The following is a 57,671-nucleotide window of genomic DNA, read 5'->3' as shown; positions in this document are numbered from 1 at the left end:
ACGAAATGCTGAACCAAAATGAAACCAAGATGACGGAGAAGCAGGAGAATATCGTAAAAGCGGCTATCGAGATATTTTCTGAAAAAGGGTATGCGGCATCCTCTACCAGCGAAATCGCTCAACGCGCGGGCGTAGCGGAAGGGACGATATTCCGTCACTATAAGACGAAGAAAGATCTGCTCTTGGCGATTATCACTCCAACTATCGTCAAACTAATCACTCCGTTTGTACTGCGCGAGTTTCGCGATGTGCTGAATACGAAATATACGAACTTTGAGCAATTTGTGAGATCCTTTACTGAGAATCGAGTCGAATTCGCCCTTCAGAATAAGAAATTGTTTAAGATTGTTATACAGGAGCTTCCGTTTCAACCTGATCTTCAATCACAGCTGCAAGAGTTAGTCGTGACTCTGGTAAAGAATCAAGTTTCATCTATTGTTGAACATTTTAAGCGGGAAGGTCAAATCGTTCAACTACCGACAGATACCATTATTAGAATGATGATATCTGTCATTGGAGGATATATATTGACCCGTACTTTCCTGCCAATTGGTACGAGTGATGCTTGGGACGACAAGTCTGAGCTTGATGCCACGATCACATTTCTGATCAAGGGATTAACCCCTTAGCCTATCCATCATATTAAAGCAAAAACGCCTAAGGAGTACATCCTTAGGCGTTTACGGTCCGAAAACTTAAATCTTGCGGTATTTCTTCAAGGCTATAATATTCATGGTAATAAATAATGCTGCGAATCCGACAAGCATAAGCAGGTTCCCGCTAATATCACTTATCCCCTCGCCCTTATACATAACCCCTTGCAGTGCGTCCCCAGCGTAATACATCGGCATAAATCTTGCAATAACCTGCAGCCAGTCCGCCATCCCGTCTACTGGGAATATCCCTGCGAAGAACACTTGAGGAACAGCGACGATCGGGATAAACTGTACCATCTGAAATTCTGAATTCGCAAATGCCGAGAGCAGTAGTGCCAGCGATAAGGCGACGAGCCCTAACAGTAGATTAATAAGAATCACATTCCATATGGAACCAACCAGTATGATGTCCAGCACCTTCGTCGCGTATAAGACAACGATAACCGTTTGAATGACGGCAAATATTCCGTATCCTGACAAATACCCCAACACGATCTCACTTCTGCGGATGGGTGTCGCTACTATGCGATCCAACGTGCCCGTTGTTCGTTCTCGAAGCAGCGAAATTCCCGAGATCAGAAATACGAAGAAAAATACGAAGAATCCAACAAGTACGGGACTTACTACATCAAAGTAGGTCGTATCTTCATTTCCGTAAATGTACGCAATCTCAACATTAGGCAGCATGCTGTCCGTTAAAGCTGCCGTGTTAGATCCACCTTGAGCGGCCTGCTGCTTAGCAGCGATCGCAGACATGACCTGCTGAACTTTGATCTGCAGCCCTTTCGTCACACTCGGATCAGCATTTTCTATAGTCAATCGTATTCCGCTTCTGTCTAATTCCAGAATTCCGTCCAGATTGTTGTCTCTTATCACGACCGCCGCATCCTCTGGCTTAGCGATATCGACAACTTCGATGTCCATTGCTTGCAATTGCTCGGTAATCACTGCATTCGAGTTAACCATACCGAGCCTAATATTAGTCGAAGAATTACCTGTGAACAGAAAGTATACCAATGTTAAAATGAGCAGCGGAGCAACCATCATAAGGGCGAGTGTGCGCTTATCACGCAGCATCTGCTGACATATCCGTTTAATTAGCGCCAGCGTTCTCATATCGATTCTCTCCCCGCTTTAATAAATACTTCTTCCAAGTTGTTGATTCCGTACAGCCGCTTTAGTTCAGCTGGAGACCCAGTCGTAATGATCTTCCCTTCACGTACCATAGCAAGACAGTCACATCTTTCGGCTTCATCCATGACATGTGTCGTTACAATGATCGTCTTACCCGCTTGCTTCAATCTGTCAAGCTCATTCCAGATCGAATAGCGCAATTCAGGGTCCATGCCGACTGTCGGTTCATCCAGCACAAGCACCTGTGGATCATGCACGAGTGCAATTGCTAAGGATAAACGGCGTTTCATCCCGCCGGAATAGGCTTCTACTTTCTTAGACAGATCAGATGTCAATTGAACTAGATTGGCCACATACGCGATACGCTGCTTCTGTTCTTGTCTAGACAACTGAAACAGCGACGCGAAGAAATCCAGATTCTCTTTGCCTGTAAGCTCAGGATAGAGTGCATCGGATTGAGCCATGTACCCGATATTTTGAAGAATAGAAAGATTAGGTACAACAGTTCCTAACACCGTCACATTTCCTTTCGTCGGATTATCCATCCCCACTATAGTGCGGACGAGCGTTGTCTTCCCCGCTCCTGATGGGCCGATCATACCGAATATTTCACCGTGCTGAATCGTGAGATTCGCATTACTCAGGACTTCCTTCTTGCCATATTGCTTACTGACCTCAGAAACAATCACTGAAGCGCTCATATGCATTCATCCCTCCGAATAAAAGTGAGTAATCACTCACTTTTATTGTAATCGTTTTTTTATAAAAGTAAATGAATATTTTGCTTTGAACCTTCCCTTTACCCTATGCAGAGATGGTTGTCTCTATCGCTTGCAGATAAGGGCATCATCACATACTATAGAAGCAATACTGGATCCATTGAACCATAGCATTAGAACAAGGGCAACAGTTATCTAACAGAGATTCAAATTGAAGGTGAATATTTGATGAGCATGGAACTATATACATCGTTTAAACGAGCGAACGCAGTACTCAACCGCTCAATGCTGCAATTAAGTGCGCCAGATCTTAGCTTGCGCATTCATTTTTGGGGCTTCATGCCCGAGCATTATGACAATGCACGTCATCGGCACTCCTTCCTGGAGGCCTGTTATGTGATGTCTGGGCACGGTACTTATACTGAAGGCACCGAGACATATGATATAAAGCCAGGTACAAGCTTTATTTCTCGGCCTGGAATCTGGCATCAGATCAAGAGCAAGAACGGTTTAGCCATATGCTATGTTGCGTTTGAACCAGACGAGTCAGCGTGCAGCGAATATTACCTTAACGGTTATCAGCTGCTAATGAATCAGAAGAAGACCATTATATCCGATGTAAGCACTCAATCAACAGGCGCTTTATGGAGTGCATTAGTCAGCATGTTTAATGAGCCTTATTCTTATCCGCCTATGGCGATACAGAGTACAGCCTTGTCACTGCTGCTATCCTTTATCCCGAACCATTCAGCTCACACGAAAGAGTCCGAGGCTGCACAAACCGTTCATGCGAGCGTCGCATTGTTTAACCAAGCTAAGCTCTTTATAGACGATAACTTGAGCGAACCGCTATCGTTGAAGCTTGTCGCGAGTCATCTCAACATATCACCGCGTCATTTAACGCGCTTATTTTCCCAATATCAGCGGCAATCCTTTGTCCATTACATTCAAGAGCAGCGATGCCAGCTGGCGGCAGACCTAATTCTAAATTCAAATAGAGCCATTAAAGAAATTGCTGCCTACTGCGGATTCGAATCCGTGCATTATTTTACACGTGTATTTACAGTTAAACTCGGTGTAGCACCTGCTAAGTTTCGACGGTCCCAATTCTCAGAAGGCCGCTCAGGGTCTTTATCGTTTCCTGTTGCTCCTTCGATGCAATCTCAGGATCAGAGTCCGGACCATTAGTTGTGGAAATTAATCACATGTCCTAATTGTACAAAAATGATTCTCCTTATTGTAAATACGTTCTCCACAGCTTCTTCTATAATGTGATCGTATCATGTCATAGAGAGGAGTTGTGGGGAACAACATGCAAACCTTTAACAAGCTCCCTATAAACTACATTCATGAAACCGATTCAAATAAGTTGAACATGTTTCATGGCTGGGAGAAACTATTATCCGATATTATTAGTAATTATCAGCATGCTTCTAACGGTAATCAACCGTTTCAAGTCATCTTGGATGGTACGCACGGAGCACCATTTGATGCCTTTTTCAGCAAACTGAATGACGCTTGCTCCCAAGCAGGTATTCAGTGTTCATCCTTCTATACTGGACAATTCACGAAATCGGAGGGTGAGCTTCGCGAGCAATTCGCTCGTTATCTAACCGATAATCGTGCTTTCGGCTATGTAGCTGCTGATGTCAAGCCATCTGACTACTTCCGTGCAGAAGCGAAGCATGATTTGGCACAAAAGTTGCAAATGGACGCGCAAAAAAGCGGCATCCAGCTTGTATATGGACCTGGTGCGCTGTGGTTGAATGATTACTCTTATAACTTGAGTTATTACGTTGATTACTCACGCGAATTACAGCAACGTCGACATAAGGAAGGAATGGGCAACTTCGGCTTCGAAGTTACCAAAGACTCCGTTGTGGCTTATAAGACCGCTTACTTCCTAGAGTGGCCGGTATGGGAAACGTATCGTCGCGAATGGTTGGACAAGTGCGCGCAGGAAGATGCCAAAAACGTATTCTATATGGATCTGAATCGCGTGAACGAGCCTGTATGGATGACAATTCCTGACTTGAACAGCATGCTGCAAGCTGCAGCAAAGCAGCCGTTTCGAGTTAAGCCTTTCTTCGCGCCTGGCATATGGGGCGGGCAATATTTGAAAGAGCTGTGCGACCTGCCTACTGAATGGACCAACTGTGCATGGGGCTTTGAGCCGATCGCTCCTGAGAACACGATGCTATTAAGTGTTGGACAAGGCTTCATCGAGGTGCCTTTCCCGCTGCTGTTAGAAGCGGAACCAGAAGCGGTCATGGGATCGCGCAGCGTTGAACTCTTCGGGGACTACTTCCCGATTCGCTTTGACTACTTAGATACGATTGGCGGAAGCAATCTTTCTCTGCAGGTTCATCCTCGTCAGGAATATGCGGAGTCTGAATTCAATCAGCACATGACTCAGCAGGAATCGTATTACATTATGGAACATAAGCCTGACGCTAAAGTCTATCTTGGCTTGCAGGACGGCGTAAGCGGCCAACAGCTGTTAGACGCGGTTGATGCTTCGCATTCTCAGAAAGTACCGCTTGATATGAACGCTTATGTAAACGAAATGAATGCGAATAAAGGCGATCTGTTCTTGATCCCTCCTGGAACTGTGCATTGTTCCGGATCCGGCAATATGGTGTTGGAGATCTCATCGACAACATGGTGGTTTACCTTCAAGATCTATGACTATCTGCGACTGGATGCCGATGGCTTGCCTCGTCCAATCAACCGTGATCATGCTTCGCAAAACATTAATGACGAGATGAATGAGACAGCTGCGAAAAAAGGCATGATCCAGCAGCCAATTGTACACAAAACTCAAGGAGCGAATCGTGAAGAGATCATCGGTCATCGCGATGACCTGTTATTCCAGGTTCGCCGACTTCATCTGCAAGATAGCTGGATTGATGATACCGCGGGTGAATTCGTTATGTACAACCTGGTTGAAGGACAACGCGTGCGGCTCGTTCCAGAATCGAACGAAGCAGCTTCTGTAGAATGGGGTTATGCTGAGGCGTATATAGTGCCAGCTAGTGTGGGCCGCTATCGTCTTGAAAGTGTAAATGGCGAGCCATGTACCCTAGTCCGCGCCAACGTATCGCCTGATTGGGATACACCGCTTCTGCCCCACAATTGGCATGCACGGAAGGGATGATGCGTATGGAGCATCACGGGATGACACCAGATCCATCGCATAATGTTAATTTGAACAGCGGAACTGGTAGAATGATCACCATCGCGATTGACGCTGGCGGTACTTATCTGAAAGTGGCGCTGCTCGAGAATCGCCAACTGCTGGCAGCTCCTAGGCTCACTCAGCCATCATTTTCGGATCTGTCGGCACAAGAGATCATCCTCGGTTTCGCTGATGTGATTGAGTCGTTGCTCAACAAGTATTGCGCTGATCATACTCCCCTCGATAGGAGTCGAGACGAAGTTCGAATCGGCTTCGCTTTTCCAGGGCCGTTCGATTACCCTGAGGGAATCGCGCTTCTGCAAGGCATGGGCAAGTATGACAGCTTGTATGGAATGAATGTTAGGGACCTGCTGAAGCAGGAGCTTGCGCGAAGAGCCGCTCTACCGCAGGCTAAGCCGTGGGCTCCCCTGCTTGCAGGGGCTGGCATCGTATTTGAAAACGATGCCACTGCGTTCGCCCTAGGCGTCAGCCTGCAATACCCTGCCGAGCGGCTGATCTGCCTTACGCTCGGCACAGGGCTTGGCTCAGCGTTCATCGATTGCGGCACGATCATCGCGGGTCAGCGAGGTGTGCCGCAAAACGGGATGCTGTACGCTGAGCCTTACCGCGGAGCGCCTGCCGATGACCAATTCGGCCGGCGCGGGATTCTCGCTATGGCCGCTGCACATGGTCTGCGGCCTAGCGAGCTGGATGTGCGCGGCCTAGCAATAGCCGCGCAATCGGGCGACATGAAAGCGGTCGCTTTATTCCAAGACTATGGTCAGCGGCTTGGTGAGTTTCTGAAGCCGTATGCTGCGTCCTTCCAACCCGATCGCATCCTGCTTGGCGGTCAGATTGCCAAGAGCTTCGACTTGTGGGCTGCTGATTTGCACGCAGCAATCGGTATGGAAGCCCTCTCAATCTCGCCGATATTAGACGGTATGGAGCAGGTATATCTCGGCATTGACCAACTATATTGACTCACAGCTATTCTAAATATGCATCCATACTATGAATAAAGGGGTTATCTTATATGTCCTTGAACCAAACTAAAGTGGTTAAGCCGTCCCGTCCTTGGACAATCTACGTTATTCATCATTCTCACACGGACATCGGTTATACCGAGCGTCAAGAGAAGATCGAGCAGTTCCATGTAGACTTCATTCGCCAAGCAGTTCGTATCGCTGACGCTGGGCATCGCGGAGAGAAGCAAGAGTGGAAGCCATTCCGCTGGACATGTGAAACATTCTGGGCAGTTGAACGCTTCCTTGAGCAAGCGACTAGCGAAGAGAAAGCCCTGTTTGAACAAGCTATTCTGCGCGGCGACATTGAACTGTCGGGCACTTATCTGAATATGACTGAGCTGCCAGACATTGATCTGCTCAATCGCAATCACAGCTTGGCTCAGAAATATGCTCAATCCTTCGGTCATCAGATCGACAGCGCGATGACAGCCGACATCAACGGATACGGTTGGGGCTACGCTTCAAGTCTGATCCGCAATCAGATCAAGCATCTGTTCAGCTGTATCCATACTCATCACGGCATGTATGCACTAGGACGCAAGCAAATGCCGTTCTGGTGGGAAACACCTGAAGGTGAACGTCTCCTCGTCTGGAACGGAGAGCATTATATGATTGGTAACGAACTCGGTATCTGCCCGAACGCATTGGGCAAATACATGATCAAGGATGAGATCAAGCATGTGCTCATGGAATCGGATGAGCGTCATCTTGAGGTCGCTGAAGAACGTATGAACCGCTACCTGTGGAATCTGGAACAGGAGCAATATCCATATAACTTCGTACCTGTGATGCTGTCCGGTCTCGGTACAGACAACGCTTCACCAAACGCGCGCATCGCGGAATGGATTGCAGCATGGAATAAGGAGCACGGCACAGAGATTCGGGTCGAGCAGACGACGCTGTCTCAGTTCTTCGCCCGCTTGAAGCAGGAGGACTTGTCCGAACTGCCTGTACATCGCGGCGACTGGCCTGATTGGTGGTCTGACGGTGCAGCATCTACAGCGATGCATACTCAGATGTATCGTGACGCGCAACGCACACTGCGCAAAGTAAAACGCCTTGACCCGAATGCTGAAGTAGTGAGTCCTGCTGAATTGGACGATGCTTCAAATGCATTGACGATGTATGCGGAACATACATGGGGTTATCATAGCTCGATCGGCGAGCCATGGCATCCGCAAGTGCAGATGCTTGAGATCCGCAAGCAAGCGTATGCTTCTAAAGCAAGCGAGCTTGTCCATCGCGCACTCGATAAAGTGCTTCTGGCTCGCAACGGAGCAACTCTGTATCCAGAGCGCGCGCTGCGCTACGAGGTTATCAACACGGAGCCTGGTACTGCCCTTCAGCATGCCGCTCTGAATCTCGACGGCTGGGAACATACGATGATTGAGAACGGATTTAGTGTCATCGATGAGACGACTGGAGCAGAATTGCCGTATCAGATGAAGAACACTCATTCGATTGTCGTCGAATTGACTCTAGCACCGAACGAAGCACGTACGCTTCAACTCGTACCGAATAAGGATAAGGCTAGTTCCATGTCTCAAGGGCATATGTTCACGACGTCCAATACCGTTCTCATCGGCGCTGATGGCGTACAAGATATGGAGGATATGATCAGCACGAAGACCGATGATCAAGGGATCACGATCAAATCGAGCTCGATTGAATCCAAATATGTGCGAATCGAATGGTTGGCTGGTGAAGGAATTACGGCGTGGATCGATAAGACAGAACAGCGTGACTTGTTAGCTGCAGATCGCAATTATGCTGCGTTCTCGCCTATCTACGAGCTGACACCTGTAATTGATGATCGTGATCCTGTACAAGTGTGGTCCGCACGCGCACGAATGGGACGCAATCGCAAAGGCATCAATGTCCAGCGAGATGTAGGCCGCCTCACTCGAGTAAGAACACTCGAGAAAGGTTCATTGTACGCTACTATGGAGCTTCAGTATGAGGTTAAAGGGATGAGCTACTATGCTCTCTTTATCAAGGTATATGCGAATAAGCCTCGTGTCGAAGTATCCGTTCGTTTGCATAAAGACAGTGTATGGATGCCGGAAAATGTGTACGTTGCTCTTCCATTCACGCAAGGCGAACAATCCGAATTGTTCGTAGAGAAAGCAGGAGCGCTTGTAAGACCGTGGAAGGATCAAATTCCAGGTACATGCCTAGATTATAGTGCTGTTCAGGAAGGACTATTCTGGCGTTCCGCTGCTGACCAACGCGTATTGGCGCTCTCAATGACCGATACACCGCTGCTCCAGCTTGGAACTCTAGAGCATAGCCAACGCTATGTTCATACTCAGCAGTCAGAGGATCTGAAGCCAGAAACATATGCATGGATTCTCACCAACTATTGGGAAACGAACTTCAAAGCGACTCTAGGCGGATTCTACGAGTTCAGATATGCAGTAGAGATGCTGCAGCCTGCTAGCAAAGAACAAGCGCTGCATGCCCTTCATGCCTCTACAGGTGGATTCACCGTTCATCGGGTCAATGGCAATTCGAACTAATTAATCATCTTCCTATATAAAGGGGATGCCTCATAAGTCGGTTATACGACTTGTGAGACATCCCCTCTTCTTACTTTTATCGAACCCAACCTATTTCTTTCTTCCAATATAGAGCAAGTGGGAGGACACTCCGAGCAGATGCGGATCTGAGGACGATTCATAGATCAATTTCATCAATTGATGAAACGTCTCTTCACCTTGTTCTCTCCAATAATTCCACTGATCCTCCGATAAACGTCCAGCTATGCTAGACGATCCTATTAAATCCAATGTCTTAAACCCGCAGCTCTCCATAAAGGGCTTAATATCATCAATATGATAATAATAAGCTCCAGTAAACCGTCCGTCATCCTTATGATTGAAGCACCCATCATCCATGAAAGATATTATAGCATCCATACGATCAAGCGGCTTCCACATCTTCGGAAACATCAACGCATTCTGCACCTTTCGAATCCGAGTCATGAATGCAACATAGACGACGCCGTTCATTTTCGTTACACGATATAATTCTCTCACGGCAGCAATCTGATCCTCTTCTGTTTGCAAATGATACATAGGACCGAGCATCAGAGAAGCGTCATACTGCTCGCTCGAAAGTTTATGCAAATCTCGGGCATCAAGCGCGTAGAAACCATCAAACTGGTTGATGAGCCCTAGTTCATTCGCCTTGTCATGAGCTTGATCCACTAGCTTGGATGTCAAGTCCGCCAAAGTTACTCGATAGCCCAGCTTGGCAAGCTCTATCGAATATTTGCCTGGTCCTGCTCCATTGTCTAATACCTTGCCGACTGTCGGGAGATGCTTCTTGATATGGTGCCAATTGACCATGAATTCAAGAGGTTCGCGATCAAGCCTTCCCCATTCATCAAATGTAGAATAATAGCGAATCACCTGTTCCATTTTCGCAGCGCCCCCCAGAAATGTAAATTTATCCAATTATACATGTGCATCTAGGCTTAGACAACAACAAAGTACAGCTCCTGACAGGGATGACATCTTTGTTCCGTAATCTGACTAAAAATCAAGAAAAACCGTTGCATTATAGTATCTTTTGGATACCGCCTGGAGATAGGACGCCTGTACCGATAGTGCGGCGATAACCAGCACGTTGCTCACTACCTTCTGCTGAGCCTTCGTGATATGGGACATGTTCTGTGTTATGCGATCTGCGCAGCTTCGTACCATGCTCTCAAGCTGAGAATCCTGCGATTTCGACACTGAATGTTGTCCTGCCTTATCGAATACTTGGTCATGATTTGCATCCAACTCTTCTAACATAGTAGTATACGTATAATAGAATTGAACGGGATCGATCAATTCGGATGAAGTGTGGTTCGATAACTGAGGAAAGAACAGTGCTTGAAACAGCTTGCGTATAGATAAGAAATCTAGATTGATCTTCAGGTCATCGATGATGTAGAGCAGCGCCGCCTGATGGATTGAATATTTCCTGCCTTCCTTAATCGTATCGAACATATCCTTGAAGTCTCTCTTTACCCAATTCTGTATCGAAGTGATCGAGAGATTCGAATGCTCGATTAAGTGGCCTAGATCAGCAATCTCATGCAGCGAGAAGCCATTGAATTTGTTGCCTTGTATGATCTTCTCTATAATATGCGGTACCTCAGTTGATAAAAATGCTGGAAGTGAACCGCCCTTCTGACAAGCCTGTTGATGGCTCTCGGTCCACGCTTGTTGAAGTATGGATATAGGCGTCTGATCGTAAGTTCCTTGCATTGACAGCAATAACGATGACATCTCTCTGCGGGCAAGCGTAAAGGATTCCATTATGCTTCCCTCCTTACACATATTACAAGTTCATATGAACTCTATCATAGCATCGACCAAAAATGTATGTAAAGGCAAGAGATTTGATGAAAAAGCAGGTTCTTACGATCATTACGTACGTTTATGTTGCTACAATGAACGTAAATGCTCATGCAAATCATTTGTATAATTCCGTATTAGTTCGTAGAATTAGTTCATATGAACCTAAATTTATTAGCAAAGGGATGGTAGTCGAATTGTTGGACAGTGACAGTAGGATATGGTTGAATTTATTTTTAATAACAGTATTAATTGTGTTAACCGCTTTCTTCGTAGCAACCGAGTTTGCAATCGTTAAGCTCCGCTCTAGTCGAGTGGATCAGTTAGTGCTTGAGGGACGAAAGAATGCCCTCGCGGTTCAACGTGTTACGAGCAATCTGGATGGTTATTTATCAGCTTGTCAGTTGGGTATTACGATTACAGCGTTGGGACTTGGTTGGTTAGGAGAGCCTACAGTAAAGGAAATTCTTGAGCCACTCTTCATTAGCTTGAACATTCCAACTGAGATCAGTACATTGTTGTCTTTTGTCATCGCCTTCGCTTCCGTAACGTTCTTGCACGTCGTGATTGGAGAGCTGGCGCCTAAGACAGTCGCTATTCAGAAAGCTGAAGCAATAAGTTTATTTACTGCTAAGCCGATTATCTACTTCTACAAAGTCATGTATCCATTCATATGGGTTCTGAACGGCTCTGCCAACATGATTGTTCGTATCTTTGGTATGAAGCCAGCTAACGAACATGAAGAAGCGCACTCGCAAGAAGAGATCCAGATTATATTATCTGAGAGCTACCAGAGCGGTAAGATTAATAATACCGAATATGGATATGTTAGCCGTATCTTTGCATTTGACGAAATGCTAGCTAAAGAAATTATGGTACCACGCATGGACATGGTATGTTTATATACAAATAACACACTTGATGAGAATATGGCCATCATTCGCAGAGAGCAGTACACTCGCTTCCCTGTCGCAACTGGAAGCAAAGATAATATCGTCGGTATTATCAACACGAAGCAGTTGTTCTTGGAATATGATAATAATCCAGGCTTCGACTTTAAGAAGTTGGTTCATCCCATATTAACGGTTCCGGAAGTCATTCCGGTCAAGTCTTTGTTGAAACGCATGCAGCAGGAGCAGGTTCATATCGCGCTCTTGGTTGATGAATACGGCGGCACATCCGGTATCATCACGATTGAAGATATATTGGAAGAGATCGTCGGTGAGATTCGTGATGAATTCGACTCTGATGAACGGAAAGACATCGAGAAGCTGAACGATAACAGCTATCTGATCGACGGCAAAGTTCCACTGCACGAGTTCTGTGACATGACAGGTCTTGATCTTGGAGATGAAGAGGTAGATACCGTCGGCGGTTGGGTATTTAGTCAGAAACATGATGCGAAGCTTGGCACCGAGATTCAATATGATCATGTAAAGATCATCATTCGGGATATGAGTAAGAATCGCATTCGGAGAATCGAAGTCATCATACTTGACAGTGAGCCTACACCAGAGATAACCGCAGAAGTTTAATTAATAAGGACACTCCAAGGAGTGTCCTTATTTTGTAGCAGAGCCAATTTCATATGAGGAGACGTTACTGTGACGAAGCTATGGGCAGCTATTAAAAAAGGAAATACCTCTTCAGCTATCGCAGCTCTAGGAAATACAGGGCTAGCCGTTATTAAAGCAATCGCCGCGAGTATTAGCGGAAGCGGAACGATGTTTGCCTCTGCCATGCACTCGATCGCGGATGCGATCAATCAAAGCTTCGTATTTCTCGGCAGTATCCTGGCCGAACGCAAACCTACTAAGCGTTTTCCTACCGGCTTCGGCCGCATCATTCACTTATTCTGCATGGCAGCCGTTATCGTAGTCACGATTATGGCATACGAAACTGTGCTTAAGGGTATCAAGCTGATCCAGCATCCAGAGCAAGCCTCTAACTTCTGGCTGAACTTTATCATATTGATGATCGCCGCACTGATCGACGGCTCCATTCTGTATAAAGCGATGAAGGAGATCATGAGAGACGCTCGCGTTCATGCGAAGGGATTGCAATTGATTCCAGCCGCGTTCAAGAACGTCGGCCGTGCAGCCCCTCCTACTCGTCTCGTATTCTACGAGGACATTGTGGCAACACTCGGGGCGCTATTGGCTCTTGTAGCTATCGTACTTGCTGAGGTCGCGGGCTTAACCATATTGGATGGATTCGCTACGATCATGATTGGCCTGCTGATGATGGTTGTAGCTTATAAGGTCGGTTATGACAACATGGTTGGACTGATCGGTGTAGCTGCTCCGCTTGACATCGAAGATCGAATAACCAAGCTCATCTTCTCAGATCCAGACGTGAGGGACATTAGTCGCATGCGAATCTTACAGGAAGGTCGAACTTATCATTTAGAGGCATACATCGAGCTCCGCAAAGGTTTATCTCTAGCAGAGGCTGGGATGATCACTGGTCGAATTAAGGCTGTACTGCTGAATGATCATGATATCTCTGATGTGACCATTGGCATCATTGAAGACGATGGTGTAGACAATTGGAATACGAAGTCCAAACTAGTGCACTAACATCATACCGATAATAAAAACCTTCAACCCACGTTGGGACTGACTCCCTTTTACGTGTGTTGAAGGTTTTTGCGCTTGCTCTATCTATCCTCTTTCTGACGAACGATCGACAGCCCCTCGACGTGCTTGCGCTGCATGAGCTTCTTCTTCTTGCGATTCTCCTTCGTCTCAAAGATGATATCGAAGTCGTAATCCTCAGGATACAGCTCCTTCTTCTCGATATAGAGCGTTAACCTTTTCTGATTAATCCAATATTTCTGCTTCTGAATCATGACTCCAACATTGCCGCGGTTGTCCGCTAATTCAAATACGATTCCTGTTCGTTTCAAATAAGCGACATAAACACAGTCCCCGATCTCAAGCTGCTTAACCGCTTCTGCACATACCTCAGCCTCTGCTTCAGCTTCAACTTTAGCTTTTGCTTTAGCCCCCTGATCATTCGCACTTTTCGGAGTGGTTGACCGCATATTGTTCTCGTAAGGCTGGACCTCCGGCACCAAATGATCAAGGCTGCCTTGCTCTCCGCCTCTGCTCTTCGCAATCTCCTCACTTCTGCGAATGATGTCTGCCGATATCCCTAAGCTCTGCGCAATCAAAAATGCGTAGCTGTGACCCGCTTCGCCGATGCGCAGCTTATACCGAGGCTTCAACGTTTCGGAATCAAATTCCATCCGCGCATTCTCGAAACCTGGCGCGATGCTTGCAAAGTGTTTAATCTCATTATAATGGGTTGTCGCAGCCACGGTTGCGCCCTTGCGATACAGCTCTTCCAGCATCGCGATGGACAGTGCCACTCCCTCTCCTGGATCAGTTCCGGACGCCATCTCATCAATAAGCACCATCGTTGAAGCATTCGCCATCTTCAAGATGTCAATCATGTTCCGGATATGCGCGGAAAATGTGCTCAGTGAATGCTCGATGCTCTGTTCGTCGCCAATATCGGCATATACTTGCGTAAACACCGAGAGCATGCTCTCTTTCTTCAGCGGCACAAGCAGCCCGGATTGAACCATCATGGTCAATAGGCCTACCGTTTTCAGCGCCACCGTTTTCCCACCGGTATTCGGTCCCGTTATGATCAAGGTTTTATACTTAGAGCCGATCAGGAAGTCGAGCGGCACTGTTTTACTTCCGAGCAGCGGATGCGTCCCGCCTTGAATATCGACGATCCCTTGATCATTAAGCTGAACCGGATTGCCGCCAATCCCATGCGAATATTTCGCCTTCGCGAACAAGAAGTCATAGGCGCCGACTGTCTCTACATTAAGGAGCAGCTCATGCTGCGACTGCTCCGCAAGCTCCGTCAGATAGCCTAGAATTTTCAGCTCTTCTCTGCCCTCATCTGAGCGCAGCGCGATCAGCTCATGCTGCAGCTGGGCGATCTCGCTCGGCTCAATATAGACCGTCTGGCCGCTGGACGATTCATCCAGCACACTGCCATTTACGAGCTTGCGATGCTCCTTCTTGATCGGCAGCACATAGCGGTCACCGCGCAAGCTTACGAGATGCTCCTGCATAATGCTGCGGTGCTTCGATAGCAGCGTTTGAATGCGGCTCTTAATGCGATCTTCGATGATCGCCATCTTCTTGCGCACCTTGTTCAGTTCTTTGCTGGCGGCATCCGTAACTCTCCCATTGCGCAGGCAGCGCTCAATCTCCGACTTTAACGATGCCAGCTCATGCATGGATGTCGCGTAGCTGCTGACTACTGGCGCCAGCTGCGCCTTGGAAGCCATGTACTTCTTCAATTGCGCGCAGCTGTTGAGAAACATATACAGATTCGAGAAATCCTGCTCACTGAATATATACCCCGTCCCTAACAAGTCAAGAATCGTATCGATGCCTTGAAGCGAAGGAATCGGTACGCTTGCTCCATACTTCAGAATCTCTGTCGCCTCAGTCGTTTCATCAAGGGCATGCTGAACAGACTTCAGCTGAGTCAACGGCTGCATCTGTTCAATATGCTGTCTACCCGCATAAGAGAGCGCATAGTTCATTACCTTTTCTTTTACTTTGTCATATTCCAAGCGCTGCAATGTACGTTGATCCAATGTGATCACTCCTTTTTCAATAAAAAAAAGGCAAAGAATAACGTTTACCGTCATTCTTTGCCTTGAAATAAACCTGCTATCAACCCGTATAAATAAAAAAACCGTGCTGAAGACAGCACGGATGACGGGCGCATAGACAAGATCTTATCTAGGGCATTAATGGATATCCGCTGTTCTTAACTAAATTCGCAAGAGCTGTTTGCACGTACAACAAATAAACGTCTAAAGACGCATATTTGAAAACAAATGCATAACAGAATCTCGCTATTGAATTGATTAGTTAAGAACGTTCACCGACATCAAAAACTCTCCCTTAATTCAGATAAACTAATTATATGTAAATTACTGCCGTAAAGTCAATGCAGCTGTTCACCATGTTCAGTCCTAAACTCCACTTTCACTTTCAACTCTTACGCCAAGTCCCATTCTTCATGAATCTTCGGCACATCGGAGATTAACTGCTTCGTATAACGTTGCTGCGGGTTCATAATGACATCCTCCGCACTGCCGCTCTCTACTACTCTGCCCTTCTCCATGATATAGATCGAATCGCTCACATAATAAGCCAGACCCACATCATGTGTGATGAAGATGATCGTCATCTGGTTGTCTTCTCGCAGCTTCAGCAGCATATCCAGAATCGTTGATCGCGAACAAGCATCAACCATCGACGTTGGCTCGTCGGCGATCAGCACCTTGGGATGCAGGATGAAGATGCGTGCGATCATCAGTCTCTGCATCTGCCCGCCCGACAGCTCAAATGGATACTTATTGTGAAGCTCCTCGTACTTGAGATTGACGAACGAACAAGCCTCCTTCAGCTTATGCAGCTGCTCCTCTTTCGTCAGCTTCAGCCCCTGCAGCTTAATACAATCGAGCAGCAGCTTATCCACCTTATGAAAGATGTTGAATGACGAGAACGGGTCTTGAAAGATCGCCTGAATGTCCATCCAGTACTTCTTGCGTTCCGCATGCTTGGTGAGAAGTCTTGGCTTGCCCTTATATTCAATGATGCCGCTCGTTTCCTTCAGCAGACCCATAATGATCTTGGCAAGCGTCGTCTTGCCGCTTCCGCTCTCGCCTACGATCGAGACGATCTCCCCTTCATGGAACTGAAAGTCAACATCGCTGACCGCGAGCGTTTTCTGCTTGCCATAGCCGAATGTTTTCGATATTTTATTGCCGCTGATCAATACTTTATTGCTCCTCAATGTTATACCACTCCCTCAGCGTATCCGTATCGAAGAGACATCGATAGCTTCGATTGTCATCCCGCTTCAGCCCGATCTTCGCTTCTCTACATTCAGATCTCGCATACATACAGCGATCGGCGAATCTGCAGCCTCCAATCTTGAGCTTGAGGTTTGGCGGAGCCCCAGGAATCGCGGTCAGCTTATTGCCCTTCATCCCTGCTTCCGGCACGATGATGGATCCCATCAGCTTCTTCGTATATGGATGCAGCGGATCAAATATCATCTGCTTCGCTGTGCCATGCTCGACGACCTCGCCCGCGTACATGACCATGATGTCATCCGTCACATGATATAGGAGCGGCAGCTCGTGCGTGATGAAGACGAGCGACTTGATGAACTTCCGGTCCAGTAGCTCCTTCAACAGCTTAATGACCGCTTTCTGTGAAGTTACATCGAGCGCTGAAGTCGGCTCATCCGCGATCAGTACCTTAGGATTCAGTATCGTCGATATCGCGATGACTGTTCGCTGCTTCATCCCGCCTGACAGCTCATTTGGGAAAGAATTGAGCACTTTCGCAGATAGATTCAGCGATTCGAATCGCTCCGCGGCCATCTCCCACACCTGTTTTCTTGTCAGCTCAGGCTGATGCTCCTTCATGATATCCTCGATGAAGCGGATAATCTTCTGCGTCGGATTTAGCGCATTCATCGCCGCTTGCGGAATATAAGCGATCTCACGGCCTAGCACTTGCGTCCGCAATCGCTCCTTATCCAACTGCATGATGTCTACTCCATCGATAGCAATGGAGCCGCTGTTATAATGCAGCGGCGGAAAATAATACCCCATCAGGCTCAAAGCCAGCGTAGACTTGCCGCAGCCGGATTCTCCAGCAATCCCAAGTGTTCGGCCTTCTTCCAATACAAAGTCAACACCATCCACCGCGTACACATTTTCCTTATGCCGGGTTCGATAATAGGTCTTTAAACCGATCACTTCCAATATCGCTTTGCTCATAATTAGCTCCTTATCTTTGGATTAAAGATTTCATCCATTCCGGTATTCATGAGAAAGAGCGAGAACGTAATAACGGCAATCGACATCGCAGCAGGTATAAACGCCCACCATGCCCCCGCAACTGGCGCTTCGAACACTAATGCCCAGTTCATCAAGATGCCAAGTGAGATCGTATTGTACGGCCCTAGTCCGAGCATCGAGATCGATGCTTCCGACAGAATGCCAGACGCCGTCTGCAGCACAAATGCCATTACAATGTATGACCCGATGTATGGAAGAATTTCAAACGCGATGATTCTCGGAGTATTATGGCCTGATATTTTCGCGATGTTGACGTGATCCCTGTTCCGCAGCGATATCGTCTGCGCGCGTACCGCTCTCGCTGTCCATGGCCAGCTCGTGATGCCGATGATGATCGCCGTGACAAGTGAGCTTCGGGAATCGATACTGACGGAGATTAGAATCAGAATGATGAAGGAAGGAATGACGATAAAGATGTTCGTTACCGCTGTAAGCAGATTATCAATTAATCCCCCGAGGTAGCCTGAGCATAAGCCTATAATGAGACCTATAATAGTGGCGCATATGCCTGCTATTAAACCGACCTTTATCGAGGTTTTGATTCCATAGACCAATTCCAGAAACACATCGCGGCCAAAGTTGTCAGACCCCAGCAGCATGTCATCATTAGGCGGTTGAAAAGCGAGCGCGATCATTTCCAGCGGGTCATTCGTATTGATCAGCGGGTACACGGTGACAAATCCGAACATCATAAGAAGCACGGCCGTCCCGATAACAAACTTCGGAGATCTCAGTAAGATACGAATGGAATGACTCATATCAGCGTTCCTCCATTTGCGCAGCCTTGATTCTCGGATCGATGAAGCCATATACAATCTCAATCGTGAAGTTGGCGAGCAGTACGGCAACTGCGATTAACAGCGTGCAGCCCGATATTAACGGATAATCTAATTGGCGAATCGCCGTAAACAGCCACGTTCCGATGCCCGGATAACTGAACACAATCTCCGCAATCAGAGAGCCGCCAACCATCGTGCCGATGGACAGAGCCAGACCTGTAATTTGCGGTAGCATCGCATTCTTAAACACATAGCCTGCAACCTTCGAATCCCGAATGCCAAGCAGCTTGCTGTAGAGCACATAATCGGAATTCAGCTCATAGATAGACATCTCGCGCATCCCGATGGCCTGCCCGCCGATCGTAACGAAGACAATCGATAGAAATGGAAGTGTATGGTGACGCAGAACGGAGCCGATGAATTCCCAGCTAAGCTGAGGCACCATCTGATAGTCGTAGCCGCCGGACAGCGGAAACCACTTTAAGGTAAGGCCGAAGATGAACAGCATGATGATAGCTAATGTGAAAAATGGGATCGAGTTGACAAACAGCGCGGCTGGAAAAATGACTTTGTCGTAGATCCCCTTCTTATAAGCGGCTACCGCCCCCAGAATGTTGCCCAGTATCCATCCAACTAGAATAGCCGGCAGCTGCAGCGCCACTGTCCACGGTACAGCGGAAGCGAGTATGTCCGTTACCTTCTTCGGGTATAGACCGAATGAGGTGCCTAGATCGCCTGTAAATAGATTCTTCAAATAAATGAGATATTGAGTACCTATCGGCTTATCTACGCCAAACTCCTGAATGAATGTTTCATATACTCGCTTGATCGTATCGCTGTCTGTCATCCCAGCTGTCATTTTCGTGACGATAATACTGACCGGATTGCCCTCGATCATTCGCGGCAATATAAAGTTCAGACTGATTGCAATCATGAACGTTAGAAAATACCATAGAAACTTCTTAATAAAATATTTGGTATAGACATTCAAATTCAACACTCCTCCGAATTGTAGATTAGTGCTGGCTCAGATCGTGTGACAAAAAGGCCTATATCTGGGTTAGCTCAGAAGTCATCCAAATACAGGCCTTATCGCTGTGCAATTAGTTGTGAATCTGGTACAACGCTTTGATGCCCGCACCATCCATTACAATTTGCGGAGGAATGTTGCTGCCGTCACCTTCTACCGGGAAGCCCTTCCACACAGATTCATTAACCGTGTAGAATACCCATGGACGATACATGAGCGGAATGGACGGGATGTCCTTGAGCCACATTTGAGTCAGCTCGGTGTACAGCGACTTCAGCTCTGTTTGATCAGAGATCGTTGGGATCTTATCAATAATTTCGTCTGCCTTGTCATTCTTATAGCGACCCCAGTTCCAAAACGCCATCTCGCCGACAGGCGCGACTCCTTTGGAATACATAATCGTTCTTGCACGATCCCAAGGCTGGCTCGGGTTTACGCCGCCAGCAGGCGTATTCATGATAATGTCGAATTTGCCGGTTTGCAGATCATTCGTCCATACTGGCGCTTCCGGGAATTTCGTCCGAATCTCGATGCCGATCTTCTTCGCGTTCTGTGCGACGATCTCCAATGCCGCGTTCCAGTCCGACCAGCCATATGGACATTCGATTTCATATGGTCCTAGACGTGTGCCATTCAGGACGCGAATGCCATCGTCGCCTTTCTTAGCTCCTATCGAGTCCAACAATGCATTAGCAGCATCCACATCCGTCGTCCACTGCAAGTCTTTAATCGCGGCTTGATCCACATACTTGGATTCAGCAGACGTATTGAGCGTTAAGGAAGGCTCCATCTTAGCAGAGTATCCGCTCATCGCTAGCTCCGCGATCTTGTCATAGTCGATGCTCATTGCAATCGCTCGGCGCACATCCGCATTATTCAGCCCTTCCTTCTCCATATTGAAGAAGATCGAAGGCATGGATCCAGGAACATAATACGGAGGCTCCTTCAGATACGTTTTTACAGGAGCGCCGTCCTTCCACATATTCGCCACTTGCGGAATGAACTGCTGGGACATATCGACCTGACCGCTCTTGAAGGCTAGATCTCCAGAAGCATTATCCTTAAATACGACGTGCGTGATATATTTTGGAGCAGGCAGCTTGCCGAACAACGCTTTACCCCAATAATTGTCGTCTCGTTCAATCGTAATCTTCTGGTCGTTGAAGAACAGCAGCTTATAGGGGCCTGTGCCGACAGGGTTAAGATTAACCTCTTGACGGATCGCCGCAAGATCATTGTTAGCCTTCTTCTCAATCTCTTCCCATATATGCTTCGGCATCATAGGCAGTATCTCGATACTGTCCAGCACGGTCAGCTTATTCGGATTAGCAGGGTTCAGCTTAATTAGAACTGCATTAGCGCCGTCCGCCACTACTTCCTGAATGTAAGTCCAATAGCTGCTCCAGTTGATATCGTATTTTTTACCTAATGAATAGGTATAAACGACATCGTCTGACGTAAACGGCTTGCCGTCACTCCATTTCGCATCCTTATTCAGTTCAATTCGCAGCGTCATCTCATCTGTCCATTCATACTTAGTGCCTAATAACGGCTCAAGCGCGCCGTCTAGCTGGTTGATCATGAACAAAGTCTCATATACCAGCTCTCTAGAGTTGCCATAGTTTACTGGAAAAGATGGGTTGCCGCTCAATAAGTTGAAGTTCGACGGCGGTCCCCATTGAATACCGTTCACATACAAAGTCTCGTTCCTCGGCGTTTCTTTAACCGTTCCTGAATCTGGAGCAGGTGTCGGCGTCGGAGTAGTCGGCTGCTGTGTTGTATCCTTCTTCTCTTCCTTTGGCTGACTGACAGGAGGCGGCGTGGCTGTGCTGGTACAACCAGCTAGTATCGACAGTGCCATGAAGCTTGCCAATATCGGGATGAACGCTTTTCTAAGCTTCAATAGAATCCCTCCATTCACTGTTCATTGGCGTGTGTTCTTATGTCGCAGTATCAAATGATAGCGGTTACAAAATATTAGATAATGAGCACATTCACATAAAAGCGTAAGCCGCTATAATCATAATCAGCGATAACAATACACGCCTTCTCACCTACTCGAATTGTATGACGGATCCACTTGCCTTAGACTTCTATTTCTTTCTTGCACGGCTAACCGTTTGACAATTCTATGCTGCTAGATAATAATAATTCTGTCATACTGTTTCACACAGATAGATCCTATAATGATAATGGACTTCTATACGAATAATTCATGCTGTTCATCTTAAATATGTGAGGTTAATCTATGAAATCCTTCAGTCCCTACCTAACCTTGGAACGGAATCAATGGGCAACACTATACGATCACATGCAGTTGTCACTGTCCTCTGCACAGTTCGAACGCTTACTAGGCTTGAATGAGCGCATTTTAATAGATGAGGCGGAAGAAGTGTATCTTCCATTAACGAAGCTCATACAAATTCATGTGGCTGCGGCCAAGCAATTAAGAGCGGATACAGCCGCCTTCATGCAGCAGGATGAAGTGCATGTCCCTTATATCATTGGAATTGCAGGAAGTGTGGCTGCCGGCAAGAGCACCACTGCGAGATTGCTGCAGGCGCTCTTGTCACAGTGCGAGGATCATCCGCGCGTTGATATTGTAACGACAGACGGCTTCTTGTATCCGAATCGAGTGCTGGAAGAACGAGGCATCATGAACAAGAAGGGCTTCCCGCAAAGCTATGATATGAAGAAGCTCATTCAGTTCCTGACAGATGTCAAAGCAGGCTGCGAAGAAGTTCACGCGCCGGTGTACTCTCATCTGGTTTATGACATCGTAGAGGATGAAACGATTGTAATCCGCAAGCCGGACATTCTCATTCTCGAAGGCATTAACGTCCTGCAAGTCAATAAGGCGGCGAGCGTATTCGTTAGCGACTTCTTCGATTTCTCGATCTACGTGGACGCTCCTGAGCAAGAGCTGGAGCATTGGTATATGGAACGATTTTTACTGCTGCGAGAAACGGCGTTTCAGAACCCGGACTCCTACTTCCACCGCTTCACCGAGATCGACAAGGAGGATGCTGTGCAGATCGCTAAGGATATATGGCAGAGCATTAATCATGTGAATCTGAAGCAAAATATTTATCCTACGAAATCCCGTGCCAAGCTGATTCTGTGCAAGGGTGAGGACCACCGCGTAGAGAGAATTATGCTCCGCAAATAATAACGGGGCGTGTCTCTTGGATAGATTACTCTATCCAAGAGACACGCCCCATCTTTATATTAGGATCTTTTCGGAAAGATTGTTGCTGTATTCCCCTTCTGTTCTAATGAATAGGAACATTAATTCTCATAAAGGGGATACGAAAATGGATGGAACGGTTCAACGGTGTTGCCACGCACTGCATCGACAACTACTTGTTCTGGTTCCACTTCTTAGAGCTGCACAAACAAAAAAAGCAGGAAATTTTTGGATTAAAGTAGAATATAATCCTTGAAATATTGTGGACTAAATTTCCAATAGGAGGATTCCAGTGGATAATCAACAATTAGATGAGCTACAAGTAGCGAGACAAGAACGCTTAGAGGAATTTACAATTGTTGGGGTAAGCGAAGAACTGTCTACCAAGGGCTTTGGGCACCTATGGGATGAATTGTATGAAAGAATGGATGAAATTGAGTTTATTGCTAACCGAAATATTGGCTTTGGGTTAATTTGTAATATGAGATACATGGCTGGTATTCAAGTTTCAAGCACCGAGAAGATTCCAGAGGGAATGGACAGCATCACAGTACCCGCTAATGAGTATGCGGTGTTTGTTCATAAAGGACAAATACAATTTATTAAACAGACATGGGATTTGATTGCCCAAAAATATTCCATTCACTGTAATATGTCGGAACCCAGTTTTGAAAGATACGACGAAAGGTTTAATCCAATTTCGGATGATTCCATATTGGAGATTTATGTGCCACTTAAGAAATAACTTAGAACCTTTTTGATCTGCAACTGATGTAAACACCGCCGTATGAACGGCGGTGTTAGTTATTTTATATAACAACAATATTATCATCCTGTCACACGATCCGTGAGCTGACCGATGTACTTCAGGTTCGCTGGGTCAACCCCATCCGTTCCACCATCCACTATTCGTCTGACATCCTCAAGAGTTTCCTGCAGTGAGAGCCACTCGCCCTTCTTCTTCGCGAATTCCTCTGCTACGTAGAACGGCTGCGTAAGGTAGGCTTCCAAGCGCTCTCCGCGAGCGTAGGTTTCTTGATCGCTCTCCGTGAACTTTTCCGTGCCAAGCACGCCTGCCAACGCGCGCAGCTCTCGATAGCGGCGCAGCACTTTTCGCGCTCGCTGCTGAATCAATAGATGCGTCGCATCCAACTGACCATCTTCCAGTAGGATGGAGGTAGAAGCTATTGGATCTACAGCAGGATACATTCGGCGGCTTGACAAATTGATGTCGAAGCTCCATAACGTGTCCAGCGGACCATATGGGAGCTCCTCGTCCACTGCCTCACCGCGAGAATCGACGATTGCAATCGTAATGGGACGTTCGCTCGGACCTTGAAAGCGATCCTGCAAAGTCCTTAATTCGCCTGTCAGCACAATCTCACGATCTGCAGCTAACAGCACATCTCGATCCTTTCGCAGCTTCGGGATCAGCTCCAGCGCTTCCTCCATCGTATTGCATGTGAACTCGGCAGCATCGTGAACATCACTAATACCATGACTGTCAAAGGAAGGCTTCCAGAACACTGTAGCATAGCCTCGTTGTCTTAAGCGTTGAATCAACTCTGCTAATAACACAATCTGCCCCATGCCAGTCCGTGCCACAAACCCGATCGTCCCCCCGCGAACAACCGGTGAGAATAAATCCAACGTCTTGATCCCCGTTTCGATCATCCCTAATCCACTCCCCCGAATAATTAATTCATCCAAGCTGCAGCCGGCAAGTGACGCCAATGTCACAAGTGTTCTCACTTCAGCGCGTCCCACAGGAATCTTGCCTGTGCACAGATTGGATACCGTTGCTGGTCGTAAGCCTGCGGCGCGCGCAGCGACTGTCAGATTAGGTACTCGCCGCCGCAATAGCGATACATTCAGCTGCAAATGCTCATTCATATAACACACCTCCTTGTTACTTTATATGGTAATTTAAATTACTCTATAAAGCAATAATTATTTAATATAATTTTCCATAATAGGAATTTGCCTATATCATCTGCTTCAAGAAGATACATGATCACCTACAGCATAACTTTGAATCTTGTATTCATCTTGGTGGTTATTGCATATGAATTGACGGAATAGCTGTTCATTAGTTTGCGCATTGGACCAGCCCGCGTGATGCTGCTCGTCCACTTGCACAAGGAGCGATAGAGTTGAAACGACGAACGATCCAAGAATTGCAAGCCGGATATGCGGAAAAGCATTTTACGCCATTAGAAATTACGATTCAGTATCTCAAGGCGATCGAAGCTACGAACGCGAAGCTGCATGCATTTCACAAAGTACTTAAAGAAGAGTCCCTCCGCCAAGCGCAAATATTAGAGCTTAAGGCAGCAAGCCCGCTGCCATACGGACGATTATACGGTGTCCCCTTGGCTTATTCTAATCTCACAGTATCGAGCGTTCCTCCATCCGGAAGCAGACATACACTGCAGCGTAAAGAAATCCTAAACCGTACTAATTCGTCACTGGTGCATCAGCTATCGTTCGAGGACGCGCTGCTTCTAGGTATAACAAGAAGAGAAAGAGTTCCTTATCCCCTGACTATAGGACAAGCGCACATACCATCTAACCAACATTCCCAAGGTACGCAAACTCTCCGTCTTGCTCCAATAAACGGTATAAGCGCCGCAGTAGCCTCGAATCTATGCATGGCTGGATTCGAGAGCGACTCGTCGGGAACTCCTCGAATATCAGCAGCTGCTTGCGGTGTGATCTGTCTTAAGCCCACGTATAAGCTGATCCGCTGCTTAGATGCGGAGCCGCTGACATGGACATTAGAGCATACCAGTATAACTACCGCATGCGTAAGCGATGCTGCAGCTATGATGGAAGTGCTTAACGGACGCAACTACTCTTCCTATCTCGCCGCAGACCTTAAGGGCATGCGTATTGGCGTGCTCCAGCACTATGTTAACGAGCAGGCGGATGCCGAAACCTACAAAGCATATATACAAGTAACTGCTGAACTATCTCGCTTAGGCGCTGTGCTGATCGATGTGGATTTGCCTTTCATAGCTGAGGCTCATCACGATCATAAGACCATCTATACCTCTGAAGCTGATTACACATTAGCTCATCATAGGAATGGTACCAGCCGCCTACACATTGACACAGAACAGCCTATTCAGGATCCTACTTCTGTAACTACTGCCTTCCAATACATCTCAGCCATGAAGCGTAAAGATCTATATATGTCGGTTATGAGAGACCTATTTGAGAGAATTGATATGCTGGTCACGCCAATTGCGCTTTCGTCCACTGAATATTCATCCCATTCGGATCATACTCACATGACGAGTTTATTCAATATAACGGAGCTTCCTGCTATGTCTATCCCATGCGGCAGGACGAGTGAAGGGCTACCCATCGGAGTTCAGTTTGCCGCAGCATGGAATAGAGAAGAGGTACTCTTTCGCACAGGGTATGCATACGAACAAAGTCGACTGCACATGATCTATCGACAAAGAGATAGTCTATTCTTGTAAACTTCGATGTCGCATAATGTTCTTTTCGAAAAAATATTGTTATTGTTGGGATTTAAAGGTAATATACCTGTATTAAAGGTTTAACTGATCATAATAAATAGACGGAGTTGAGTTCTTTGACGAAATGGCTGCAGAAGCTCAATCGCAATGCCGCAAAATGGCTATGGTGCCTTGTAATCATAGGAATTATCGCTGCGATCCCCCTGATCTACAATCGCGCGGTTACTGAACAATCCGCTAATCAAGTTGAGTTTGTCTTTCCATACTCGAATCTTATCGAAATATCGAATTACAAGCCTGACTCGGAGCAATATGTAGCAGAACAGCTGGTTAAAATGAAGCAGGCAGGCATCAATTCTATTGCTATCGGCGAGAGCACGCTTCAATCTCTTCAGCAAAGCAAGCGAATTGAACTGTTCTCACCACGTGAAGCTGCGGCTTTACTCTCTACTAACTTGACTACACAAGTGAACAACACGTATCTTCTATTTTCTGATTCTGTAGCGCAGACTGAATTGCAGCCGATGATCGAATCGGCCTTTAAACGCCTCCATATTAAGCTTAAACCGTGGGCATATGCGCAGCAGACCGGTCTCATCATTGAGATGCCCCTTGCTGACGCGGCACTTGTCCCTATGGGGCCTGATCCTCTTGCATTGAAGCAATTGAAGGAACACGGATTTGGAATTGTTATGCTGCAATCGAATCGCATCCAGCCCTTAGCCATTGATGATATCAATGCAATGTGGGAGCAGCTTACAGAGTATGAGGTAAAGTCGATGATTATCGACGGAGATGCGGTACCCGGATATACCAATGACGGTGATGTCACGCACATGAAAGAGATGACCAGCTTATTGAATCAGCACAATATTAACCTCGCCATTATGGAAATGCAGAAGACAGATCCTAAAGGGCTGCAGGAATTTACGCACCAACTGAACAATAACATGTTTCGCCTGCACTATTTAGCACCACAAGAAGTGCAGAAGCTTACGGATAATGTGCCGCAGCAAGAAATCGATCAGCGCATTCAACGTTATGCCGACCGCTTGGTGCTGGCTGTAAAAGACCGCAACATTCGGATGATATTGCTTGGCGCGAAGCCAAGCATCAGTGCAGTCACAGGAATGTACACAGATCCGCTTGAACCGCTCTATTCCGTATTAAATGGTGTCGACGGCGCAATCCCTCGCATTCAAGAGGCAGGCTTTAAGATGGGACAAGCTCAACCGTTCACCGTATTAACCAGCAGTCTTGATATGGTATTGAAGATTCTGATCGCACTTGGAAGTATTGCATTAATAGCTTTAACAATATCCATTTTCAGTAAGATTTCATTATGGCTCATCTTTAGTATTGGAGTGATCGGATCTGTTGGAATCGGCTTCCTATCCCAAAATATGCTGGCGAAGCTGCTGGCTTTCGATGCAGCGATCTGTATACCTACCTTAACAGTTATATTTGCCTTGAAATCGATTAAAGGCATCATGACCCGCAGAGTTCGGACTTCTCCTTGGTTCGCCTTTGTCCTATTCTTCGGCACATCCTTGTTGTCGATGATCGGGGCGTTGTATATTGTGGGGCTATTGAATTCGATCTCCTATATGCTGTTAATCGATCAGTTTATTGGCGTTCGTGTCGCCAGTGTCGCGCCAATACTGCTTGTTGGACTCTATCTTCTCTTCTACCATGAGGATCTATCGGGTAATGAGAGGCTCAATAAAATATATCGCTTGTTAACTACACCGATCACCGTTCTATGGGTGCTGTGTGCAGGCTTTGCACTTATTGTATTGGTATACTATGTTTCTCGTACAGGCAATTCCGGATTTGCATCTTCTATTGAACTAAGCTTCCGTGCATTGCTTGAGAATACTCTCGGAGTCCGTCCACGAAATAAAGAATTTTTGCTTGCTCATCCGATGTTTATTCTCGGAGCCTTCCTAGCCCTGAAGAAGAGACCTGGAGCGATATATATTATGGCTATTGGCGTTATTGGACAAGCATCTATTGTTGGAACGTTTGAACATCTTCATACCCCATTGCTAATTAGCACGCTTCGAGTTATCTATGGGGCTACTCTCGGCGCCGTTGTTGGAGTTATTTACATCTTAGGTTGGAGCTTGCTCGAAAGAATCTGGATTCGATATGTTCCAGTCGCACTTCAGGATTTATTTTCAGTTAAAAGAACCAGTATACCTAATCCCAACGGTTCAAATAGTAGTATGTAACGTTAACTCTGTACTTTAAACACTAAAGGCTGCTTGCAGACGCAAACAGCCTTTTCTTATTCATGGATTGTAGAATTCTAAATATCAAATTCCGATTTCTTCTTGCGTGGTTGGCGCTTTATCTTATTCTGAACTGGGGCCAGGTGCTTCATACTGCGCATCATCGGTCCTTTGCATATGGGACAACTCATATCGGCGACAATAAACTCATCTCTTACCCAAGCTTTGCATTCAGGGTTGCGGCATTTCAGAATTTTCGTCGGCGTTAATTTCGGTTGTTCGTCTTCACTAGTTGTCATGATCGTACTTCCCTTCGTTATTGCATTTACAATTTAATATTCACCAATGACGGCCTTAAAAATTTTACATGTTTATGGACGCGAAGTCAAAATTAGATAAGTCCAACGGCATAGGACTGATTGCGCAGTTTTAATAACCTTAAACCAACTGGGCAGTGTATAACTTGTTCTGTTATAGCAAACGATAACCCATGTGAATGAAACATGAATGCAACTGCATACATAAAAAAAGCCAAGACATCTATCGTCTTAGCGTCTGTAGAACGAATCATTAAAAAAGCACACTCTGATGTATCTATCTTTTGGACCAGTAGTAGAAGGGATAATAGTATGACACTTCTCTCTCCAACAATGAGCACAGCTTGACTACACGTTCTTCATTCGGCACGCTGCCCTCGAACACCCATTTTTCCGCTGTTCGCTGTGTTACACCGCAGTGTTCCGCTATATCTATAGTTCTCAGATTCAGACGAATCATGTCCTCATATATACGTTTATCGTATAGATCGGTCTTTAGCTTACGCTTAATGGGATACTCACGATTAAGTTTTGGTTCAGGCTTGCGTTTCATTCCTTTGCATCTCGGACAGAGATAGCGTTCTGAAGGATCTCCACACTGTGCGCACAAACCGTTACGTCTCCGCTCTTGTCTCAGCAGCCTCATCGATGTTTTTGCACAGAAAGACATGATACTCTTATCCCCTTACATGGTGTGTTGATAAATTCATATTATTAATAATCATATATTTAATATGTACGTATTTTAAATGATAATGCGATTGCATGCGGATAGCAAGCGACAAATGATGACAACCGAGCGTTTCCGCCTTCCCATACTATGTGTTACCATAATGTGCATGAGGTGATGATATGGAATACAGATGGCTGGACATTGAAGCATTGCTAAAGCAATATAACCAAGAACATATAATAACTTACTTGCAGCATCTTCCTCCTGAGCTTCAATCTGAGCTGTTAAAGCAGATTGCTGCTGTAGATCTAGAACAGCTAACAGTTAGTCTAACGAATCGTGCGAATATGCAGGATATATCAGCCGAACATATTGCGCCTATTGCAGTGACTGATTGGGAGAAGCTTGATCCTAGTCATCAAACAGCTTGTCTGCAAAAGGGTTGGGAACTGCTCCGTGAAGGTCGTATCGCAGTCATTGTCGTTGCAGGTGGTCAAGGCAGCAGACTTGGTCATCAGGGTCCGAAGGGAACGATCGATATTGGCCTTCCTTCACGCAAGTCGCTGTTTCAACTTCAAGCTGAACGGCTTCTGAATCTGTCCAAGCGCTCAGAGCACTCCATTCCATGGTACATCATGACGAGCCCAGAGAACCACGAGCAGACGGTTTCCTTCTTCCAAGCATCGAACTACTTCGGTTATCCAGAAGAGGACTGCTTCTTCTTCCAGCAGAACACGATGCCTGCAGTTGACCATCAAGGCAGGCTGCTATTGTCCGCACCTTCCCAACTATGTCTGGCGCCAAGCGGCAATGGCGAATGTTTCTTTTCATTAAAGCAATCTGGTGCTCTTGCCGACATGAAAGCGCGAGGAATCGAATGGGTATTTTATTATAATGTCGATAACGCTCTTGTTAGAGTGGCTGATCCCGCATTTATCGGCTTGGCGTCTCTTCAGAATCACCCAATCGCCTCTAAAGTGATCGACTTATTGCATCCTTCTGAGAAGATGGGGATCGTCTGTTTAGCCCATAACCGCCCTGCGGTACTGGAATATTCGGAATTACCTGAATCTTTTCTGACGAACAAGATGAATAGCGGAGATCAAGCCGCCTATTACGGCAACACGTCGATGCACCTGTTTAGATTCGATTATATCGAGCAGCATGCAGATTCAAATATTCCGTATCATCTTGCTTCTAAAAAGATCAGCTATGTGGATGATAATGGCAACTTTATCTCGCCTGCCGTACCGAACGCTTACAAGCTGGAGCGCTTCATATTCGATTTCTTCCCGTACTCAGATCAGATGACCGTGATGAAGGTTAAGCGTGAAGAGGAATTTGCTCCTATTAAAAATAAAGACGGCGACGACAGTCCATCAAGCGCTAGGACTCTGCTGTTAGCTTTACACGCCAAGTGGCTCCGTCAAGCTGGCGTTGCCCTCGATCAATTGCCTGAGGACCAGATCGAGATCTCTTCGCTTATTTCATATAGTGGTGAAGGACTGAAGCAGTTCGAATAACAAGTTCTACAAGAGATAACATGAAGTGAAGAAGGAGCTTGCACTCAAGGGTCAAGGGATTCTCTTGCGCTAGCTCCTTCATGTTATCGCTTAGCTAAACCGCTTAGAAAGCTTAGCATAAACTGCACCGCGAGCCGCGAAGTCACATTGCGTACATCGACAGTAGGATCGATGCAGACGAAGTCTAGCGCGCGGACCTGCGGCAGAGCGCCAAGACGATACAAAGCGTCCAGCGCATCCCATGGATGCATCCCGCCGGTACCGATGGCCGGGCAGCCAGGCGCATATGCTTGGTCGATCACATCGACGTCAAAGCTGACATAGATGGCATCCGTCCCCTCGCCTGCCAGCGCGATGGCTTGATCCAGCACGGCATCGATCCCCATCGACCGCACATCGCGGGAGGTGAAGATATGTACGCCATGGGAGCGTACATAATCATGATACGGCTTCGAGTTCATAAAGCCGCGGATGCCGATCTGCACTAGATTGCGTCCTTCCACGAGGCCAGATTCGAGAATACCGCGAAACGGTGTGCCGTTTGTAACACCGCCGCTGTCAAAGTTCCGCACATCATGATGGGCATCAAAGTGTATGATGCCCATCTTCTGATTCAAGCCATCGTTAACGAACGCTTGAACGGATGGCCGAGTGATCGAATGATCCCCGCCGAATATAATCGGGATCATCTGCGGATGAGCTTGCCGAACACCCGCGATACTGGCTTCGATCCGACGATGGCATTCGGCGATGTCAGTAGCATGCATCTGGACATCTCCTAGATCACGCACGGCCATCTCCTGCAGATCGACACCGAACTCCAGGCTGTAAGTGGTAAATGACTTAAACGCCTGCCGCACCGCGGCAGGGGTACTGAAGGCACCTGAATGCGATATCGACGACTTCGATAAAGGTACGCCAATGATGCCGGCCTTCAGCTGCTCCTTGCCGTCCCACGGGCATATCCATTGCGCGACTTTCATTTCCATCGGATCATGAAATCCAGCTCGTTCAGGAGCTCGCAAGTAGGAGAAATTATCTTTCAACTGCTAACCCCTCCTTCAACTGTCGATTCCACACCACGGGAATACCATTCTTGATGACCCCGTACGCATGATTGATGCCAAAGTGATAAGGCAAATAGGCTAAATTCGGCGCATCGAGGATCGCGAGGTCGGCCCATTTTCCAACTTCAATCGTACCAATATCAGCAGCACGTCCGATAGCCGCAGCGGCGTTGAGCGTGGTCGCTGTCAATATTTCCTCCGGTGTCATCTTTAGATTCAACGAAGCAAGCATCATGATGAGCTGGATCGATTCTGTCGGACATGAGCCCGGATTATAGTCAGTTGATATGGCAACAGGCAAGCCATAGCGGTCGATCATATCGCGAGCTCGCGCATGCGTCTGGAGTCCGAGATTAAATGATGTGCCTGGCAGAAGCACAGGAATTACGCCTGCCTCTGCCATAGCTGCCAAGCCGTCATCAGTCGCAGTCAGCAGATGCTCCGCGGATATCGCCCCAACTTCGGCAGCTAGAGAAGCACCGCCTAATGGCACGATCTCATCTGCGTGAATCTTCGGTATTAAGCCGAGCTCTTTAGCCGCAAGGAGAATACGGCGCGATTGCTCTATGGAGAATACGCCCTCCTCGCAGAATACATCGCAATATTCAGCCAGCCCTTGGTGTAAGACAGCAGGCAGCATCTGTTCGATAATGAGCTGAACGAATTCGTCCTTGCGCTCCTTATATGCAAGCGGTACCGCATGCGCGCCCATGAAGGTGGAGATGATATCGATCGGATGCGTCTCATGAAGCCTGCGTGCCACTTTCAACTGCTTCAACTCTACATCGAGCGACAATCCGTAGCCGCTCTTGGCTTCTATCGTTGTAACTCCTTGCAGCATCATATGATCAAGGCTTTGGCACGCCTTCACATACAGTTGTTCTTCAGTAGCAGCGGTAGTCGATTTAACCGTGCTTAAAATACCTCCGCCTTGCGCTAGAATGTCCAGGTATGGAACGCCTGAACGCTTCAAAGTCAGCTCATGTTCACGGGAACCTCCATGGACAAGATGCGTATGAGGATCAATGAATCCTGGTGTAACCATCCGTCCACCTACATCAAGCACTTGTTCAGCAGTTATATGTCCAAGAGCATCCATCACATCCTTCTTCGTACCTGCCTGAACGATCCGTCCTTGGTCAATCGCGACAGCGGCGTCGTTCCACTCACCTATATGTCGCATCTGCTCGCCGCCGCACGCAGAAGATCCTAATGGCGTAACCAGCTTCCCGATACCTGTTATTAGCAAATCAATCTGTTCCACGAGCAATACCCCTTTCTACGGGCGCGTATTCGAAGACTATACCTGAGCTGCTTGCGGATGCTCAACTAACGTTGGAATCCGTATGCCATGCTTCTCGGCTGTTTCCAACGCTTCATCATAACCTGCATCCACGTGGCGAATAACGCCCATTCCAGGGTCCGAGGTGAGTACACTTTGCAGTCGTTCAGCCGCCTCAGCTGTTCCGTCGGCGACTACGACCATTCCAGCATGCAGCGAATACCCCATACCGACGCCGCCGCCATGATGCACGGATACCCATGACGCCCCAGCGGACGTATTAATGAGGGCATTCAAGATCGCCCAGTCTCCTACAGCGTCAGAGCCGTCCTTCATGCTCTCCGTCTCGCGATTCGGTGAAGCGACTGAACCGCAATCCAGATGATCCCGCCCGATCACAATCGGGGCGCTTAGCTCACCGTTCTTGACCATTTCGTTGATCGCCAGACCGAACTTCGCGCGTTCACCATAACCTAGCCAGCAGATGCGCGCAGGCAAGCCTTGAAACGCCACCCGTTCACCAGCCAAAGTAATCCAACGGTGCAATCGCTCATTGTCTGGGAACAGCTTAAGCACCAATTCGTCTGTCTTGCGAATATCTTCTGGATCGCCTGACAGCGCCGCCCAGCGGAAAGGTCCTTTCCCTTCGCAGAAGAGCGGTCTTATATAAGCCGGGACAAAGCCTGGGAAGTTGAAAGCATCCTCCACGCCTTGATCAAAGGCAACCTGACGAATGTTGTTGCCATAGTCGAATACGACCGAGCCCATCTGCTGCATATCCAGCATCGCCTGGACATGAACAGCCATGCTCTCCTTCGATAGCTGCATGTAACGCTCTGGGTCTAGAGCACGAAGCTCAGCCGCCGCCTCTAAGCTGTAGCCTGCTGGAATATAGCCGATCAGCGGATCGTGCGCAGATGTCTGATCCGTCACGAAGTCGGGCTTAATTCCGCGACGCACGATCTCAGGGTATAGGTCTGCCGCATTGCCAAGCAAGCCGATTGACAAAGCTCGCTGTTCGCTCAGAGCTTGCTTCGCCATATCCAGCGCTTCATCAAGTGATTCCGCGATCGTGTCGCAGTAGCGTGTCTCGATACGTCGTTCGATGCGAGTGCGATCCACCTCAACCGCGATAACGACGCCTTCATTCATCGTTACCGCCAATGGCTGAGCCCCGCCCATACCGCCAAGACCCGCAGTTAGCGTCAACGTTCCGCGTAGAGAGCCGTTTGCATGCTGACGAGCGGCTTCCGCAAACGTCTCATATGTGCCCTGCAGGATGCCTTGAGTCCCAATGTAGATCCAGCTGCCAGCCGTCATTTGTCCGTACATCATAAGGCCTTTTTGTTCAAGCTCTCGAAAATGTTCCCAGTTCGCCCACATCGGCACTAGCACGGAGTTCGACAGCAGTACCCGCGGCGCACGTTCATGAGTGCGAAATACGCCGACAGGCTTGCCTGATTGGATAAGCAGTGTCTCATCGTTGTCCAAGCGCTGCAGTTCACGTACGATCGCATCATAAGAAGCCCAGTTGCGAGCGGCTTTTCCAATTCCGCCATATACGACTAGATCTTCTGGTCGCTCAGCCACCTCTGGATCCAGATTGTTCATCAGCATTCGCAGTGCGGCTTCCTGTACCCAGCCTTTACAATTCAATGTAGTGCCCCTTGGTGCACGAATCAATCGTTTATGTTCACTCATCTTCAGACGCCTCCTCTTATTCATGAAATACAGGCTAATTAATACAATGGACCTGACACCTCTTCAACCGTGTGCAGGAAGTCACCTCGACTAAGCATAGCCGCAACGAGCTCAATCTCCTTACTCAGCGAGCGATCGGTCAGAACAGGCGGCACTACGGAGCGCACCAGCTGGAATAATGCTCGGGTTGGCGGTGCCAGCTTCTCCGCGCCGCGCAGCGACACCGCTTCTGCCGCGCAGATCAGCTCTATCGCTAATACCTTCGCCGCGTTAGCTGTAACCTGCGATGCATGTCTTGCGGCAGTCGTCCCCATCGACACATGATCCTCCTGATTCGCGGAGGATGGGATAGAGTCGACGCTTGCGGGATGAGCAAGCACCTTGTTCTCAGAGACGAGCGACGCGCTTACGTACTGCGGTATCATCATGCCGGATGCAATTCCCGGCTGACGGCTAAGGAATGCCGGCAATCCCCCGGACAGCGTCGGGTTCACCAAGCGCTCAGTCCGCCGCTCTGAGATGTTAGCCAGCTCGCTTATCCCAATCTTCAGCAGATCCATGGCGAAAGCGATCGGCTGCCCATGGAAGTTGCCGCCTGAGATCACTTCGCCGTCTTCCAGGAACAGCAGCGGATTATCTGTCGCTGCATTCATCTCTATTGAGAGCTTATCTTCCGCGTAAGCAAGCGTCTGACGAGTCGCGCCGTGAACCTGCGGCAGACAGCGCAGCGAGTACGCGTCCTGAACGCGAATCTCACCTTGACGGCTGGTCAGCTTGCTCCCTTGCAGCAGCTTCCGCAGATTAGCAGCGACGCCAATCTGCTCGGGATAAGGACGCACCTGCTGCAGCTCATCCGCGAACGCATCGGTTATCCCGTGAAGCGCTTCCACAGTCAGCGCGGCGATCGCGTCAGCGGACTTCGCAAGGCGCTGCGCCTGCAGCAGCGTTAAAGCGCCGATCGACGTCATAATCTGCGTGCCGTTAATGAGGGACAAGCCTTCCTTCGCCTGCAATTGCACAGGCTTCAGGCCAGCCCTTATCAGCGCATCGTGCCCTGATAAGCGTTCGCCTTGATAGATGGCTTCGCCTTCGCCCATAAGCACGAGCGCGAGATGCGACAGCGGCGCCAAGTCACCGCTCGCGCCTAATGATCCTTGCTCGGGGATCACAGGGTGAACTCCCCTATTCAAGCAATCCAGCAGCAGCTGCAGCGTCTCAATGCGAATGCCGGAATATCCTTTGGCTAGTGCATTCGCGCGCAGCAGCATCAAGGCCCGTACTGTCGCTTCCGGCAAAGGCTGGCCCACAGCACACGCATGGCTGCGAATAAGGTTCTCCTGCAGCAGGGTTGAATCCTCAGCAGATATGACCACGTCACTGAATTTGCCGAAGCCGGTGGTTACACCGTACACGACCTTGTTCGACTTGACGAAATCTTCCACCATATGTCGGCATTCCATGACACGCTGAATCGATTCTGAGGTAAGGACAACAGGAGTATAATCATATGCGATCGATGATACCTCATCCAGCGTCAGCTGTTCCCCCTTAATCATAATCGGTCCGGTTAGTACGGTATTTTCGTTCTTCTTAATCGCCATTCACTTCAACCCCTTTCTTGCTTTAGCAAAAGAAAGGGGCTGTGTGGAAGCATTCAGCTTCTACACAGCCCCTTTTTGAACAAGAGCGACATATATAATTGTCCCATCGCATACCGTGACAAACACGAATCATACATTTCGCCCTTTCTCAGGTATTTATATCCATTTTCATTACTATCACATGAATATTCATGTCTGTCAACAAAAGTGTTTTGATTCATTCAGATAATTTACAAATGGATAATAATCCTCGTGTTAAATGTCATATTCAGCGAGCATTTCATAGACTTGATTCATGGGATGAATATCTCAGCGACTATAATACCGACCGTCGGTATGTATTGAAGTAAAAAAATATGGAGCATCCGCTCACCCTCATCACTTCGGCTTATTCAGGATCATATTTATTGCGTTGATCATGATAAGAAGCAACCCCGAGCAGATCATGCCCCATACCCAACCTTCTGTACTGAATAGCAGCGATACTACTCCAGCAAGCAGCAGGCCAATGCCAACTCCTCCGCTTATTAGCGCACCTTTATATAATCGTTCTTGAGTCGGGTGCGTTGCTTGATAAGCTTGTTTCATCGCATGTTGATACGACTTATCGGATAACCGCTTGGATGCTTCAATCAATTTATTATTATTCATATCGCAATTCATCCTCCTTATTCGGTCATGGTTTGGCGCACAGATCATACGCGACCTTACTGATATCCCTTCATATCCTCATAAAGCTCCGTTACCTTCCGAATTAAGCTCTCACTTACGATATCTACCCCTAATTGCTTCATCATCTGCTGTAAAAATGTCATTCTGTTCAAGGTAGCATCAAGATCGCGGTCAAAGAGAACGGGATTCATCCATATGTTCAGCAGCAGCATGAATATTTCCGCGCACTCTGTAGGAAAGTCCGTTGTGATGGAACCATCCTCAATTCCTTGCTTGATCAGTTCAGCAATACGAGGCGCGTCAATCATGATACTATACTTCAATCCCGTCACTACATATTGCGGATTGTTGATCTGTGAACTGAGAACACGGTCAAGAGAATGCGCATTCTGATCTGCCACAGCAGCTTCAAGTATGCGAACAAGCTTTTCTCTAGCATTACTCCCTTCGGTCTGCTGGATCAGCGTATCAAACATGGCCATTGAATAGTCAGCACGACGCTTCATAACCGCAGCCAATATTTCTTCCTTTGATTTAAAATGATGATAAATCGCGCCCTTCGACATTCCTAAAGCGTCGATGATCTGTTGAATACTCGTCTTGTCATAGCCCTGCTCCATAAACAGTTGAGCCGATACATTCAAAATCTGTTCCAGCGTTTGCTCAGGGTATTTATTTCTAGCCATTCCATGCATCCTCCTTAAAATACCGACCGTCGGTATCTATAGTGCGTCATTTGGAGTCCAATGTCAATATTTTCTTGCACAGCAAAAGAACAGCAGCCTTAAGTTCTTGCTCCTAGCCCCTGTTCTTTACCGATTGAAATATAAATCTTGCCTTCAGTACATTGACGGTTGAATATGAACGCTGCCGTTACGAAATGCGAATTTCGAGAGAGATTACTGATCAAGTATTGAATAATAAGTTTTAGACTGATCAGAAATAAAAAGACAGTTGCAGCTGTCGACTTTTAGAAAAGTCTTAGACTGCCACTACCTTTATACAGCTGTAGTTCCCATTAGCGTAACAGGCGAGAAGTGGAAATACTTTACTTTTCAAATTTCAAGATGGTTGATTGCTTTTTGAAATTGTTGTTCGTATTTCGCAGGTTTATCCATATCAGCAAGTGCCCAATAAAATACCATTACATTCCTTGCTTCATAAATACGAGGAATCATCATATCATATTTTTCTTTTTGTTTATTAAAATCTTCCAACCCTTTTTTTCGTGAGTTTTCTGATTCGAAAACATAAATTGAAACTCGCTCTAATTTAGATGGGTCTGTATTTTCGTTAGGCCTACCCACGGTAAAATTATTTGGTTTATTGTTGTTCAATATCCAATTATTACGTTCTTCTTGAACTGGAATTAATTCAAGTCCTTCTGACTGCAATGCTTTTTTGAAGTCTTCCAAGTTTTTTTCCGCCACACTTACAATTTTATTTCCTTCTTTATATTCCTCCACCACTACATTTTGATTGGGATGGTTTCCATTGGATTTATTCAAACATCCAGTTAAAGTAATTAACATAACACATGTAAGTAAAATAATATTTAGTTTCAATTAAATCCCCCCTTCAGCCTCAATAATATGACGACAAATAGGGGGACATTGTTGCGCTATCCTGCCGATCGTTCAACAAAAGGACGCTCCCAAGCCTTCGCTTGGGTTACGTCCTCCTCATTATATTCCATTTCCAATTACAAATTAAAAAACGTACGCAGGTAGCATGTATTGCTTAAAAAGGAGCACTTGCTTAATCTAAGCACTAAGAAAATACTTTATTTTCTTACAACATCCATCTAAAAATAAACCTTTTTCCCGCTAGAGTCTTTCTGCATTCCCCACCTATCAAATAACCGTCCTTCTTCATCAATCGCACGAATCTCAATACGATCAGCAGTAACTACGACTTGTAAAAAATGCGGCACCGCCAACGATTGCGATGTATGCCATTCTCGCTTAGGCAGCAGCCATTCTGGCATTGCACCCGCACCGCCTGCGACTATGTACACGATTCCTTTATCATAATCAATCTTGTCTTCGTAAATGGGATGGCTTCTTTCGTATACAATCGTATGAGAGTTGAACACAAGATCAACGCCATACTCCTCAAGCACAGGACATAATTGCCGTAAGGCCTCCACCTGATATCCGCCAGATACATACGGAGGATAGTGAAAGTAGACGATTTTCCATTTTGCAGAAGTAGATTGCAAGTCATGAACTAAGAAATCATATTGCGGATTACCTGATCCGATCTCGCCGTTGCTGTACGGATAATGGTCAGGCGGAATAAAGTCCGTACTGTCCAGACATAGGAAATGAACATCACCATAATCAAAGGAATAGTAATTCTTTGGCGGAGCAACTGCAAAATAATCATAATACCAAGAACCGTCCGCTTCATGATTCCCGAGGCAGCTGTAGCTCGGCGTACTTCTCAAGAAATCCTTGCCGGGTGCAAAGAAATACTTATCCCAATCCTCATAATTCCTTCCGTCATTCACAATGTCTCCGATAAACAAGGCTAGATCAGGTCGATATTTTTGCATGAGCGCAAATATTCGCTGGTTAATCGCTCCGTCAGTAGTGTCAAAGCCGCTATAGCCGCCTGTTTCACTCGTCACTGTGAAGGAGAACGGCTCTCCTGCTCGAACTGATGTTTTAAACGGAATCGGTGAAGATCCCACCGTTCCCTGTTCATTCTCGGAATATACTTGATAAAAATAGATCGTGCTTGGCTCCAGGTCGGTCACGGTCACTTGATGAATCATCGAATAATCTTGCTGACATACTGAGTGAACAATAGTTTCCGGCCGTTTGTAATTGCCTTGATGACCGCTATGGATACGCTCTGCGAGCAGGATGTCAACTCTTGATGACGATGGCGAAGAGGTCTCCCACATCATAGTCATCGAATGTTCAGTCGGCCATTGTAGATAGGGACCCTTTACTATTTTCAGCATCTCATGTCCTCTCTTCCGATCATAGAATCGTTCTTATTGCGCAACACTCACTATACCGTATTTTACCACTAAGCTATATTATAATAGCACGCCTGTTGATTAACCAATAAAATACAAAAATGAATAGGAAAAAGGACGCCTTTACTGTAAAATCGTTTGCACCACACAACACGATTTAGTGACTACAAGGGTGAAATTAACATTTATTCAGATCTTTTTGCTACGCAGAGCTACTCATCTGACAACTGAATTATGGCAAGTACATCTGTTTGAAATTCTGTGTAGGTAAAGGACAGGTTTTCGTTATCCCAATTTTTTTTCGATGCTTAGCCACGAAACGATAGACAGGATTTCGGATGAAGGGTGGGATAACCAGCAGTAGCAAAATTGGGCGAAATGCTCGCCTCGTATCTGCAATGGCGCGGATTACTGCGTCAGAGTATAAATAAAATCGATTATAATTAAATTTACGTTCAAGTCGATTACCTATCCTATGTTAATAGGATAATCATACGCAAAAAGGCATAGTGATGAATCGCCTATGCTATAAGGATTATAGAGTTTTCGAATACACACTTATGTATAAGAGGAGGCGAATGATATGACGATAATGCCTGTTATAGTAATGATCTTTGTATTTGTACCTACCATTGTACTCATGGTGAGCATGCCTTATTTAACAAGAGAGACGATTAGTTTTGGGGTCACCGTCAGCGCTGTACAATTCCGCAGTGAGCCTCTGCGCCAGATGCGGAAGTCATATGCTAGGATTAGTGCTACCTTGCATACCATCCTATTCATTGTTTGTATCATCTGTCTAATATACGGTGATGAACATTCCAAGCAACAAAGTTGGATCATTGTCACTTATTCACTCGCCATGGTCGTAATCTCCCTAGTCATAAACATTAGCTATCATTTCAAAATGAAAAGTTTACTACCTATGCTGCCTATTGCTCCGGAACCATCGATCATGGCAGTGGACACTGGATTTCGGAAAAGAAACATTGGCTTGTCTAGTAATTGGTTCCTCATTCATGTTTTAATTATTGTTGTTAGTATTGTAACTGTGCTACGCAACTACGATCTGATTCCTGATCAGATTCCGATCCATTACAACAGCAGTTGGAACGTAGACCGCTATGCAGCTAAATCTTATAGTTCTGTGTTTATGCCTACGATAATCCAAGTGTTCATAACACTTTTGTTCATATTTGAGAATTGGAGTATTCTCAGAGTGAAGCAGCAGCTTCAACCCACTGATCCTAACCGTTCCACCAGACAAGACGTAACTTTCCGCCGTACTTGGTCATGTTTTATGATTACAGCAAGCTTCTTAATAGTTATCCTGTTTTCCGTCGTGCAACTAAATATGATATCTCTGCTTAACATCAATTTCGCTATCCCCATTATCCTAATCATAATAGCCTTTATCATCTTATACGCCTTCGCCTTATCGTTCTGGGCTGGTCAGGGCGGAAGCCGCTTGGAGCGGTCTGCCGATTGCTCCAATGTCAGACCTGTTCATGATGATGATAAATGGCTATTAGGTATGATTTATTTCAATCGCAAGGATCCAAACCTAATCGTCGAGAAAAGGTTCGGAGTCGGCTGGGGATTAAATTTCGGTCACCCAGTAATCTGGCTGATTTGGCTCGGAATTATTGTACTGTTAGTTGTGGTGTGGTAACAAGGCTTGGAGGTTAGTACTCACCGGAGTATTCTAGCTTTCAACAAATAAGGACCCTTTACTATTTCCAGCATCTTATATCCTCTCTTCCGATCATAGAATCGTTCTTATTGCGCAACACTCACTATACCGTATTTTACCACTAAGCTATATTATAATAGATAAGGTCTTCTGGCGCGTTGAAGAAGCGTATTAGTTAGGTCGTTGAAAGTTTGACGGCGGATATTAAAACTCCCCTTCCCTTCCTTGAGTATACTTTTACAGATGGGAAAATCAGATTAATTAACGTTCAAGGCTACATCTCTGGCGCTCGTTATGCAAATGGCGGTAACTGGATTAGAATTAACTAACGGAAGAAAAGACGACCTATAGAAAAGGTAACGGGTTCCGTTTTGAGGTGGAAATGAGTTAAACAGCTTTAAAATTGACAGTTCAATAGTCAAACATTTGAGACAAAATAGGGTGGCATATGCCACCCTTTCTTCATTGAGAAAAATTAGCCAAATAAGAACCATATTCATTGAAAGTAACTAATTATTTCTTTTCATATCCCTCAACTTTACCTATAACGTTATTGATAGGAAGAGCACCGTAGGTCAGACTGTCAATACTTCTCCAAGCAGTATCACCCAACACAAATAAATGATTATCAGGTACTTTGAGTTCTCTCATATCCATGTTGAAATATTCCTTCATGTTTTTCTGACAGGTTTCATTACACACGGCTGAGCCTGGTTGATTAACATTCTTAAAGTATTCTGCTTCATCCATTCCCCAACTCGAAACCTTTCCATAAAACGCATCTAACTTTTTCCCATCTACATAAATCTGACCTTTTTTAATTTCTACAACCTCTCCAGAAAGTGCGATCACTCGTGAAATATTTTGTTCAGAGGGATTCAAATTTGGATATTTGCTCTTATCAATTACAGGTGTTTTGTAATAAACCACTTCACCACGTTTAAATTCATTTTGAATGTAATAATTCGGATCAACAACAAGATTCCCATTCTCCCGTGAGTCGTATTCTAAGTTGCGACGGTGCATGCCATCGTTATTGTTTTGAATAATAATGGAGTCCTTTTTCTTCTCGAAGATCGCTGGCGACTCTTGAGTCGTAGGGTCGACAATACTTTGTTCTTCACAACCCACCATCATTAAAACAAATAACATACTAAATATCATCTTTAGCCGCATGATTAATCCCCTTTCTCCAGTTCTCATGCCTTGATACTAGTAGATATATACAATTCAAACTTCACATAGTTGCTGTGTACTAAGTTATAATTTACACATTTACATTACATCCCATTATTTCAAATAGAAAGAAATATTTGTAGTAATATTTGAAATAAAGGAAATTAACGTTTATTATTAAACTAACAGATAAGATGATACAACTATACGGGGTTAATAATGTCTCTATCTACAAGTATCATGGCATTGGAGATAACAATCTAAACAAAGAAGAGTGAATGAGAAGTGCGAAATGAGGTGTAAGGTTGGTTTTAAAAAAAATTATTGTAGCAGTAGTTTCAAGTATAATTTTTGTCGCCGTTGCTTCTGCAATTGATTATACGCCCATAAGCGAACGCCTGGAGGATCATTATTATTATTCTTATCCTTCTCTGATGGCTGGAGGTATACTTTTTCTAACTCCTCTGTTTATTTGTTTTGGTATACCTATTGCATTGTTAATTGAAAAATTTGTAAAACAATTCAAACCAATCAATGTATTAGTTAAGTATCTAATGTTTGTCTTTTTTTATATTATTGGAGGGGAACTCTCTACATTCGTGCTAATGTTAATAATTTCTAGAGGAAGTTTCGGAGATAGACCTGCTTTATTTCAAGTTTTGTGGTTAAGTATTCCTGCTTCCATGTTGTTTTTACACTTTTCCATTCTTGTTGACGTAGTTATTAAGAAAAGTAAAGTACGATTAATAAAAATATAACAACTTCTTTCAACTTACCGCCTCTTTGAAATTGGCGTGAAATTAGTAAAAGGGTGGCAAATGCCACCCTTTTTTTGTATCAGACCACTGTCAAAACACTTGTCAATTTTAACATCGTTTCAATATTTTCCACCTCAAAACGGAACCCGTTAATGTCACTCGCGATCAATGAATAAGTAAATCTTAAAGCAACAACAGTATGGGGATACAAGAGTGGTACAAAACGTGAAGCTATTCCAAACGCAGAATTAAAGTGGACTTCTGATATGTCGATTAGTAATGGGAAACTCATGATTTCAATTTCAATTGGTTTAGATGTTATTTTTATTGTGTGCTTATTTTTGTTATATCAAGAAAATATAGAAATGAAAAAAGAGTTATCCTTCAATATATCAATTCAGGCCCTCAGATTATAAATACCCCACTATAAATTTGTCGGAATTAAAAAAACATATAAAACGTAAGATATAGATTCAGTATTTTTCTTTACAATCAATCTTACAAGAACCAATTAAATCATAATTATCCCCAAAAAATTTGAATGTAAAAGTATTGCTTCCTTCCTTACATTCATATAGTTCATGATTAATTAATTTTTTTCCACAAAATAATGCTATTCTATATTTGTCATCGTCGTACCAAAACAAATCGGATATCAAGCTATATGTAACTTCCTTTTCTATGTTTTTACCGAATAGTTCATCTATACTTACATTGAAAATATATGCAATTCGTGGCAAAAGCGATATATCTGGGCACCAAATATTATTCTCCCATTTCGATACTGCTTGAATTGAAACTCCAAGAAGCTGCGCTAACTCCTCTTGGGTTAATCCTTGAAGTTTTCTAAGATGTGCAATTTTAGAACTTAATATCTTTGAATAATTACTGTTCATGAAATCTCCCCCTATTTCATTAGTTAATTATACTTTAACAACTACTTATTGTTTATAGAAGAAGTTAGAGGTTGAATTATTATTACTTATGGTTGATTTACAGCAAAATGAAGTGCTACTAGATTTAGAAACGGCACTTGACCATCAAAATGACAAAGTAGATTATGTTAATTCGCTAGTCGGAGCAAATGCAAACATCTATCATAGCTATAATCTAACAAAATATGAACAGTATAAAACACTAAATGAAGTTAGCGTTTTAATCGATGATTTTATTCTGGAAAAGTAATACAGAGCCTACTACAAAAAAAGCGCTGATCCTCTCAGCGCTTCTTCCGACTCTTTATTTACTTCTGTTTCGGCATTACCTTATCGAATCCAGCCTGTGAACGGGCTAGCAGTTCTTCACTTGGAGCAGTTGGCTGCTCAGGTGTCAATATTTCCTGCGATACAGCGCCCGTGTAGCCAATTTCCTGCAGGCTGTTTACAAAGCCGCGCAGATCGATTATGCCCTCGCCAGGATATAGGCGGTCATTATCAAGCAGCTGCTCAACCGGCAGATCGCGTGCATCATTAATATGCGCATGAACGATCTGATGCGGCTTCAACTTTAAGATGTCCGCTGCCCCGAAGCCGGTTGTATGGCAATGATACGCATCTATGAGCAAGCCTACATTGGACTTGTTAATGGCCTCGATCATTTCTAAGGTTTCGTCCACCGTCCATATGAACGGATTACTCCAGGTTGTACGCAAATGGTGCGGTCCGACAAACTCCAAGCCCAAGCGCACGCCATGCGCGTCCAATATGTCTGCAATCATTCGAAAACGATTGATCGCAGCCGCCATGAAGCTAGCTGCCTTCTGATCTGTTGACGGCAGGATGTATGTACAACAGCTCGTACAGCCAAGCTGTGCCGCCGCTTCAGCTTCCTGCTCAAGCTTCTTTAAGCCTGATCGGAATTGTTCGTCAGTCGTTCTCCATTCCACAGATAAACCGATGGAGCCAATCTTCATCTGATGCTCCGCTAGAAGCTCCTTCGCTCGGTTCAAGCCTACTTGATCGATAAATGCTTTAGTGTCGATATCGACTGCACCAAAGCCATATTGCGCCGCCAGACGAATAAAGTTCTCATCAGAACCGATATTTCCGATTCCCGCTCTCGTTAATCCTCTAAGCATGTTCCACCTACCCTTTCGGTACATTATTAATGATGATCGAAATATGTATGACAATTGGAATTAAGGTCATTTTACTATATGTCGACGCTTATGAGCTATAATTATGGTTGAACACGTTCATTTCCATTATCTACATCTAATAAGTCGTCTAAGATGACAGACAAGAGGAAGAATGCCTCATGATATATCATATAACTTATTTATCGGACGGGCTCCGCGTTAAGGGATACTTAGCGCTGCCAGCAGGATACGAGCTTAATCCTACCGATATACAAACCTGGATCGAGAAGTATTATGGGTGCTCTGACTTACCCGTCACTTTGCTGGCTCGCAATCGTAAACGCGTGAACCAGGCCAGGCTGTATCCTGAAATGAAGGATACATGGCCTATTATGCTGTACTGCCGCGGCGGAATTGGCAAAGTTGGCAGCGTGAAGACGAACTGGCTGGAGCGCTTCGCTCAGCACGGCCATATCGTGTTCGCGCCGTCCTACCGCGGCAATGAAGGCGGCGAAGGCCGCGATGAGTTCGGAGGCGCTGATCAAGAGGATGTGCGCTCTGCCATCCGCCTGCTTCAGCAGCTTCCGTTCACGGACGAAGCGCGCATCGCGGTAATGGGCTTCTCGCGCGGCGCGATCAATGCCGCGCAAGCAGCAGCTCAGCTGCCGCAGATCACACGTTTAGTGCTGTGGAGCGGCGTCTCGAACCTTGCGCGCACGTATGAGGAGCGCGTCGATCTGCGCCGCATGCTGAAGCGCGTGCTGCACGGCAGCCCCGCCAAGAACGCGGAGGCGTATGCCGCGCGTTCGCCGCTGCAGCTGGCTGAGCATATTCACTGCCCCGTGCTGATCATCCACGGCAGGGATGATGTGCTGGTTGATTATGGGCACGGGCGGGATATGCATGCGAAGCTGCAGGAGCTTGGCCGCGACGTGGTGATGCACACGTATGAGGGGTATGGGCACCATTTTCCTGCGGATATTCATAAGGTAGCAATAGCGCATATGTATGATTGGATTCGTGAATAAAAAAGCCCGCCAGCGGTTATGCCTTGAGAGCTTAACTACGGACGGGCTTTATCCATTATATATGAGGGCTATTCGCGGTCAAACAATGCTGCACCTGCGATTCCAGGCTTCGTCATTTCATAAGGATCAAGAATCGTATCCAGCTCCTCTTCTGTCAGTACGTTGTACATCAAGCACAATTCACGGACAGTCTTGCCGTTCTCTGTCGCTTCACGAGCGATACGAGAGGACACTTCATAACCCAAATGCGGACTCAGCGCAGTAATGATGCCGACGCTGTTCTCCACATAAGCGCGGCAGCGTTCTACATTTGCTTCAATTCCGTCAAGCGCATGAGTCTTGAACACTTTGAATACGTTGCTCATCATACTCAAGGATTGCAGCAGGTTGTATACGAGTACAGGCTCCATTACATTAAGCTCAAGCTGTCCCGCTTCTGAAGCCAAGCAGATCGTATGATCGTTGCCGATAACTTGGAACGCAACCTGGTTCACGACTTCACACATAACCGGATTTACTTTACCCGGCATAATGGAGGAGCCAGGCTGACGAGCTGGAAGACGAATCTCGCCAAAGCCCGTACGCGGCCCCGAAGCAAGCAGACGCAGGTCATTTGCCACCTTGGACATGTTCATCATACAAACTTTCAGTGAAGCAGACACTTCCGTATAAGCATCTGTATTCTGCGTTGCATCAACAAGATGCTCTGCCCCTACCAACGGGAAACCGCTGTGCTCAGCCAGCAGTTCAACCACTCGCTTAATGTATCGCGGATCTGCATTCAAGCCAGTGCCTACTGCAGTTGCACCCATGTTCACTTCATATAGATGCTGCTTCGTCTGCTCGATACGTTTCATATCACGGCCAAGCATTCTGCTGTACGCCTCAAAGGATTGACCGAGTCGAACAGGCACTGCATCCTGCAGATGAGTACGGCCCATCTTGATGACATGGTTAAACTCCTCAGCCTTCTTATCGAAAGATTGCTGAAGCTCTTTCATCGTAATCAACAATTTATCTATTAACGTTAATACTGAAATATGAATAGCAGTTGGGAATGCGTCATTCGTAGATTGCGAACGGTTGACATGGTTATTAGGGCTTAAGCTGCCGTAATCCCCTTTGTCTTTGCCGAGAAGCTCCAAAGCTCGGTTTGCAATGACTTCATTACTGTTCATGTTCATCGACGTTCCGGCTCCGCCTTGGATCGGATCTACTATGAATTGGTCATGCCACTCACCTGCAATAATCTCGTCAGCTGCTTGCACAATAGCCTGGCACATTTCGGCTTGCAGCTGCTTTACTTCCAGGTTAGCCAGCGCTGCCGCTTTCTTCACAACAGCTAAGCCACGTATCAATTCCTCATTCATGCGGCTGCCTGTTATCGGGAAGTTTTCAACAGCTCGCAGTGTTTGAATACCGTAATACGCATCGAACGGGACTTCCTTTTCCCCCAAAAAGTCTTTCTCAGTTCGAGTTTGATGTTTGATCATTAGAATCCCTTTCCTTCACTAAGTAGTTGGTGTCATAAGAATTCTCTATCATGTCATACAACAAATGGATTGGAGCAACTTCATTATACCAGTGTTTACCACCTATATCTATTGAAATGCAAATATTTTAACTATTTAGATCCTAAACCGAGTTCAGCTGCACACGATGTCCTCCTAACGTAATGCCTTGCATTACCTATAAGGCAATTGCTAGTAAGATAGCGCTTTCTTTTTAAACCGTCTCAGACAGATATGTATTAGACATTTACACCTTCAGAATTAATTCTATTAGAGTTAGCGATATCTCAACCGCCCTTTATATTACACCTCCTCCTCTCAAAAATCCACATCCTTTACCAAATCTCATGACTACAATTACAGGATAATTTACACTTCTTTTGGGGTAGATGTCATTATATTCATATGCTCACAGTTAATAGTTTGCACGAATATGAGAACCAGAAGTCACACTCTGCGTATTAAAAAAGTCGATATCCACTAAGTACGTAAGATATCGACTCCATCTACTCATTATGTTGATCTTGAACCCTTATGAGAAGGTTGTACTAGATCGGGTTTACTTGTACAGCAACCTGCTTGCCGCTTATTTGAATCCCTGTTTCTTTGCGCCCTACCTGGGCTAAGTCCTGCAGCAGCTCCTCGATCAATTTCTTTCCCTTCTCCCCTTCTTTACCTGTGACTCGTACAACGAGTTGAACAGCGTCACCAGAGCGAAGGATGCGCTCAGCTTGCAGCTTCTTGGTCTCATAATCATGTTCTTCAATATGCGGGGTCATCCGAATTTCTTTACATTTCATCGGACGCTCTCGTTTACTCGCTTGCTGCTTCTCCTGCTTGGCTGCTCCCGCACCGATCAACCTGCATGGCGGAGGACTGCTCATCAGTGAAGTACACACGAGATCCACCTTCAGCTTCTTGGCCATCGCAAGCGCCTCAGCTGTAGGCACGATTCCGAGGTCCTCACCATCTAAGCCTGCCAATTGAACCTCGTACGCCTTTATCTTCTCGTTCATGATCATTGTGTATAGCTCCTCATCTTCGATATAATGAGACCATATTACCTTCTGATAGGAGAATAATCAATGAACCAAAAAGAAATGGAAGATATCGTAATCGAAAACTATCAGCGTGATGAGCAGATGATGATTCTCGTATTTGCACAATGGTGTGTAAATAACGATCTGGATCCAGTAGAACTCTATCAGCGCGCATATCCCAAGCAAAAAGATAACTACCCGCTTCAGCAAGGCATCGAGTTGACCGTATCCAAAGAAGAAGCAGGCCTCATCCCTGATGAGACACTGCTTGGCGTTCTTTCTTTATTTGGAAATGAAGATCTGGCATTCGTCGTTACCGAGGAAATCGCAAAACGCAAACCAAAAAGCTAACTGAATATCAACTTCTATGCTCATATGACGCCCGTATCGCATACAGCTGTAGGGCGTCTTGTTTATTATTGTACTGAGTAGGCCATTATGAAGCTCGTAGTAAGCATTCTTGTACCCATTCTTTATACTGCTCCAACGTGTTGCGCTTCAGGAATCGGTGGAATCGCTCCTTATTCTTCGCATGCTCCGCATACGCTTGAATCATGCTTGGAATCAATGTCAGCAGCTCATTTGCCGTAACATTGCTTCTGAACAGCTCCGCAATTCGCATTTCCTTGATCGTCTTCGCTTCTCCTCCAATATAGATATCAAACGTATCGCGCATCTTCACGATCCCAATATCCTTCAAGAGCGGCTCACTCGTTGCAATCGGACAGCCTGCGTATCCAATCTTCATCGGATATGGAGTCGGTATCCCTGCGATTACTTGATTAATCGCTTGTGCCGTATCGAGTCCTGACTCTTCTGCCCCCCTGCAGAAATGACAGGCGATCAAGCTCTTCGTAACGAATCCAACAGGATAAACTTCCAGACCGACAGCTTCCAATCGCGGTGTAATATCATCAAGGGATGAGCCTGGCATCTCAACATATAATTGGTGAAATGAAGTCATCTCCATAGTCGCTTCTGGTCCTGCTATTTCAGCTAATACAGCTAATTGTGCTGAAGTTAGCATAACGCCGCCCTCTTGCAAGGTTGGTGCCACAGCAAATCGAATCGTATTATCCATCATGCCGCCTCCCGTAATATACTTATACCCCCTATATGTATATTCGGAGACTTTGAAGAAGTTGTCAAGAAATGATACCTAATTAATAGCCTCTCTCTGCTTCGACGATATTCATCATCGTCTCCTGCTTCCGATAGCAGTTTAGATTGTGCATAAAGATGCTTAGACAACGTTCATTATAACGTTCTGATATAGCAGAGATGTGTGGTGTCACGATGCAGTTGTCTAATGTCCACAAGGGGGAATCTGCTGGAAGAGGCTCAATCTGAAATACGTCAAGATAAGCCTTCTTAATCGCTCTTTCTTGAAGCAAATGTATAAGTGCTTGTTCATCGATCAATTCGCCGCGCCCCAGATTCATTAACACAGCCTCCGGCTTCATGCAGCGCATGGTGTTCTCATTCAACCAGTTACGAGTATCGGAAGTCAACGGCGCGACAACAATGACAAAGTCTGCCGCAGCCAACGCCTGATCCGTATCGTGTTGGGTGTAGATGATATCGAAGTGTTCTACCATACGACCTGAACGATTGACACCGATCGTCTGCATGCCGAACACTTTAGCTCGCCTTGCGATCTCTTCACCGATCGCACCTGTTCCGAGAATCGCAACCGTCTTGCTGTCCAGCTCGCCGAACGTCTGCTTGCGATTCCATTGCGCTTGCTGCTGCGATTGGTACAATGGAATGAGGCTCTTCACTTCCTGCAGCATAAGTCCGAACGCGAATTCTGCCATCGGAATCTTATGGGCTCCGCTAGACGTCGTTACCGTTATGTATTGGGCCTCCAATTCATGCAGTGGAAGATTATCAACACCTGCACTGAATGCTTGAATCCAACGCAGATTGGGCATTCTGTTTAGCGTTTCAGCCTTCATCTGTGAATTGTATGCGACTAGAACCTCTGACTGGAGCGCGCTTTCCGATGCGTCTTCTAATGATTTGCACTTGTGGATGCACACCTCTGGATAGTCAGCCTGCAGCCGCTGGAGCATCTCGTCTTTCAATGGAACGGTAATTGCAATATCCATGTCTTAACTCCCCCATTCGATAAGATCATTGCACTGCATATAAGGTTACTCTACTTTAGCTCCATAAGACCTCGCCACCGCTGCTGCTTGCATCATATCGATGCGAACACCTTTTAGATCTATCGCTTTAAAGTTCAGCCCATCCACTACTGCTCCTCGAAGATCTGCCCCTGCTAAACGGGCTTTCCCCAACTGAACACGCGTTAGATCCGCCTCGCGCAAGTCTGCCTTTTCCAAGTTGCTCTCATACAGATCAGCTTCAGCAAACTTGACATGACGAAGGTCCTGCTTGCTAAAGTTTACGAATCTAAGATTCGAATACGACCAGTCGCCGCGCTCAATCGTGATGCCGTCAAGTTGGGCTTTGCTGAAGTCCGAGCCTACCATTTTGCATTCTCGAAACTTCGCAACGAACAGATTGGCACCAGAGAACATGCAGTTCGTGAAAGCCGAATTGGTGTGATGGGAAGCATTCAACGTCGCACCAGTGAAGTCACATTGGATAAACTGACAGCCGATCGTATCGACTTCATCCAGTGAAGCACCTCGAAAGCTGCAGCTTTGAAAGACACAGCCTTTCAATTCCCCCTCTCGCAGATCCGCTCTGCTAAAGTCGACTTTCACATATTCCTGATCGATATACTGATACATGCGAGTTATCTCCTCTACTGCTATTTCTATCATCTATACTATCATGCGAACGTCCCCATATTCATCCACACTATTCCTTCCATGTTGGAGGCAGCAGATGGTTATATGGATGATTCATAAAGCGGTCATCCACCAATACGAGCAGTCCCGAATCCTGTTCAGAACGGATCAATCGACCTCCTGCTTGAAGTACCTTATTCATACCTGGATAGACATAGGCATAATCGTAGCCATTTTTACCATCGTTAATGAAATGCTGCTTCATAATGTCCCGTTCCAGACACAGCTGCGGCAAGCCCACACCTACGACGATGACCCGATTCAAACGATCGCCAACTAAGTCAATTCCTTCTGAAAATATTCCGCCAAGCACGGTAAAACCAATCAGCGTCTGTGATCGATTCGCCTGGAAAGCATTTAGAAACCCTTCTCTTGCTTCTTCACTCATACCTGTCTCTTGAACAATCGTATGTATACTCTCGTTCTGTGCAACAAACTGCGTATATACATCTTGCAAATATTGATATGACGGAAAGAATACGAGATAGTTCCCCGGCTGCTCTTGCGCAAGGTCTGCAATCAATCGAACTAAGGCATCCCTCGTCTGCTCGCGATCCTTATATCGGGTGGATAACGGGATGATCCGAACATCCAGCTGTTCTTTGGAAAATGGTGAAGGGATCGTCACGGTGTAATTCTCCTCGCTTGCGCCAAGCATATCGCGATAATAATGCAGCGGCGACAGCGTTGCTGAGAAGAATATGCTTGAGCGATAGCCCGCTCGCATCTGTGCCAGCGCATTCGATGGATCTACGCAGAATAGCTTTACAACAACATCATTCTTGGCTAGCTCAGCATACGTCACATAGCGCTCATCATACCATTCGGAGATTCGTATAAACGATTGTGCCGTAAAATAGGTATCCAGCAGCAGCGACCGAGCCTGTTCGATTGTGTCATCCTCGACTTGTCCGCTTCCGGCTCCTTGGCTGCGATTGCCGTTCGCCATTTCCTGCTCCGCGCTCAGCACAAATGCTTCCAGCAGTTGGATGAGATCGCGCTCCAGTTCATTCCACACTTGAGGCTGCCCATGCTCGCAGCGCTTGCGAATTCCGATCATATATTGATTGACAGCATGCGCAGTCTCATACAATCCGCGATTAAGTTCCTTGTAAGCTCGCTTTAACTGTAGGAACGCCGACTTGATAACGGTCGCGGAAAACATTTCACGACCACGGTCCACCAGATTATGCGCCTCATCAATAAGCAGCACGCTGCTGCGCTTGGATTCATCCTGCAATCTCTTCAACGATACGCGAGGATCGAATACGTAGTTGTAGTCGCCGATCATAATGTCCGAAGCATAAGCGGTGTCGAGTGCAAACTCGAACGGACAGATCCGATGCTTGCGTGCATATTGCTCGATCACTGTCCGCGACATTAATGTTTCATGCTCGAGTATATCGAGGATTGCGCCATTCAAACGGTCATAATAGCCGTTGGCGAATTCGCAGTAATCCTTCTGGCAGATCGTCTCTTCTTTGAAGCAGATCTTATCCTTGGCTGTTATCGTGACAGCATGTGCCCGCATGCCGTTGGATTGAAGCAGAGATAGCGCCTCTTCTGCCGCTGTTCTCGTTATCGTCTTGGCTGTTAGGTAGAACATCCGTTTAATGAGGCCCTCGCCCATCGCCTTGAGTGTCGGGAATATCGTGGACATCGTTTTACCGATGCCGGTCGGAGCCATTGCAAACAAGCTGTTGGATTCAGAGATCGTCTTGTACACTGCACCTGCAAGTTTCCGCTGCCCTTCGCGATATCGCGTAAATGGGAAGGTCAACTCCTTCATGCTCCGTTCCATCGTGAGTTGATGCTGATGAAGCAGCTCGGCATAAGGAGCATGACGTTGGATGACATCCTGTACGAATTCGGTTAACTCTGCAAAACTATAGGTTTTACGGAATCTATGCTGTGTTCCTGTTTCAGTATGAACATAGGTTACTTGCACCTGCATCTGTTCCTGTTGATGTTCTACTGCGTACATATAAGCATATAACGTTGCCTGAGCCCAATGAACGGGATACGAATCCTCCGTTATCGATTCGAGCTCCAGCATCGTCGACTTGATCTCATCGATGACGATCGGCTGCTCAGACAGCAGCACGCCATCGCATCGGCCATCAATCACATATGTAAGATGTCGATATGGAATAATCGCTTTCACATATACTTCTTTCTGATCTGTATCGAGGTAAGTCTTCTGCAGTTGCTGGTGGGCTTTCGTACCTTCAACTAGCGCATTTCCAGAGCGAAACCCAGAATCTATGCTGCCTGCCCTGAACACATATTCAACTAACGCTCGAACAGAAAGCCGGATCTGATCCTTCTCTGTCTTCAATGTACTTATCCTCCCAGTAAAATGAGAACAAAGGTTCTATTCCTTTATTATATACGATAAGAGTTCATTTCGGCGAGCGATTGTTGTTGGGATACTGCCGCGGCTCCTGTGTGCGGCAGTGGTCCGGACACAGGAGCCGCTATTTGCCCGATTTCCGTCACTTTGGTGCTTCTTGCGGACCTTGGAGCCGTTATTCATTGTAATTCACCCTATTCTTGACCGATTCTGATTAAATAACGGCTTCTGGGTCCGCTCAACGCACAAAATTGCTCACTTATTGCGAAATAGCGACCCTACGGTCCGCGTGCAGCAGCGATCCGGACACAGGAGACGCTATTTGCCCGATTTCCGTCACTTTGGCGCTTCTTGCGGACTGAGGAGCCGTTATTCATTGTAATTCACCCTATTCTTGACCGTTTCTTAATAAATAACAGCTTCTGGGTCCGCTTGCCGAAGCGATCCGGACACAGGAGCTGCTATTTGTCCGATATCCGTCACTTTGGTGCTTCTTGCGGACATAGGAGCCTTTATTCATTGTAATTCACCCAATTCCTGACTGTTTCTTAATAAATAACGGCTTCTGGGTTCGCTTAACGCACCAAAATGCTCACTTTTTGCGAAATTGCGGCTCTACAGTCCGCGTGACGTGTCCAGCATAGCATCGATGTGCTAGTGACATGGTATACTACTCCAATGTGAAGTATCGATCCGGACATAGGGGCCGTTATTCATTGTAATTCACCCTATTCCTGACCGTTTCTTAATAAATAACGGCCTCTGGGTCCGCTCAACGCACAAAATTGCTCACTTTTTGCGAAATAGCGGCCCTACGGTCCGCGTGCGGCTGCGGTCCGGACACAGGAGCCGCTATTTGCACGATTTCCGTCACTTTAGCGCTTCTTGCGGACCGTGGATCCGTTATTCATTGTAATTCACCTAATTCCTGACCGTTTCTTAATAAATAACGGCTTCTGGGTCCGCTAAACGCACAAATTTGCTCACTTATTGCGAAATAGCGGCCCTACGGTCCGCGTACAGCAGCGATCAGGACACAGGGACTGCTATTTGCCCGATATCCTTCACTTTGGTGCTTCTTGCGGACCGAGGAGCCGTTATTCATTGTAATTCGTCCAATTCCTGACCGTTTCTTAATAAATAACGGCTTCTGGGTCCGCTCAACGCACAAAGTTGCTCACTTTTTGCAAAATAGCGGCCCTACGGTCCGCTTCAGGCAACAAGCAATGCCAGCATAGCCACATTGCACAAGTGGCATGTTATAGAAAAGCACCGCACGGCTCTAACTGAAGCCGTGCGGTGCTTAGTCCTACTCGTACAGAGCGATCAGCTCGTCCACGAGCTCGCCCACATAATCGACCGCGGCGCGAATATTGCTCGCGTCCGTCATGTCGACGCCGGCGAGCTTCATCAGCTCGAGCGGCGGTAGCGATCCGCCAGCCTTCAGCGCGGACAGCCACTGATCCACCGCGGGCTGGCCTAGCTCGCGAATCCGCTTCGCCGAGGCTGTCGAAGCGGTCAATCCCGCTGCATACGTGTACGGATACAGCGACATGTAGTAGTGCGGCTGACGCATCCAAGTCAGCTCAGCGCCCTCGTCCATGATGGCCGAGTCGCCCCAGAAGCCGCTTAAGATGTCCCCTTTCAAGCGGGACAGCAATTTGGCGGTGATTGGCTCGCCTTTTGAGGCAAGCTCATATACTCTGCGCTGCAGCTCGCCTTCCAGTAGATGCGTCACGAAGTTGTGGTAATACGTGTTCAACAATTGTGAGATGACCCAGCGGCGCATGCGCGGATCTTCGGATTTGCGGAACAAGTGATCCGCAAGCAGCATTTCGTTCATCGTCGAAGGCGCTTCGATGAAGAACAGCGACGGACGCATGCTCGTGATTCGTTGGTTGCGTCCAGCCAGCATGAAGTGCCCGGCATGCCCTAGCTCATGCGATAAGGTGAACGCACCACGCATGCTGTTCGTCCATGTCATCAGGATGTAGGAATGAGAGCCATAGATGGACGAACAGAACGCGCCTGTCGACTTGCCGATATTGTCGGCATAGTCGATCCAGCGTTCACTGAACGCTTCACGCATGATCGCCGCGTACTCAGGACCCATCACCTGCAGCGATTCTTCCACGGTCTTAGCTGCATCCTCAAACGAGATCTCTGGATCGTACTCCGGATCAAACGGAGCCTTCAAGTCGCTGTAGCGAAGCTCATCGAGACCGAGGACACGCTGTTTAAGCTTTGCCCATTTTCGCATATGAGGCGCTAATTCGGTCTGGATCGTATCTAATATCGCTTCATACATCTCATGAGTAACCTGCTGCGGATGGAGAAGCATCGAAGTGACATTGTCATAACCGCGCAGCTTGGCCATCACGACCTGCTTCTTCACTTCAGTCGCGTACATTTCAGCAATGCCATTTTGATGTGACTTTAACGTATTCGCGAACGATTTGAAAGCTGCCCTGCGCAAATAAGTATCCTTCGATTGTATGTATCGATTCTCGTACAGCGCAAAAGAGACAGGATGTGTATTGCCTTCAAGATCGACAACAGATTGGAAGGACATATCCGCAAGCTTCGTCTGCTGATAGATCTGGTATGGTGAAGCGAGCACCCCGCCTAATGCCGCCAACGCGGCTTCCGTTTCCGAATTCAAACGATAAGGCTTCGAGTTCGTGATCTGA

General features: G+C 46.4%; 47 protein-coding genes (2 of these 47 running past the window's edge). 16 read left to right on the top strand and 31 right to left on the bottom strand.

All coding sequences use genetic code 11. The features are described 5' to 3' along the window. Positions 1–629, top strand: the 3' portion of a protein-coding gene (locus AC3WTP_RS13210) for a TetR/AcrR family transcriptional regulator (RefSeq protein WP_492395080.1). 28 nt of this gene lie to the left of the window's left edge; only the last 629 of its 657 coding nucleotides appear in the window; its start codon lies beyond the left edge, outside the window; the stop codon is at positions 627–629. 66 nt (positions 630–695) lie between these two features. Here AC3WTP_RS13210 and AC3WTP_RS13205 read toward each other — a convergent pair whose 3' ends face one another. Both AC3WTP_RS13205 and AC3WTP_RS13200 read right to left on the bottom strand, forming a co-directional pair. After that, a complete protein-coding gene (locus tag AC3WTP_RS13205; protein ID WP_492395079.1) occupies positions 696–1,772 on the bottom strand; it encodes an ABC transporter permease in 1,077 nt (358 codons plus the stop codon). After that, entirely contained in the window at positions 1,769–2,491 is a 723-nt protein-coding gene (locus AC3WTP_RS13200) for an ABC transporter ATP-binding protein (protein WP_492395078.1), read from the bottom strand. Before AC3WTP_RS13200 ends, AC3WTP_RS13205 begins: the two co-directional genes overlap by 4 nt. Before the next feature lie 246 nt (positions 2,492–2,737). Between AC3WTP_RS13200 and AC3WTP_RS13195 the strand changes: the two genes are divergently transcribed. The 4 genes from AC3WTP_RS13195 to AC3WTP_RS13180 all read left to right on the top strand — a co-directional run bounded on the left by AC3WTP_RS13195 (position 2,738) and on the right by AC3WTP_RS13180 (position 9,231). Beyond that, complete coding sequence (locus AC3WTP_RS13195; protein ID WP_492395077.1) at positions 2,738–3,697, top strand: helix-turn-helix domain-containing protein; 960 nt, start codon at positions 2,738–2,740, stop codon at positions 3,695–3,697. 124 nt (positions 3,698–3,821) lie between these two features. After that, positions 3,822–5,666, top strand: a complete 1,845-nt coding sequence (locus AC3WTP_RS13190; RefSeq protein WP_492395076.1) for a class I mannose-6-phosphate isomerase — start codon at positions 3,822–3,824, stop codon at positions 5,664–5,666. 20 nt (positions 5,667–5,686) lie between these two features. After that, positions 5,687–6,667: an ROK family protein gene (locus AC3WTP_RS13185; protein WP_492395075.1), complete on the top strand. Its 981-nt coding sequence runs from the start codon at positions 5,687–5,689 to the stop codon at positions 6,665–6,667. A gap of 53 nt (positions 6,668–6,720) precedes the next feature. Beyond that, the gene (locus AC3WTP_RS13180; protein WP_492395074.1) at positions 6,721–9,231 is read left to right on the top strand and encodes a glycoside hydrolase family 38 N-terminal domain-containing protein; all 2,511 of its coding nucleotides are present in this window, start codon (positions 6,721–6,723) and stop codon (positions 9,229–9,231) included. A gap of 90 nt (positions 9,232–9,321) precedes the next feature. Here the strand turns inward: AC3WTP_RS13180 and AC3WTP_RS13175 are convergent, their stop codons facing one another. Together AC3WTP_RS13175 and AC3WTP_RS13170 are read right to left on the bottom strand one after the other, a co-directional pair. Further along, positions 9,322–10,134: a class I SAM-dependent methyltransferase gene (locus AC3WTP_RS13175; protein WP_492395073.1), complete on the bottom strand. Its 813-nt coding sequence runs from the start codon at positions 10,132–10,134 to the stop codon at positions 9,322–9,324. 114 nt (positions 10,135–10,248) lie between these two features. Beyond that, a complete protein-coding gene (locus tag AC3WTP_RS13170; protein WP_492395072.1) occupies positions 10,249–11,022 on the bottom strand; it encodes a DUF1836 domain-containing protein in 774 nt (257 codons plus the stop codon). Between the two features lie 224 nt (positions 11,023–11,246). Between AC3WTP_RS13170 and AC3WTP_RS13165 the strand changes: the two genes are divergently transcribed. Both AC3WTP_RS13165 and AC3WTP_RS13160 read left to right on the top strand, forming a co-directional pair. Further along, on the top strand, positions 11,247–12,596 hold the full coding sequence (locus AC3WTP_RS13165) for a hemolysin family protein (protein ID WP_492395136.1): 1,350 nt from the start codon (positions 11,247–11,249) through the stop codon (positions 12,594–12,596). A gap of 69 nt (positions 12,597–12,665) precedes the next feature. Beyond that, positions 12,666–13,640: a cation diffusion facilitator family transporter gene (locus tag AC3WTP_RS13160; protein ID WP_492395071.1), complete on the top strand. Its 975-nt coding sequence runs from the start codon at positions 12,666–12,668 to the stop codon at positions 13,638–13,640. A gap of 80 nt (positions 13,641–13,720) precedes the next feature. Here AC3WTP_RS13160 and AC3WTP_RS13155 read toward each other — a convergent pair whose 3' ends face one another. The 6 genes from AC3WTP_RS13155 to AC3WTP_RS13130 form a co-directional block, all read right to left on the bottom strand. Then, on the bottom strand, positions 13,721–15,691 hold the full coding sequence (locus tag AC3WTP_RS13155) for an endonuclease MutS2 (protein WP_492395070.1): 1,971 nt from the start codon (positions 15,689–15,691) through the stop codon (positions 13,721–13,723). A gap of 410 nt (positions 15,692–16,101) precedes the next feature. Next, the gene (locus AC3WTP_RS13150; RefSeq protein WP_492395069.1) at positions 16,102–16,902 is read right to left on the bottom strand and encodes an ABC transporter ATP-binding protein; all 801 of its coding nucleotides are present in this window, start codon (positions 16,900–16,902) and stop codon (positions 16,102–16,104) included. Next, positions 16,889–17,899, bottom strand: a complete 1,011-nt coding sequence (locus AC3WTP_RS13145; RefSeq protein WP_492395068.1) for an ABC transporter ATP-binding protein — start codon at positions 17,897–17,899, stop codon at positions 16,889–16,891. Before AC3WTP_RS13145 ends, AC3WTP_RS13150 begins: the two co-directional genes overlap by 14 nt. Positions 17,900–17,901: 2 nt before the next feature. Further along, positions 17,902–18,738: an ABC transporter permease gene (locus AC3WTP_RS13140; RefSeq protein WP_492395067.1), complete on the bottom strand. Its 837-nt coding sequence runs from the start codon at positions 18,736–18,738 to the stop codon at positions 17,902–17,904. 1 nt (position 18,739) lies between these two features. Beyond that, positions 18,740–19,750, bottom strand: coding sequence for an ABC transporter permease (locus AC3WTP_RS13135; protein WP_492395066.1), 1,011 nt, complete (start codon positions 19,748–19,750; stop codon positions 18,740–18,742). A 112-nt stretch (positions 19,751–19,862) separates the two neighbouring features. After that, entirely contained in the window at positions 19,863–21,650 is a 1,788-nt protein-coding gene (locus AC3WTP_RS13130) for an ABC transporter substrate-binding protein (protein ID WP_492395135.1), read from the bottom strand. 387 nt (positions 21,651–22,037) lie between these two features. Here AC3WTP_RS13130 and coaA point away from each other — a divergent pair, with 387 nt between their 5' ends. Together coaA and AC3WTP_RS13120 are read left to right on the top strand one after the other, a co-directional pair. Next, positions 22,038–22,958 carry a type I pantothenate kinase gene (coaA, locus tag AC3WTP_RS13125; protein ID WP_492395065.1) on the top strand — a complete coding sequence of 307 codons (921 nt, stop codon included), beginning with the start codon at positions 22,038–22,040 and terminating at the stop codon, positions 22,956–22,958. Positions 22,959–23,268: 310 nt separating this feature from the next. After that, positions 23,269–23,721: a GyrI-like domain-containing protein gene (locus tag AC3WTP_RS13120; RefSeq protein WP_492395064.1), complete on the top strand. Its 453-nt coding sequence runs from the start codon at positions 23,269–23,271 to the stop codon at positions 23,719–23,721. An 83-nt stretch (positions 23,722–23,804) separates the two neighbouring features. Here the strand turns inward: AC3WTP_RS13120 and AC3WTP_RS13115 are convergent, their stop codons facing one another. After that, positions 23,805–24,869, bottom strand: coding sequence for an ATP synthase beta subunit C-terminal domain-containing protein (locus AC3WTP_RS13115; RefSeq protein ID WP_492395063.1), 1,065 nt, complete (start codon positions 24,867–24,869; stop codon positions 23,805–23,807). Positions 24,870–25,129: 260 nt separating this feature from the next. Here AC3WTP_RS13115 and AC3WTP_RS13110 point away from each other — a divergent pair, with 260 nt between their 5' ends. Together AC3WTP_RS13110 and AC3WTP_RS13105 are read left to right on the top strand one after the other, a co-directional pair. Then, positions 25,130–26,464 (top strand): amidase, encoded by a 1,335-nt coding sequence (locus tag AC3WTP_RS13110; protein WP_492395062.1) that lies wholly within the window; start codon positions 25,130–25,132, stop codon positions 26,462–26,464. A 116-nt stretch (positions 26,465–26,580) separates the two neighbouring features. Beyond that, on the top strand, positions 26,581–28,698 hold the full coding sequence (locus tag AC3WTP_RS13105) for a DUF5693 family protein (RefSeq protein ID WP_492395061.1): 2,118 nt from the start codon (positions 26,581–26,583) through the stop codon (positions 28,696–28,698). Between the two features lie 77 nt (positions 28,699–28,775). Here AC3WTP_RS13105 and AC3WTP_RS13100 read toward each other — a convergent pair whose 3' ends face one another. After that, positions 28,776–28,997 (bottom strand): cold-inducible protein YdjO-related protein, encoded by a 222-nt coding sequence (locus AC3WTP_RS13100; protein WP_458568042.1) that lies wholly within the window; start codon positions 28,995–28,997, stop codon positions 28,776–28,778. Positions 28,998–29,292: 295 nt separating this feature from the next. Beyond that, a complete protein-coding gene (locus AC3WTP_RS13095; protein WP_492395060.1) occupies positions 29,293–29,685 on the bottom strand; it encodes a helix-turn-helix domain-containing protein in 393 nt (130 codons plus the stop codon). Positions 29,686–29,867: 182 nt separating this feature from the next. On the opposite strand from AC3WTP_RS13095, the gene AC3WTP_RS13090 reads away from it, so the two are divergent. After that, positions 29,868–31,211 (top strand): UDPGP type 1 family protein, encoded by a 1,344-nt coding sequence (locus AC3WTP_RS13090; RefSeq protein WP_492395059.1) that lies wholly within the window; start codon positions 29,868–29,870, stop codon positions 31,209–31,211. A gap of 83 nt (positions 31,212–31,294) precedes the next feature. Here the strand turns inward: AC3WTP_RS13090 and hutG are convergent, their stop codons facing one another. From hutG to AC3WTP_RS13050, 8 genes are all read right to left on the bottom strand, one after another. Beyond that, complete coding sequence (hutG, locus tag AC3WTP_RS13085; RefSeq protein ID WP_492395058.1) at positions 31,295–32,257, bottom strand: formimidoylglutamase; 963 nt, start codon at positions 32,255–32,257, stop codon at positions 31,295–31,297. Continuing rightward, positions 32,247–33,542 carry an imidazolonepropionase gene (gene hutI, locus AC3WTP_RS13080; RefSeq protein WP_492395057.1) on the bottom strand — a complete coding sequence of 432 codons (1,296 nt, stop codon included), beginning with the start codon at positions 33,540–33,542 and terminating at the stop codon, positions 32,247–32,249. Before hutI ends, hutG begins: the two co-directional genes overlap by 11 nt. Before the next feature lie 36 nt (positions 33,543–33,578). Continuing rightward, positions 33,579–35,261 carry a urocanate hydratase gene (hutU, locus tag AC3WTP_RS13075; RefSeq protein ID WP_492395056.1) on the bottom strand — a complete coding sequence of 561 codons (1,683 nt, stop codon included), beginning with the start codon at positions 35,259–35,261 and terminating at the stop codon, positions 33,579–33,581. 38 nt (positions 35,262–35,299) lie between these two features. Then, positions 35,300–36,862, bottom strand: a complete 1,563-nt coding sequence (gene hutH, locus AC3WTP_RS13070) for a histidine ammonia-lyase (protein ID WP_492395055.1) — start codon at positions 36,860–36,862, stop codon at positions 35,300–35,302. A 378-nt stretch (positions 36,863–37,240) separates the two neighbouring features. Next, positions 37,241–37,513: a hypothetical protein gene (locus tag AC3WTP_RS13065; protein WP_492395054.1), complete on the bottom strand. Its 273-nt coding sequence runs from the start codon at positions 37,511–37,513 to the stop codon at positions 37,241–37,243. A gap of 56 nt (positions 37,514–37,569) precedes the next feature. Next, positions 37,570–38,220 carry a TetR/AcrR family transcriptional regulator gene (locus AC3WTP_RS13060; protein WP_492395053.1) on the bottom strand — a complete coding sequence of 217 codons (651 nt, stop codon included), beginning with the start codon at positions 38,218–38,220 and terminating at the stop codon, positions 37,570–37,572. Between the two features lie 369 nt (positions 38,221–38,589). Beyond that, positions 38,590–39,099 (bottom strand): hypothetical protein, encoded by a 510-nt coding sequence (locus AC3WTP_RS13055; RefSeq protein ID WP_492395052.1) that lies wholly within the window; start codon positions 39,097–39,099, stop codon positions 38,590–38,592. Between the two features lie 239 nt (positions 39,100–39,338). Continuing rightward, complete coding sequence (locus tag AC3WTP_RS13050) at positions 39,339–40,505, bottom strand: purple acid phosphatase family protein (RefSeq protein ID WP_492395051.1); 1,167 nt, start codon at positions 40,503–40,505, stop codon at positions 39,339–39,341. A 601-nt stretch (positions 40,506–41,106) separates the two neighbouring features. Here AC3WTP_RS13050 and AC3WTP_RS13045 point away from each other — a divergent pair. Further along, positions 41,107–42,195, top strand: a complete 1,089-nt coding sequence (locus AC3WTP_RS13045; RefSeq protein ID WP_492395050.1) for a DUF1648 domain-containing protein — start codon at positions 41,107–41,109, stop codon at positions 42,193–42,195. A 534-nt stretch (positions 42,196–42,729) separates the two neighbouring features. Here AC3WTP_RS13045 and lepB read toward each other — a convergent pair. Beyond that, positions 42,730–43,392, bottom strand: a complete 663-nt coding sequence (gene lepB, locus AC3WTP_RS13040; RefSeq protein ID WP_492395049.1) for a signal peptidase I — start codon at positions 43,390–43,392, stop codon at positions 42,730–42,732. Positions 43,393–43,697: 305 nt separating this feature from the next. Between lepB and AC3WTP_RS13035 the strand changes: the two genes are divergently transcribed. Further along, positions 43,698–44,150, top strand: coding sequence for a hypothetical protein (locus tag AC3WTP_RS13035; RefSeq protein WP_492395048.1), 453 nt, complete (start codon positions 43,698–43,700; stop codon positions 44,148–44,150). A gap of 473 nt (positions 44,151–44,623) precedes the next feature. Here the strand turns inward: AC3WTP_RS13035 and AC3WTP_RS13030 are convergent, their stop codons facing one another. Both AC3WTP_RS13030 and AC3WTP_RS13025 read right to left on the bottom strand, forming a co-directional pair. Next, complete coding sequence (locus AC3WTP_RS13030; RefSeq protein ID WP_492395047.1) at positions 44,624–45,046, bottom strand: helix-turn-helix domain-containing protein; 423 nt, start codon at positions 45,044–45,046, stop codon at positions 44,624–44,626. Positions 45,047–45,393: 347 nt separating this feature from the next. Continuing rightward, the gene (locus AC3WTP_RS13025) at positions 45,394–46,227 is read right to left on the bottom strand and encodes a sugar phosphate isomerase/epimerase family protein (RefSeq protein ID WP_492395046.1); all 834 of its coding nucleotides are present in this window, start codon (positions 46,225–46,227) and stop codon (positions 45,394–45,396) included. 179 nt (positions 46,228–46,406) lie between these two features. Between AC3WTP_RS13025 and AC3WTP_RS13020 the strand changes: the two genes are divergently transcribed. Then, positions 46,407–47,255 carry an alpha/beta hydrolase family protein gene (locus tag AC3WTP_RS13020; RefSeq protein WP_492395045.1) on the top strand — a complete coding sequence of 283 codons (849 nt, stop codon included), beginning with the start codon at positions 46,407–46,409 and terminating at the stop codon, positions 47,253–47,255. A gap of 68 nt (positions 47,256–47,323) precedes the next feature. Here the strand turns inward: AC3WTP_RS13020 and aspA are convergent, their stop codons facing one another. Further along, positions 47,324–48,748, bottom strand: a complete 1,425-nt coding sequence (gene aspA, locus AC3WTP_RS13015; protein ID WP_492395044.1) for an aspartate ammonia-lyase — start codon at positions 48,746–48,748, stop codon at positions 47,324–47,326. 566 nt (positions 48,749–49,314) lie between these two features. Beyond that, positions 49,315–49,788, bottom strand: a complete 474-nt coding sequence (gene infC, locus AC3WTP_RS13010; RefSeq protein ID WP_492395043.1) for a translation initiation factor IF-3 — start codon at positions 49,786–49,788, stop codon at positions 49,315–49,317. Between the two features lie 63 nt (positions 49,789–49,851). Here infC and yxiS point away from each other — a divergent pair, with 63 nt between their 5' ends. Beyond that, the gene (gene yxiS / locus AC3WTP_RS13005; RefSeq protein ID WP_458568061.1) at positions 49,852–50,157 is read left to right on the top strand and encodes a protein YxiS; all 306 of its coding nucleotides are present in this window, start codon (positions 49,852–49,854) and stop codon (positions 50,155–50,157) included. An 85-nt stretch (positions 50,158–50,242) separates the two neighbouring features. Here the strand turns inward: yxiS and AC3WTP_RS13000 are convergent, their stop codons facing one another. The 5 genes from AC3WTP_RS13000 to pepF form a co-directional block, all read right to left on the bottom strand. Continuing rightward, a complete protein-coding gene (locus AC3WTP_RS13000) occupies positions 50,243–50,887 on the bottom strand; it encodes a nitrite reductase (protein ID WP_492395042.1) in 645 nt (214 codons plus the stop codon). An 82-nt stretch (positions 50,888–50,969) separates the two neighbouring features. Beyond that, on the bottom strand, positions 50,970–51,917 hold the full coding sequence (locus AC3WTP_RS12995; protein ID WP_492395041.1) for a D-2-hydroxyacid dehydrogenase: 948 nt from the start codon (positions 51,915–51,917) through the stop codon (positions 50,970–50,972). Between the two features lie 45 nt (positions 51,918–51,962). Further along, complete coding sequence (locus tag AC3WTP_RS12990) at positions 51,963–52,568, bottom strand: pentapeptide repeat-containing protein (protein ID WP_492395040.1); 606 nt, start codon at positions 52,566–52,568, stop codon at positions 51,963–51,965. Between the two features lie 70 nt (positions 52,569–52,638). Next, the gene (locus AC3WTP_RS12985) at positions 52,639–54,966 is read right to left on the bottom strand and encodes an ATP-dependent DNA helicase (protein ID WP_492395039.1); all 2,328 of its coding nucleotides are present in this window, start codon (positions 54,964–54,966) and stop codon (positions 52,639–52,641) included. Between the two features lie 1,324 nt (positions 54,967–56,290). Beyond that, positions 56,291–57,671, bottom strand: partial view of an oligoendopeptidase F gene (gene pepF, locus AC3WTP_RS12980; RefSeq protein ID WP_492395038.1) — the 3' portion only. Its footprint extends 422 nt past the window's final position; 1,381 of the gene's 1,803 nt are visible here — the last part of the coding sequence; its start codon lies off the right edge, out of view — the gene reads right to left on this strand; the stop codon is at positions 56,291–56,293.

This window comes from Paenibacillus sp. EB106-04-04-XG159, assembly GCF_058791835.1.
This window is presented reverse-complemented; position numbering and strand designations above follow the sequence as displayed.

Bases quoted from the DNA above. Each gene is read 5' to 3' on its own strand.
- AC3WTP_RS13205 (WP_492395079.1), bottom strand. From the start codon at position 1,772: ATGAGAACGCTGGCGCTAATTAAACGGATATGTCAGCAGATGCTGCGT.
- AC3WTP_RS13200 (WP_492395078.1), bottom strand. From the start codon at position 2,491: ATGAGCGCTTCAGTGATTGTTTCTGAGGTCAGTAAGCAATATGGCAAG.
- AC3WTP_RS13195 (WP_492395077.1), top strand. From the start codon at position 2,738: ATGAGCATGGAACTATATACATCGTTTAAACGAGCGAACGCAGTACTC.
- AC3WTP_RS13190 (WP_492395076.1), top strand. From the start codon at position 3,822: ATGCAAACCTTTAACAAGCTCCCTATAAACTACATTCATGAAACCGAT.
- AC3WTP_RS13185 (WP_492395075.1), top strand. From the start codon at position 5,687: ATGACACCAGATCCATCGCATAATGTTAATTTGAACAGCGGAACTGGT.
- AC3WTP_RS13180 (WP_492395074.1), top strand. From the start codon at position 6,721: ATGTCCTTGAACCAAACTAAAGTGGTTAAGCCGTCCCGTCCTTGGACA.
- AC3WTP_RS13175 (WP_492395073.1), bottom strand. From the start codon at position 10,134: ATGGAACAGGTGATTCGCTATTATTCTACATTTGATGAATGGGGAAGG.
- AC3WTP_RS13170 (WP_492395072.1), bottom strand. From the start codon at position 11,022: ATGGAATCCTTTACGCTTGCCCGCAGAGAGATGTCATCGTTATTGCTG.
- AC3WTP_RS13165 (WP_492395136.1), top strand. From the start codon at position 11,247: ATGGTAGTCGAATTGTTGGACAGTGACAGTAGGATATGGTTGAATTTA.
- AC3WTP_RS13145 (WP_492395068.1), bottom strand. From the start codon at position 17,899: ATGAGCAAAGCGATATTGGAAGTGATCGGTTTAAAGACCTATTATCGA.
- AC3WTP_RS13140 (WP_492395067.1), bottom strand. From the start codon at position 18,738: ATGAGTCATTCCATTCGTATCTTACTGAGATCTCCGAAGTTTGTTATC.
- AC3WTP_RS13130 (WP_492395135.1), bottom strand. From the start codon at position 21,650: ATGGCACTGTCGATACTAGCTGGTTGTACCAGCACAGCCACGCCGCCT.
- coaA (WP_492395065.1), top strand. From the start codon at position 22,038: ATGAAATCCTTCAGTCCCTACCTAACCTTGGAACGGAATCAATGGGCA.
- AC3WTP_RS13115 (WP_492395063.1), bottom strand. From the start codon at position 24,869: ATGAATGAGCATTTGCAGCTGAATGTATCGCTATTGCGGCGGCGAGTA.
- AC3WTP_RS13100 (WP_458568042.1), bottom strand. From the start codon at position 28,997: ATGACAACTAGTGAAGACGAACAACCGAAATTAACGCCGACGAAAATT.
- AC3WTP_RS13095 (WP_492395060.1), bottom strand. From the start codon at position 29,685: ATGTCTTTCTGTGCAAAAACATCGATGAGGCTGCTGAGACAAGAGCGG.
- AC3WTP_RS13090 (WP_492395059.1), top strand. From the start codon at position 29,868: ATGGAATACAGATGGCTGGACATTGAAGCATTGCTAAAGCAATATAAC.
- hutU (WP_492395056.1), bottom strand. From the start codon at position 35,261: ATGAGTGAACATAAACGATTGATTCGTGCACCAAGGGGCACTACATTG.
- hutH (WP_492395055.1), bottom strand. From the start codon at position 36,862: ATGGCGATTAAGAAGAACGAAAATACCGTACTAACCGGACCGATTATG.
- AC3WTP_RS13065 (WP_492395054.1), bottom strand. From the start codon at position 37,513: ATGAATAATAATAAATTGATTGAAGCATCCAAGCGGTTATCCGATAAG.
- AC3WTP_RS13060 (WP_492395053.1), bottom strand. From the start codon at position 38,220: ATGGCTAGAAATAAATACCCTGAGCAAACGCTGGAACAGATTTTGAAT.
- AC3WTP_RS13050 (WP_492395051.1), bottom strand. From the start codon at position 40,505: ATGCTGAAAATAGTAAAGGGTCCCTATCTACAATGGCCGACTGAACAT.
- AC3WTP_RS13045 (WP_492395050.1), top strand. From the start codon at position 41,107: ATGACGATAATGCCTGTTATAGTAATGATCTTTGTATTTGTACCTACC.
- lepB (WP_492395049.1), bottom strand. From the start codon at position 43,392: ATGCGGCTAAAGATGATATTTAGTATGTTATTTGTTTTAATGATGGTG.
- AC3WTP_RS13030 (WP_492395047.1), bottom strand. From the start codon at position 45,046: ATGAACAGTAATTATTCAAAGATATTAAGTTCTAAAATTGCACATCTT.
- AC3WTP_RS13025 (WP_492395046.1), bottom strand. From the start codon at position 46,227: ATGCTTAGAGGATTAACGAGAGCGGGAATCGGAAATATCGGTTCTGAT.
- AC3WTP_RS13020 (WP_492395045.1), top strand. From the start codon at position 46,407: ATGATATATCATATAACTTATTTATCGGACGGGCTCCGCGTTAAGGGA.
- aspA (WP_492395044.1), bottom strand. From the start codon at position 48,748: ATGATCAAACATCAAACTCGAACTGAGAAAGACTTTTTGGGGGAAAAG.
- infC (WP_492395043.1), bottom strand. From the start codon at position 49,788: ATGATCATGAACGAGAAGATAAAGGCGTACGAGGTTCAATTGGCAGGC.
- yxiS (WP_458568061.1), top strand. From the start codon at position 49,852: ATGAACCAAAAAGAAATGGAAGATATCGTAATCGAAAACTATCAGCGT.
- AC3WTP_RS13000 (WP_492395042.1), bottom strand. From the start codon at position 50,887: ATGGATAATACGATTCGATTTGCTGTGGCACCAACCTTGCAAGAGGGC.
- AC3WTP_RS12995 (WP_492395041.1), bottom strand. From the start codon at position 51,917: ATGGATATTGCAATTACCGTTCCATTGAAAGACGAGATGCTCCAGCGG.
- AC3WTP_RS12990 (WP_492395040.1), bottom strand. From the start codon at position 52,568: ATGTATCAGTATATCGATCAGGAATATGTGAAAGTCGACTTTAGCAGA.